The sequence below is a fragment of the Janthinobacterium sp. CG_23.4 genome (assembly GCF_029892305.1).
GTDB classification, from domain to species: domain Bacteria; phylum Pseudomonadota; class Gammaproteobacteria; order Burkholderiales; family Burkholderiaceae_D; genus Janthinobacterium; species Janthinobacterium lividum_D.
The window spans coordinates 403,701-461,371 of record NZ_JARXUX010000001.1; the positions used below are offsets into that span (position 1 = coordinate 403,701).

A 57,671-nucleotide genomic window follows, 5' to 3' on the forward strand; every position below is an offset into this window, starting at 1 on the left:
CGGCCCCGTGCACTCATTCATGGTGATGCTGTATCCGGCCGCCCTGCATGCGCTGACCGGTATCGACATGGCAGTCCTGTTCGACCAGGTACGCCCGCTCGCCCCCCTGTTCGATGCCGACTGGCTGGCACTGTCCGATGCCGTGCTGGCTGCACCCGACGACGCTGCGCGCATCGCGCTGGTGGAGCAGTTCCTGGCGCCGCGCTGGGAGGTGGCGCGCAAAAGCGGCGACCATCCGGCTGGCGCCATACAGGACTGGGTGCGCCGCCTGGGCGTGCAGGCGGCATCGACGGGTCTTGCCAGCAGCGTGCGCCATATCGAGCGCCGCATCAAGTCCTGGGCCGGCCAGCCCATGCGCACCCTGCGCCGCATGCGCCGCGCGGAACAGTCGTTTCTCGATGCGCGCGAGGCCATGTTGCAAGGCAATGCCTCATGGAGCGATATTGCCGCCGCCGGTGGTTACGCCGACCAGGCCCACCTGTGCCGCGAGGTGCGCGCCATTACGGGCTTGAGCCCCACCGAACTGGCGCGCGCCAGCCGTGATGACGAGAGTTACTGGGTCTACCGGGTGTGGACGTAGTCAATACCTGAGCAAACCTCGCGCGTCGGTATAGGCGGCCTGCGATACTCACCGTACTGAAGTACGCTTGCGCTCCTTCGCCACCGCTCCTTTGCGCTCGCCACGGTTTTGTCAGGCATCGGGACGCCACGGGATGACAGGTTTTACGCAGCGGGTTCCTGGAATACCACGCCTTTCGCCAATGTGACTTCATTGTGCCCCGCGCCGGGGGCCATCATGGGGAAGCAGTTTTCTGCGCCGTGCACGCGCACGTCGAGGAAGTAGGGCCCGTCCGCTGCCAGGCAGGCGGCCAGCGCCGTGTCGAGCTCGTCGCGCCGGCTCACCGTATGCGCCTGCCAGCCGAAGGCCCGCGCCAGGGCGACGAAATCGGGCAGCGCCTGTGTATAGCTGTGGCTGTAGCGCTCGCCGTGGTGCAGTTCTTGCCACTGGCGCACCATGCCCATGGCGCCATTGTTCGACAACACCACTTTCACGGGCAGGCGGTGCTGCGTGGCGGTGGCCAGTTCCTGGATATTCATCAAAATCGAGGCGTCGCCGCTGACGCACACCACGCGCTTGCCCGGATGGGCGATCTGCGCGCCGATGGCGGCCGGCAGGCCGTAACCCATGGTGCCGGCGCCACCCGAGGTCAGCCAGCGGCGCGGCTGCTCGAAGCGCAAATGCTGTGCGGCCCACATCTGGTGCTGGCCCACGTCGGTCGACACGATGGCGTCCTGTCCGGCCAGCGCCGCCTGCAGCCGCTGCATCAGCGCCTGCGGCGCGATGACCTGCGGCGTATCGTTGAAGCCCAGGCTATCGTGCGCGCGCCAGCCATCGATGCGCTGCCACCACGGCTGGCGGTCCGCCAGCGAGCGCCTGCGCAGTTGCGCCTGCAGCGTCGTCAGCAATGCGGCCAGCACGGGCGCGCAGTCGCCGCGCAAGCTGACGTCGGCGCGCACCACCTTGCCGATCGACGTTGGGTCGATATCGACGTGGATGATTTTTGCGCCGGGACAGAAGGCGTCCAGGCGGCCCGTGACCCGGTCATCGAAGCGGGCGCCGACGCAGACGATCAGGTCCGCATGGTGCATGGCCAGGTTCGCTTCCAGCGTGCCGTGCATGCCCAGCATGCCCAGGAAGGCTGGGTGCGAGGCGGGAAACGCACCCAGGCCCAGCAAGGTCAAGGTACAGGGCGCCGCTGCCAGCGTGACCAGTTGGCCGAACGCGGCGCAGGCATCGGGACCGGAATTGATGAGGCCGCCGCCGCCATAGAACACGGGCTGGCGCGCGCTGGCGATCAGGCTGGCGGCCTGTTCGAGGGCGGCGCTGGCGGGCAGGGGAGCGGCCGCTGCGGTGGCGGTGAGGGGCGGCAGCGGTGTGTGCGCCGTGACTGGCGCCAGTTGCATATCCTTGGGGAAATCGATCAGCACGGGACCGGGCCGCCCTTGCGTGGCTTGTGCGTAGGCCTCGTGCACGACGGCTGCCGTTTCATCGGCCGTGTGGATTTGCCGGTTCCATTTGGTGACGGGGCGCGAGATGCCCAGCGCATCGCATTCCTGGAAAGCGTTGCTGCCGATGCTGGTGGTGGCCACCTGGCCGCTGATGCAGATGACGGGAATCGAATCGCACAGGGCGTCGAGCAAACCCGTGGTGGTGTTGCTCATGCCGGGACCGGAGGTGACGAAGACGACGCCAGGCCTGCCCGTGCTGCGCGCATACCCTTCGGCCGCGTGCACGGCGGCCTGTTCGTGGCGCACCAGCACATGGCGCAAGCGGGGCTGCGCGTGCAGCGCGTCGTACAGGGGTAGCACGGCGCCGCCCGGGTAGCCGAAGACGGTGTCGATGCCCAGCGCCAGCAAGGTGTCGATGAGGATGCTGGCGCCGTTGCGCGGTGCAAGATCGTGGGCGGCGGCAAGGAGGGGTGCGGGATCAGGTTTCATGGCCTTATTTTCTGCCTGATACGGCAGAAAAGGCTGCTGGTTTTCTCGTGTAGAATAAAAAATTGAGCAAAATTTTCTGTGAAATTAAGGTATGACAGAATGAAACTGGACAAATTCGACCTCGCCATCCTGACGGCCCTGCAACAGGATGCCCGCATCAGCCTGCACGAGTTGAGCACCAAGGTGGGCCTGACCTCGTCGCCGTGCTGGGCGCGCATCAAGCGCATGGAAGACGATGGCGTCATCGAGGGTTATACGGTGAACGTCAACGCGGCCAAGGTGGGGCTGGCCGATACCGTCATCGTGCAAGTGACCCTGGACGACCATTCCGACCAGGCCCTGTTTGAATTCGGCCACGCGCTGGCCATGATCCCGGAAGTGCTGGAAGCGTTTCTTGTCTCGGGCGACTACGATTACTATCTGCGCATCGCAGTCAGCGACACGCGCGACTACGAACGCCTGCTGCGCGAGCGCCTGTACAAAATTCCCGGCATCCGCCATAGCAAATCGAGCTTTGTGTTGCGCCAGCTTAAACAGAGCTATCTGCCGCTGCAGCGCTAAACGCGCGCACGGCGGGAATTTTGCCCTGGCCCAGCGCGGGTGGCTGTCCGATACCGGGCGTAATAAAAACCGCAATAAAAACCACAAATCGGGCTGCGCATGACACTGACTGTAGCGCCCGCCCCAGCCATGGCTTGTTTCCCTCTACCTTGCCAGGAAGGCCCGGGCGTTTTGAGGCGTGCAGCAGCAGAGAAAGCAAGCGCGTGCGCTTACATTCAGGCTGTCCAGCGGGGCGGCCGTTTTTCAAGGAAGGCGCTGATGCCTTCGTCGGCATCGTCTTCCATCATGTTGCGCGCCATCACGTCGCCCGCATACGCATACGCGTCGTCCAGCGGCAGCTGGCGCTGCCGGTAGAACATGGCTTTGCCATAGCGGATGGCGGTCGGGCTTTTTGCCATGATGTGCTGCGCCAAGCGCGCCACAGCCGCGTCGAGCGCCGTGTCGGCCACCGTTTCATTGACCAAGCCCCAGTCGGCGGCCGTGTCGGCATCGATGAAGCGGCCCGTCACCAGCATGTCGAAGGCCCGCTTGGGCGAGACATTGCGCGACAGGGCGACCGATGGCGTGGCGCAAAACAGGCCCACATTGATGCCGGACACGGCAAAGCGGGCCGAGGCGCCCGCCACGGCCAGGTCGCAGCTGGCCACCAACTGGCAGCCGGCCGCCGTGGCGATGCCGTGCACGCGGGCAATCACGGGCACGGGCAAGGCTTGGATCGCTTGCATCACGCGCGAGCATTGCGCGAACAGGGTTTGATAATAGTCAAGCTGGCGCGTGGCCTGCATCTGGCGCAAATCGTGGCCCGCGCAAAAAGCCTTGCCTTCGGCCGCCAGCACCACGCAGCGTACGTGCGCTTGCTGCGCGATGCGATCGAACGCCTCTTGCAGCGCCGTCAGCATGGCTGCCGACAGGGCGTTCAATTGCAGCGGGCGGTTCAAGCGCAAGGTGACCAGGCCACCTTCATCCTCGCGCAGCACCAGCGCTGCGTCGGTATCATGTAAAACGCTCATGCGCTCTCCAGTGGCTTGATGGCCTTGTTATTTGAGGAAGTCTTATTTGGCGGCGTTGACGCTGCCGATGCCGGAGATCGACTTGTGCACGATCTTCGGCTTGCCATAATAGGTCAGCTCGCCCATGCCGCGCACCACGGCGTTCAGTTCCCCCGAGGAATATACCCTGACGTAGCCGATGCCTTCAAAATTCACATCGACGTTTTTCGCCAGCAAGGCTTTCGTATCGACTTCGCCCACGCCTTGCGCCTTCAGGCGAAGCCAGTCGACCTGGCCATCGGCGGCCAGGCGGCCTGCCCCTTTGTAGCTGATGTCGACTCGTGGACCATTGAGCCGGGTCAAGATTTTTTCGCCCGCGCCCTCCGCGATCAGCTTGCGCAAGGTGGGCATGCTGATGATGACCCGCGAGTCGCCCTCCGTCTTCTTGATATCTTTATCCTTCATGGAAATTTTCAGCTCGCCATCGACCACTTCCGTGATCACGCCGCTGAGAAATTTCTGGTCGCCGCGCAGCAGCAGGCTTTGCTCCTTGCCCGCTTCGACTTCGATGCTGATGGGGCCGCGGATGTCGATGGCATTGAAGGCATCAACCGTGCGCGTTTGCTCGTCGGCATGCGCGAGAGGGGCGAGGCAAGAGAGGGACAGGACGGACAACAGGAACAGAGGGCGCATGGCGGTTTCCTTGAGTAGTTGATCCGTGTATTCTAGGGCGCAAGTGCTGCGGGAGGTAAAACTTTGCGATGAACGGCACTCATTGCGGTGCGAATGACACGCACAGACACGCTCAGACACGCACAAATCCGCGGCCTTCGACCTGACGCCACCGCCGGCAGAGCAGGTGCGAGCGCCCCTGCCCATCGACATAGCCGAGCGCAGCGTCGGCGCACAGCATCGATAGGCAATGCGTTCAATTGCGCAAGCGCGCGAGCTTACAAATAGCGCGCCAGCAAGGCTTTGTCCAGGGCACCGTCGAGTTCGATGCGCACGAAGTGGCCGCTGCCGGGCGCAACTTGGATCTCGTGGCCGTCGTCGCTGAGCATGCGTGTTATGGTGAAATCGCGGTTGCCGCCCGGATGCAGGGCTTCGATGCGATCGCCCACGGCGAAGCGGTTTTTTACCTCCACCCTGGCCCAGCCGTCCGTCACGCCCAGCACGTCGCCCACGTACTGGCTGCGGTCTGCTTCCGAGGCGCCACGCATATAGTTCTGATGCGTTTGCGTGTGGTGGCGCTGGTAAAAACCGTCCGTGTAGCCACGATTGGCCAGGCCTTGCAGCTGGCCCAGCAGGCTGATATCGAAAGGCCGGCCAGCCACGGCGTCATCGATGGCCTGGCGGTAGACTTGCGCCGTGCGCGCCGCGTAGTACAGCGACTTGGTGCGGCCCTCGACCTTCAGCGAGTTGACGCCGATCTTGACCAGGCGTTCGATATGTTCGACGGCGCGCAAGTCCTTCGAATTCATGATGTAGGTGCCGTGCTCGTCTTCGAGTATCGGCATCAGCTGGCCCGGACGCTGGGCTTCTTCAATGAAATAGGGCTGGTCGGCCAGCGGGTGGCGCGGCTGCTGGTGCAGGGCAGAAAAGGCATTATTGTCGGCCTCGGCCAGCGCCTGGTGAAATTCCAGCGGCACCACTTGCATGCCGCCCAGGTCGCCGCTGGCGTCTTCCGCCGCATTTTTCACCTTGTAATCCCAGCGGCAGGAATTCGTGCACGTGCCCTGGTTCGGGTCGCGGTGGTTGAAATAGCCGGACAGCAAACAGCGGCCCGAATAGGCGATGCACAGGGCGCCATGGACGAACACTTCCAGTTCCATTTCCGGGCAGCGCTGGCGGATTTCCTCGATCTCGTCGAGCGACAGTTCGCGCGACAAAATCACGCGCGTCAGGCCCATGCGGTGCCAGAACTTCACGTCGGCCCAGTTGACGGCATTCGCCTGCACCGACAAGTGGACCGGGACGTCCGGCCATTTGTCGCGCACCATCATGATCAAGCCCGGGTCGGCCATGATCAGGGCGTCGGGGCGCATGGCGATCACCGGCTCCATGTCGCGCAAATAGGTTTTCAGCTTGGCATTGTGGGCGAAGATATTGCTGGCGACAAAGAACTGCTTGCCGCGTGCATGCGCGCCATCGATTCCCTCCTGCAAGGCTTGCAAGGTCGAAAAATCGTTATTGCGCACACGCAAACTGTAGCGTGGCTGACCCGCGTAGACGGCGTCGGCGCCATAGTCGAAGGCGGCATGCATCTTGGCCAGCGAGCCGGCAGGCAGGAGTAATTCGGGAGCGTGGCGCATGGAGGATGGGCAAAACCGGTGATTTTATGCCGACAGGCGCGGCAGCGCCTTGCCCTGTATCAAGGAATCCCGGATTCCTGGCCAGTGCCAGGCAACGCCAGAATTGGCGCGCGTGGCTTGCGCCTGGGCCGAACGATTTTGTCGCCTCACTTGGGGCGCCTTCCCGGCCTCGGCCCCGGTCCCGTAGATAGGCCGGGCGCGAGGATTTCTTGCGCTGAAAACAAAAACGCCAAGCTGGCTTGGCGTTTTGTTTTGACACTGTTCTTGGTGGCCCGGGGCGGAATCGAACCACCGACACAAGGATTTTCAATCCTCTGCTCTACCGACTGAGCTACCAGGCCAAGGCGGAAATTATAGCAGAAAGACTTTCCACCTGACCAGAGGAAGCTGTGTTTAAATGCAACAGATGGCCAAAACATAGTGTTTTGGCATCCTTGTGTGACCTGAAGGGATGTGGCGATGCAACGACGTAGCGGAGTGCAAGGCTTGGCGGTGGCGGGGCTGTTCGGTTTATTGTGCGGTACGGCACAGGCCGATGGGCTGGCCGATTTGCATGCGGCGCTGGCGCGCTTGCAGGGGCAGGTGCCGATCAAGGCGCAGATCGAATCGAAAACCTGGCGCCGCGAGGGCGAGGGCAAGGCGGCGGAAGAAGATAGCGGCCAGGTGACGGTGGCGATCGAGGGCGGGTCGGCGGGCTTGCAGGTGCTCTACGGCAAGGATTTGCTGGCGAAAGTGGAAGCGGAGCAGCGCGCCAAGGTGAAGGACCCAAAAACCAAGACGCCGCTCGGCTTTGCGCTGGGGGAACTGAAGGCGACGGAATTGCGCTCCATGGTGTCGGCGGCGGGCGCCCTCTCGCGCGAGATCGACGAGGCCGTGTTCAGCGGCGAAAAGGTCGATAGTTACAAGGGCAAGCCGGCGCGCTTGCTGAGTTTCACCCTGTCGCTGGACAAAGTGCCGGAGAAAGACCGCAAGTATGTGAAGAAGTTTGACGGCGGCATCGACGTGTGGATCGCGGCCGATGGCACGCCACTGGCCAGCGAGTTCCACGTCGACCTGAGCGGGCGCGCCTTTGTCGTCGTCAGCTTTACGCAAAAGTCGGACGAAACGCGCCAGTATGGCGTCAATGGCGACCGCTTATTGTTGCTGCGCAAGGAAAGCAAGAATGCCTCCTCAGGCGCGGGCGAGAAGGTGGAAAGCAAAATCATCAAGACCTTGCAGCTGCAATCCTGACGCCTTGCCAAGCCCCCCCAAAAAAAAGCCGCTGATCCAGCGGTAATGCCGTTCAGTTAAGGGTTTTGGCGTGATTGATGAGCGCCAGTAAATTCGCTAACCCCAGAGGCAAAGAGCAGGGGTCGGACCCCAATCCACCCAAGTTAAGGAGCAAGCCCGCGCAATTGCTGGCAATTCAATGAAATAGTGCTTGACGTGGCACTGGCTTTGCGCGGCCGCCGCCTTGCTGACCTCTCTTTTTTCGACAGCGGCAAGGCGGCGGCCAATGAAGGTCTTTTGATCTTCATTGGCCCTTCATGTCGCTCGCTTCCTTGCTGTCCGATTTCTCCGACCATCTTCAATCCGACCAGTTTCGGCTTAGCGCCCGCCATCCTGATCATCCGATGGCGTTTCAACGTCGCCGCAAACTGCCGCTGCCATCCTTGGTGGCGCTCATGCTCACCGGCATGCGCAAGAGCGTGCAAACCGAACTTGATGAATTCTTTGGCCATCTGCAACAGCAGGCGCAACTGACGCACCAGGTGAGCGCCCAGGCTTTCGCTCAGGCACGCTCAAAACTTGCTACCACGGCCATCCCAGAGCTTAACGACTGGCTCATTGCACAAGCACAGCAGCATGGCTACCTGCCGCGCTGGCACGGTTTCAGGCTGGTCGCCGCTGACGCCTCGACCGTTCGCTTTGGCTTGCGCGCCAGCCATGTCAAACGCGCCGCCGTGGCCGATCAACTGGTGTTTGGCTTGTTTCTGCCCGGTGCCGAATTGATGCTCTCGGCCTCGCTATACAGTACCGACGTCGGCGAACGCCAGATGCTGTTCGAACAGCTCGACCGGCTTGGCAAGGATGATCTGCTGTTACTCGACCGAGGCTATCCATGTTACTGGATGCCCGCCGTGTTGAACCAGCGCCGCATTGCCTTCTGCATGCGCGTCGAACAGGCGCGCGGTGGCGGCTTTCCCTGCGTCAATCAGTTTCTGAAGTCGGGGCTGCGGGAGCAGATCGTCACGCTGCGGGCGCCGGATCGGCGCGATGCGCTTGACTATGAATGTCCCGCTGAACCGCAGACCGTGCGCCTGATACGCCACGTTGCCTCGACCGGCAAGGTGCGTGTTCTGATGACCAATTTACTGGACGTTGAACAATTCCCTGCCGCATTGTTCGGAGACCTCTACCACCAACGCTGGCGCATTGAGGAAGCCTTCAAGCGCCTCAAACACCGCCTCCATCTGGAGCACGTGACGGGACTGTCACAGCAGGCCCTGATGCAGGATCTGGCCGCCAAGGTAATATGCGATAACCTGCAGGCGTTGGCGAGCTGTGCCGCCGGCCAGCAAGATGCATTGCCGACGGACAGACGCATCAACCGCGCCTATGTCCATTCGGTACTCAAGCCGCTCTTGCCATCGTTGCTGCTTGGGCTGGCGGCAGCACACTTGCTTGCCGACGCGCTGGCTCTGATCGCCAAGCGAACGTTTCTACATCGCCCAGGACAATCAAGGTCACGGCAAACCAACGCCTACAAGCCCCATAAATACATGACCTACAAGGCTGCTTGATGGCAGCCTGTTGCTTAACTTGGGTGGATTGGGTCGGACCCGCCGGGTCCGACCCCTGTCCTTGTTCTTGGGCTAAAAATAGCATCACCAACACTAACTGAACGGCATTAGCTGATCCAGCGGCTTTTTTTTATATCGCCATGCCGCTTGCAAAGCGCGACGCGCAGCAGCTTTGCCCGGGCGCTATTTCAGCGTGCGCTGGAACAGCTGGTAGATGCGGCGGTACTCGTCATACCACGCTTCCGGCTGCACGAAGCCGTGGCGCTCCATCGGGTAGCTGGCCATTTCCCAGTTATCCTTTTTGAGCTCGATCAAGCGCTGCGACAGGCGCACGGAATCCTGGTAAAACACGTTGTCGTCGATCATGCCATGGGCGATCAAGAGGTGGCCCGTCAGCTTGTCGGCGTATTCGATCGGTGACGATATTTTGTACGCTTGCGGATCGACGTCCGGCGTGTTCAGGATGTTGGCCGTGTACTCGTGGTTGTAGGTGGTCCAGTCCGTCACGGGGCGCAGGGCGGCGCCAGACTTGAATACCTGCGGCGCGCGCATCAAGGCCATCAAGCTCATGAAGCCGCCATAGCTGCCGCCATAGATGCCCACATTCTTGATGTCGCCCTGGTGCTGCTGCGCCAGCCAGTTAGCGCCATCGATGAAATCTTCCAGTTCCGGATGGCCCATCTGGCGGTAAATGGCCGTGCGCCAGGCGCTACCGTAGCCGAGCGAGGCGCGGTAATCGACGTCGAGCACGATGTAGCCTTGCTCCACCAGCAGGTTATGGAACATCTGTTCGCGGAAATATACGGGGTAGCGCTCGGTGACGTTTTGCAGGTAGCCGGCGCCGTGCGCGAACATGACGATGGGATACTGTTTGCCCGCTTGCAGCTGCTTTGGCCTGTACAGCTTGGCCCAGATGGGCGCCGCGCCATGCGTGGACGGCACTTGTACCAGTTCCGGCATGATCCATGTGCGCGCCTTGAAGGCTGCGCTGCGCGTATCGGTCAGGATATTGGCCTTGCCACCCGCTACGGAAATGCTCGCCAACTGGGCCGGCATATAGCTGCTCGAATAGCGCAGCAGCAACTTGTCGCCATCGGGCGACAGGCCGAAGTTTTCCACGCCTTTCAAATTTGTCATTTCGCGCGCGCCGCCTTCCTTGGCCGTGCTGGCGCACACTTCATAGGTGCCTGGCGCTTGCTGGTTGCACATAAAGTAGGCAGTCTTGCCGTCGCGGCTCCATTCGACGGCACTCACTTCCCATTTGCCTTGCGTCAGTGCGCGTGCGGGGGCCGCCCCCGTTTTCGTGTACAGGTGGGCGTAGCCGCTTTCCTCGGACAAATACCACAGGGTGGCGTTGTCGGGCAGCCAGCCGAATTCTTCGGCGCGGCGGTTGACCCAGGCCGTGTCGCTGACGCGGTGTACGGGCAGCAGGGTGCCATTGGCCAGGTCGACGTTGGCCAGCCAGCCGTCCTTATTGTCGATGGCGCGGATGCGCACGGCCACCTTGGAGCCGTCATCGGTCCAGGCGATGCCGTCGCGCTGGGCGTCGATGCGCACGCCGCGATTGCCCTTCAATGGCGGCAACTGCTGTTCGGCGCGCAGCGCGGCCAGCGGGTCGGTGGCGATGCCGGGCAGGCTGTCGAAGCCGATGTCGCGCACCTTGCCCGTGCGCAGGTCGGCCAGTTTCAGGCTTTGCGCGATGGGCATGTTGCGGCCCACGCGCGTGCGCTCGTCGTCCGCTTCCGGGTAGCCCGTTTCCGTGACGTAACGGGCCAGTTTGCCCAGCTTGCCCTTTTCGGCGGCCTTGTCCTGCGTGACGAACAGCAGCCAGCGGCCGTCCGGCGACAGGGCGCTGCCTGAAATGCTGACTTTATCGCCCAGATAGATCGGCTCCGGCGCGCGCGTGGCGTCCAGGCGGCGTTCTTCTTGGCGACGTTCGCGGCTGGCGTCGCGGTCTTCCTTCTGGCGCGCCAGGTTGACGATCAGGCGCAACTGCAGTTCGCGCAGGGAATCCGCTTCCGGCTTGGCGTCCGGGTCCTTGGCCGCGCGCAACAGGGCCACGGGCGCACTCAGGCGCTCCAGGCGGTTCCAGCTGAACCAGTCGTTGCCGCTACGGTATTGCACCGCGCTGCCGTCGTTTGCATATTGCGGGTCGCTGATGGCCGAAACGCCTCGCGTGATCTGGATCAGGGCGCCGTTTTTCAGGTCGCGCTCGAACAAGTCGCCGTTGCGCAGCAGGATGGCGCGCGTGCCGGCCCGGTTGACGATCATCTGCTGGCCATCAAGGTTGGCCAGTTGCGTGTCATCGACCTGCTTGCCGCTATTGAGCCTGGCGTTGGCGCCTGCTAATTGATAGGTGTCGCGCAGGGGCGAGCCGAGGCGCTTTTGCTGGTAATAGAGCTGGCCATTCCAGCCCCACCACGCCGCTTCGACGGGCGTGCCTATCCAGTCGGGGTCGGCCATGGCCTGGTCCAGCGTGATGGGCGTGGGGGTGGTGGTGGAAGGGGCCGCATGGGCGGTGGCCAGCAGAGTCAGTAGCAAAGGCAGCAGGGGACGGGCCAACAGGGGAAGAACCAGACGCATCGGGGATCACTTTATTTGACAAGATTGCAAGAGGGGGATGCTGAAGGTACAGGCTGCGAGGCCGGTATTCTAGCGGAGGAGTTTGGCGGGGGAAAGGCCAGCTAACGTACAGCTAACGCCGTTCGGCCAGCCAGGTCAGGAAATCGGGCAAGGGCATGGGCCGCGCATACAGATAGCCCTGCAAGCTATCGCAATCGTGGGCGACCAGGAAGTCGGCCTGTTCCTGCGTTTCCACGCCTTCGGCCACCACGCGCAAGCCTAAGTGGCGCGCCATGGCCAATATCGCTTGCACGATGGCCGTGTCACGCGCGTCACGCGGCGTGTCGTCGATGAAGCGCTTGTCGATTTTGAGTTCGTACAGCGGCATCGAGGTCAGGTAGGCGAGGCTGGAATAGCCGGTGCCGAAATCGTCGATGGAAAAGCGGATGCCCAGGGCCGCCAGTTCGCGCATGCGCGCCAGGGAGGCTTCGCGCTGGTCGATCAGCAAGCCTTCCGTCAATTCCAGGATCAGGGCGTCGGCCGGCGTGTCGTGTTCGGCCAGCGCCGCCTGCACGCGGGTGGCGAAATCGGGCTGGCGGAATTGGGCCGGACTGACGTTCACCGACAAGGGGACGAACTGGCCAGCCTGTGCCAGCAGCTTCGAGGCGCGGCACGCTTCGCGCATTGCCCAATGGCCCAGCCTGACGATCAGCCCCGATTCTTCGGCGATGGGGATGAAGACGCTCGGTGCGATGTGCGTGCCATCGGGCTGCGGCCAGCGCATCAGCATTTCTGCGCCCGTGATCCGGCCATTGCGGTCGACCTGGGGCTGCACGTGCATGCACAATTGGCCCATTTCGAGTGCGCGCGCGAGCGCCCGCTCCAAGGTCAGGCGGCGCTCCACGCCCGCTTGCATGGCCGCTTCAAAAAAGGCGATGCCGTTGCGCCCTTGCGCCTTGGCGCGATACATGGCGATATCGGCTTCGCGCAGCAGGTCGTGCGCCTGGCATCGCGCTTTCGGCAGCAAGGTCACGCCGATGCTGGCGCTGCAATGATAGGACTGCGCGTCAATCTCGAAGTCGCGTGCGATGGCGACGCGGATTTTCTCGGCCACCTGGCTCGCCGCATGGGCGGCGCCGTGCAGGTCGTCGGCCAGGTGCGCCAGCAGCACGACGAATTCGTCACCGCCCAGGCGCGCCACGGTGTCAGCCTTGCGCATCAGTTGCGCCAGCCGTTCGCCCGCCAGGCGCAGCAGCGCGTCGCCCGTGGCATGGCCGCGTGCGTCGTTGATATGCTTGAAATGGTCGAGGTCGATGAACATCAGCGCGCTGATGTTATTCTCGCGTGGCGCGGCGGCCAGCAAGTGGGCGATGCGATCCATCAGCAGGCGCCGGTTGGGCAAGCCGGTCAGCACGTCGTAGAAGGCCAGGCGGTGGATGTCCGCTTCCGATTTCTTGCGCTCGTCGATTTCGCGCTCGACGGCCACCCAGTGCGTCTGCCGGCCATCCGCATCCGTAAACGGCACCAGTTCGGCCTCGACCCAGTACGCCTTGCCGGCCTTGTTGTAGTTCAGCAACTCCGCCCTGGCTGGCAGGGCCTGGGCCATGGCGGCGGCGACGCGCTCCAGTTCGCCTGCATCGGTGGCGGGGCCCTGCTGGAACAGCAGGCTGCGGCCCAGCACCTCGGCGTGCGCATAGCCGCTGCTGCGCTCGAAGGCATCGTTGACGAAGATGATGCGCGTGGCCGGCACCGTGCCGTGGCCGGGCGTGCCGTCCAGCACTTCGGCGATCATCACCATGTCGTTCAGGCGGGCCAGCGCCGTGGCCGTCAAGCGTAGCTCGGCGTTACGTTGCGACAGGGACTGGCTGCTGCGTTCAATATGACGCAGCAGGAAGGCGCAGGACAGGGTCAGCACGGCGGCGATAAACAGGAAGTTCAGGGCCACGATCAGCGCGCGCAGTACGGGAGCATCGTGTGTGCCCGGCAGGTGCAGGGCGACGTCGGGATGCAGGCCCAGGAAAAAGATGGTCAGCGAGGTCAGGGCCAGCGTCGACAAGGCTGGCCGCATGCCCAGCAGCAGCGCTGCCAGCACGGGCATGAGCATCATATAGATTTGGCTGACGGGGCCGATTTTCAGCAGCAGGCCCACGCCCAGCAGATAGGCGATGACCAGGAATTGCCACACGCGCCAGGGGTAGGGCAGGGTGCGCACATGCCAGATCACGCCGACCCAGCCGATGGCCAGCAAGTCGAGCACGACAATGGACCAGATGGCTTCGCTCGCGGCCAGCAGCACGCTGGGAATGGCCGTCACGAAGCCCAGCAGCAGTACCACCTGCAGCAAGCGGTGAAAGACTTGGCCGCGCCAGTGCTCGAGATCGTTCGCCGCTGCCACGCTGCCGTCCTTTCTCCAGAATGCTGTGTACACGTAGTGTGCAGTAGCTTGATTAAATACTACGCGCTATCATTCTCCATGTCATCTTAATCATTGAGCAAGGTTGCTCGCGTGGAGCGGCATGGCTGTGTGGCAGCACGCCACGAGGATGGCGCAGCCGGTTGGCCCACTGGCTGCTGGCACAGCAAGGGCGCAGGCGATAGGGCAGGAGCTGACTTCCTGCGGGGAACAAAAAAAGCCAGCCTTTCGGCTGGCGCTGTGGCGTGAAGCGCACACTGTCGCCTCGAAGCGGCACTTATTTTTTGGGTGCGCTCAGGCACTCTTTCATGAACGCCTTGCGCGCATCGCCCTTCATGTCCTTGGCGTCGGCATTGCACGTCTTCATCTTGTTTTGCTGCGTCGCGGCCGGGACCGGCTTGGCACTCAGGCATTCCTTCATAAAATCCTTGCGTTCATCACCTTTCTTGCCGGCAGCATCGGCATTACAGGTGGTCATTTTTGACTGTTGTGCCGTCTTGGCGGCGGGGGCCGCTTCCGGTGCGGCGGCAAAGGCGGTGCTGGCAAGCGCGGTAGCGATGCAGAGGGCGATTAATTGTTTCATGGCAAATCCTTGTAGACGCAGGCGATGGAAGGAGGGATGCAATCAGCAGCGCACTGCCGATATGCAGAACCTAACTAACTATATGACAATTATCAACAAAATTTCTCATCGAAGGTGTCTTTTTGTGACTGCCGGCTGCCCGGCGTCCATCGGCTGGCCCGCGCCCGCATTCTGCGGCAGCGAAGGCGCTGTTTTTTGCTATGCTAGCGTCTTTCCACCGGCCGATCCCGCTGTCTTGGCCGGCGCACCCTCAATACGGAGTAGTTATGGTCTCGTTGCAAGAGCAGTTTTTAAAGGCCGGTCTGGTCGACAAGAAAAAGGTCAAGCTGGCCAACCAGGACAAGAGCAAGCAAAAAAAGGATGAGCGCAAGAGCGGCACGCAAAGTGTCGATGAAGTGCGCCTGGCCGCGCTCGAGACGCAGCGCAAGAACGCCGAGCGTGCGCGCGAACTGAATGCGCAGCGCGACGCGGCCGCCAACCAGAAGGCCATCGTGGCGCAGATCGCGCAAATGGTGCAAAAGAACCGCCAAAGCAAGGGTAATCACGGCGAGCTGCCGTACAACTTCACGTTCAACAACAAGATCGAGCGCATCTACGTGACGGCCGCCGTGCAAGCCCACCTGGTGGCGGGCCGTTTGGTGATCGTTTGCCTCGGTGGCGCCGTGGAACTGGTGCCGCGCATCATCGCCGACAAGATCGCCGAACGCGATCCGGCCATCGTCGTACGCGTGAAACAGGCCAGCACCGAAGTGGACGAGGACGATCCGTATGCGGCGTTCCAGATTCCCGATGATTTGATGTGGTAAGAGCGACTTGCCCGGCGCTCAGTGTGTCGAATGAGGATAGCGAGCGGGCCGGGAGCGGCCCGTTCAGGACGGCGCGTATGCAGTGCCAGCTGTCAGCAGCGCCAGATCTGTTTTTGCCGTAAGATTGGCGCACTGCCCGAATATGGCATAGCTGATCGAGCGCCTCATCAGGCCGCCCAGTTGCGACAGGCTTCTGCTGCCCACTGACCCCCTCTGTCCTATGCCCTACGTCCTAGGCCCTACGCCCTACGTTAGCCAGAGTGATCAATATGCGCATGCGAAAAAAATCTGACCTTCCCACCAAACTTTGTCAGCAATGCCAGCTGCCGTTTACATGGCGAAAAAAATGGGAAAAAGTCTGGACCGAGGTGAAGTACTGTTCAGATCGCTGTCGCCAGGACAGCAAGCGTCAGGCATGAATACCGATCCCGCCGCAAGGTCGGCACAAACGCATATTTACTGGTTCCGCAATGATTTGCGGCTCGACGATAATCCGGCCTTGCGCCAGGCTTGCCAACGCGCCGGCCATCTCTTGTTCGTGTATTGCCATCGCAGCGCCTCGGTCGCGACGCGCTGGGATGTGCCGCGCACCAGTCCGCATCGCCAGCATTTTCTCCGCTCGGGACTGGCGGACTTGGCGACGCAGCTGGCGTCGTACGGCAGTCAATTGCTGGAGGTCGAGGGCGACCCCGCTCACGTGTTGCTGGCACTCGCGCATTCCCTCGGCGCGACGACTATCCATTGCGAGGACATTGCCGCGCCAGAAGAGCAGGGCGAGCTTGCTGCACTGCGTGCTGCTGGCCTGACGGTCGAAGCGCTGTGGCAATCGAGCTTGCTCGATCCGGCCGCGCTGCCGTTTCCTTGCGCTGCCTTGCCTGAGGTATTCACCAACTTCCGCACCCTCGTGGAGCGACAGCAGGTGGTGCCGCCGGCCCCGCTCGCGCGGCCGACGACGATTCCACCCTTGCCGCCGGCCTTCGCAGCCCTGGCCGAAACTTGGGCAGTGGCGCCGGACGCACTCCAGGATGCACATCTTGCCACCGCACGGTCGTCGTTCCCGTACGCGCTACCGGCTTTTTACGGTGGCCCGACTGCCGCCGCTGAACATCTGCGCCAGTATTTCGCTGGTGAGCTGGCGCATACCTACAAGCTCTCGCGCAATGGCTTGACCGGCGTCGACTATTCCACCAAGTTTTCGCCATGGCTCGCCTGCGGCGCGCTATCTGCGCGCATGGTATGCGCCGCGCTCAGGCAGTTTGAAGCAGCGCACGGCGCCAACGCCAGCACTTACTGGATCTGGTTTGAATTGATGTGGCGCGACTATTTCCGCTTTCTGCACCTGCAGCACGGGGGCGCGCTGTACCGGGCGCAAGGCTTGAGTAGCCTGGGCCAGCCCAGTCACGATGCGCATCGATTCGAAGCCTGGTGCCAAGCCCGCACCAGGGAGCCGCTAGTCAATGCGGGCATGACTGAGCTCAGTACCACCGGTTATCTCTCCAACCGGCTGCGTCAAATTGTTGCCAGTTATCTGGTGCACGATCTGGGCTGCGATTGGCGCGCCGGCGCTGCCTGGTTTGAAGCGCAACTGACTGACTATGACGTCTACAGCAATCAGGGTAACTGGCTGTATCTTGCCGGCCGAGGAACCGACCCGCGCAATGGGCGACGCTTCAACCTGCAAAAGCAAACGCGCGAGCATGATCCAGACGGGGCCTATCGGCGGCTCTGGGCGGCGTAGGACGAGCTGAAGTAAGGGATGTGAACGCGGTGCAGCTCTTGCGCCGGAAATGACGGGGCGCTGAACCGCAGTCAATGATGGCGCACCCCGGAAACGACAACGCCCACTAGCATGAGTGGGCGTTTCGTGAAAGAATTCTTGGTGGCCCGGGGCGGAATCGAACCACCGACACAAGGATTTTCAATCCTCTGCTCTACCGACTGAGCTACCAGGCCAAGGTGGCGAATTATAGCAGACCAAAACGGGAATGCAAGAGCCGGCCGTAACTTTTCCCAGATTTCCTGGTCATGCATGTCTTTATTTGATGCTGGGTCAAATATTATTCACAATGGTAAGTATTTTATCAACAAAGCGGGAGGCGGCCGGCGTGCTGCGCGGCGGTGCCGTGTGCGTCCCGCCTCGCCTTCATGGAGAGGGAACGCATGCTTGACTATGCTCGCCGGACGGCCAGGCGCCGCCAGGCGATTGATGCACGGCGACGGCGATTGATCCGCATGCGCGCTTGTAGTCACGCAGGGGTAGTGTTGCCAGTGAACGCTGTGGTGCGCGCAGTATTATTGCTATACAATTAACTTCTTATTAATCTAGTCAAACCTCAGCGTAATGTAGACACCGGCGTCAGCCGGTTTTTTTATGCGCGGCGCAGGCGTTGACTTTAGTGGCGGAACAGGGAAGCGGTAATGGCTATGCAATGGATGGCGCAATGGATGGCGCTAAAAAATGGGTGCGCGCGGCGCGTCTTGGCGGGTGTGCTGGGGGCGTTGGCGGTGCTCGTGTGCATTGCAGCGCCGGCACAGGCGCACGATGGGAATAGCGTAGCGCTGGCGCGCTTATGGAGCGCTGCCCGCGCCACCCATCCGGCGCTGGCCGACGACCGCGTCGACTGGGACCGCGCGCTGGTCGCGGCCTTGCCCAAGTTGCGCGATGAGGACGATGAAGCGAGTTTGCGGCTGGCCATCGCGACGCTGATGGCGCCGCTGCGCGATCAGGCCTTGCGCATCGGGGCCGATACGCCGAGGTATGTGCGCTGGCCGGCCGATGGCGAGGTGCTGGAGTGGTTGCCCGGCGACACGGCGCTGCTGCACCTGCATCCGGGCATGGTCGATGGCAGCCCGCTGCTGCTGCCGGCCAGGGCCAGGCAAGTCATACTTGATTTGCGTGCGCGCAGGGAGCTTGCGCGTCCACCGTTGCCCACCATGCTGCATGCCGTGCTGGCGCAGTTGATCACCGAACCCTTGCTGCTGCCGGCCGAGCGCTATCGTTTTTCTACCGGCCCGCGCCCAAGTACTCCCGGGCAGTGGGAAGGCATGACGGCGGGTTTCATGCAATTGGAGGCGCAACGGCTGCAGCCAGCGCCCGGTGCGCGGGCGCTGCCCATGGTCTTCATCGTCAATGACACGCAATCGGTGCCGTATGCCGTGCTGGCGCTGCAGCGCACTGGCCGCGCGCGCATCGTGGCCGAGGAGGGCGCCTGGCGCAGCCGCGCCGGCCCGCTGCAAGCCTTGTCGATAGGCGACGACTTGCGCGTCGAATTCGCGTCCGGCCAATTGGCCTGGCCGGACGGCAGCGCCGCCGTGCTGGCTGCCGATCGCACCTTGCGCATGGATCGCGCCACCGGGCCGGCCAGTGCGCCAGTCCAGGCGGCGCTGGCGTTGCTGGCGCAGCCATTGCAGCCAGCGCAGGCATCGAGGCCAAAGCTATTGACGCCGGCATCGGCTGCGCTGTTTCCCGTGCGTCACGATGACGAAGCTTATCGCGACATGCGCTTGCCCGAGCGCGAGTGGCGCATGCTCGCTGCCATCAAGCTGTGGGCCACGCTGGACAATTACTTTCCGGCCAAGCGCTTGATGAGCAGTTCCTGGGATGACGCCTTGCAGCGCTGCCTGCATCAGATGGCTCAGGTGCACGATGCGCGCGCGTATGGCCTGATCCTGCAGCAGATGGCAGCTAGCCTGGATGACAGCCATGTCGGCGTGGGCAGTCGGGCGCTGGGAGGGAATAGCCGCACGCACGGCATAGGCGTGGTGCTGGCCGCCATCGATGAAGGTATCGTGGTGGCCAACGTGACGGAGCCGGCCTTGCTACGTTCGGGCCTGCTGAAAGTGGGTGACGCTATCGTGCAAATCGATGGCGAGTACGTGGGCACGCGCCTGGCGCGCTTGCGCGCCGCGACGGCCGCCTCGAACGAAGCGGGACGCTGGCGCAAGGCCATGGCCGAGATGCTGACTTTTCTGCCCGGCGTCAGCGTGACTTTGCAGGTCGATGGCAGCGATGGCAAGCGGCGCGAGGTGGTGCTGCAGCCGACGCCGCTGGACGATGCGCTGGCGCCACGCCACGCGCGCCCGATGATCGCGCTGGACAAGGGCATCGCCTACGTCGACCTGGACCGCTTGCAAACGGGCGAAGTGGACGCCATGTTTGACCAGATACAAGGCAGCCGCGCCCTCATACTCGATATGCGCGGCTATCCGCATGGCACCGGCCGCGCCATTGCGGCGCGCCTCAACGTCAATGACGCCAGCGTCTTCGCCATGTTTTACCAGCAACTGGTGACGGCGCACGAAACCAGCGACGGCGTGCAACTGGCGTATCCCGATCGCCTGTACCCAGCCCTGGCGCCTGTGTACCGGGGCCAGGTCGTCATGCTGATCAATGAACACACGCAAAGTCAGGCCGAGCATCTGGCGCTGGCGGTCGAGGCGGCCACGCCCGTCACTTTCATCGGCACGCCCAGCGCGGGTGCCAATGGCGACTTGCGCGAGGTGGTACTGCCCGGTAACGTCCATGTCTGGTATTCAGGGCTGGAAGTGCGGCATGCCGACGGGCGCCAGCTGCAAAGAGTGGGCGTTCAGCCGCACATCACGGTCGCCCCCAGCGTGGCCGGTTTGCGCGCGGGGCGCGATGAAGTGCTGGAGCGGGCGCAGGTATTTCTGCGCAAAGATCAAGAATAGTTGAAGTCTTTGGCTTTACCCGATTTCCGCCGCAGGAAGCGCATACTGAAATGGGCGCGGCAAACGCTATAATGGGTGCATGAACAGTCCATCCTCCCCCACCATGCGGCGCTTCATGCATAGCCACAGCGACGTTTGCATCGTCGGCAATGGCGCCATCGCGAAAACCACGGCGCTGGCGCTTGCCCAGGCAGGACAAAGCGTCACTCTGCTCTCTCCGGTGATTGCGCCGGCGTCCGCCGCCAAGCCAGTCGAGCCGAGTTGGGATGTGCGCGTGTATGCGCTCAATCACACGGCGCACCAGTTGCTGTCGTCGCTGAAAGTGTGGGGGGCGCTGCAGGCCGACAGGGTGGCGCCGATCGACGCCATGCTGATCAACGGCGACGGCGCGCATGCTGGCGGACTCGGTTTCGACGCCTACGGTGCGCATGTCGGCACGCTGGCGTGGATCATTGAAGACCGCAACTTGGGCCAGGCACTGGACGCCGCCCTGAAATTTGCCCAGAACGTCAACGTGGTGCAGGGACGCGCCAGCCGCCTGGAATGGACGAATGACTCGGTCATCGTGCACCTCGATGGCGGCGACAGCATTACTTGCGCGCTGGTGGTGGGCGCGGACGGCGCCCAGTCGTGGGTGCGCGGCCATTGCGATATCGGCCTCGATTACCGTTCCTACGGCCAGCGCGGGGTAGTTAGTAACTTTGCCTGCGAAAAGCCGCACCATGGCGCGGCCCACCAGTGGTTCACGGGCAGCGAAGGCATTGTCGCGCTGCTGCCGCTGCCGGGCGAGCGCGTGTCGCTGGTCTGGTCGGCGCCCGATGCGCTGGCCGACACCTTGATGGCCGAATCGGCCGACGCCCTGGCCGCGCGCCTGGCCGCATATTGCCAAGACAAACTGGGCAAGCTGACACCTTTGCAACCGGAACTGGTGCGCGCATTTCCGCTCACCCTGATACGCCCGCACGCCATGGTGGCGCCGCGCGTGGCCCTGGTGGGCGACGCCGCCCACGTGGTGCACCCGATGGCCGGCCACGGCATGAACCTGGGCTTCTCCGACGTGGCGCAGCTGGTCAAGACGATCACCGAGCGCGAGCCGCACCGCGGCATAGGCGACGAGCGCGTACTGGCCCGCTACGCGCGCGCAAGGAAGGAAGACGTGCTGCTGATGCAACTGGCGACCGATGGCCTGGCGCGTCTGTTCGGCGCCGACCTGGAGCCCTTGCGCATGGCGCGCAATTTGGGATTAAACTTGCTCGATAAATTACCCGCACTGAAGCGAAAAATGATTTCGCACGCATTGGGGCATCAGTGAAAATCAGTAAGTCTTAAGATATCGCTGGATAATAAGCAGCAGTAAAAATTCAAGGTCGCCGCAGCTGGTCTGCGGCGCTCTTTTTGTTCGGAAGATAATTTTGCCGGGCCAGAGGCCAGTTCGCCAGGCGTTTCAAGTGGAGAAGTGATAGTGATCAAAATGAGCAGAATCGCATTAGTGCTGGCCTCGGGCCTGATGATGTCGTGCGCCGGCGCGGAAACGCCAACGGAAGCGAGCATCAAAAAGCTGATCGAGCCGCGCCTCGGTGACGGCGCCAAGGTCGATACGGTCAAGGAAACCCCATACGGCGGCCTGTACGAAGTGCGCACGGGTGGCGACATCCTGTACACGGACAAAGCCGCGCAATACCTGTTCGTCGGCCACGTCTTCGACGCCAAGACGTCGCAAGACTTGACCAAGGTGCGCCTGGACGAAGTCAATCGCATCAAGTTTTCCGACCTGCCACTCGATTCGGCCATGAAAACCGTCAAGGGCAATGGCAAGCGCGTGATCGCCGTGTTCGAAGATCCGAACTGCGGTTATTGCAAGCGTTTCCGCCAAAACGCGCTGAAGGAAATCGACAACGTCACCGTCTACACCTTCATGTACAACATCCTGTCGCCCGACTCCATCGCCAAGTCGCGCAATGTCTGGTGCGCACCGGACCGCAACAAGGCCTGGGATGACTGGATGTTGAACGGCAAGGCGCCCGCGACGGCGGCTGCCAATTGCGCCAACCCGCATGAAAAAATCCTGGCCCTGGGCCAGCAGTTGCGCGTTTCCGGTACGCCGGCCATCTTCTTTGCCGACGGCAGCCGCATTCCGGGCGCAGTCGATGCGAAAACGCTGGAACAGAAATTCTCGACCATTAAGTAATCCGGGCTGTCGCCAGGAAGGCTGGACGGCGCGCCCTCGCAAGGCGCGCTTTTTTTTGCACTTTTTCCGCTGTCGTATCATCAGGTGTTGTTTGTCGACGCCATCACCATCTTAAAAAGGGGAAGCAGCAGATGATTACCTTGAATATCAACGGACGCGATACGCAGGTCGACGCCGATCCTTCCACGCCCATCCTGTGGGCGCTGCGCGATAACCTGAACCTGACGGGCACCAAATTTGGTTGTGGCGCGGCCCTGTGCGGCGCTTGCACGGTGCATCTCGACGGCCAGCCCATACGCTCGTGCATCACCCCGATTTCCTCGGTTGGCGCGCAAAAGATCACCACCATCGAAGCGATGGAAAACGACAAGGTGGGCAAGGCGGTGCAGGCGGCATGGGTGCGCCACGACGTGCCGCAATGCGGCTACTGTCAAAGCGGCCAGGTGATGAGCGCCACGGCGCTGCTGCGCAGCAACAAGGCGCCCAGCGATGCCGACATCGACGGCGCCATGAGCGGCAATATCTGCCGCTGCGGCACCTATCAACGGATCCGCGCAGCCATCAAGGACGCGGCCAAGACCCTGGCCTGAGGAGAGCGACATGCGTATCGAATGGTTGAATCAGGAAGCATTGCAGCATGGCGCGGTGACCCTGGGCACGGCGCTGGCATCGACATCGGCGGCGCCTGCCGATGGCGTTTCGCGGCGCGGCTTCATGAAGGCCGGCGCGTATGCCGGCGGCGGCTTGATGCTGGGCTTTTTCATGCCGGGTGCCGGCAAGCTGGCGCTCGCTGCCGATGGTGCGCCCGCCAAGCCCGTGTATGCACCGAACGCCTTTTTGCACATCGCCGCCGATAACACGGTGACGGTGCAGGTGAACCGGCTTGAATTCGGCCAGGGTGTGCAAACGAGCTTGCCCATGCTGATCGCCGAGGAACTCGACGCCGACTGGAGCCTGGTGCATGGCGCGCTGGCGCCGGCAGGGGAGCAGTACAAGGATGCCGCCTACGGCATGCAGATGACGGGTGGCTCGGGCAGCATCACCCATTCATTTACGCAGTACCGCGAAATTGGCGCCAAGGCACGCGCCATGCTGGTGGGTGCCGCCGCCGCGCAATGGAAAGTCGGCCCCGACCAGGTGCGCGCCGCCAAGGGCGTGCTATACGGTCCCGCTGGGCAAAAGGCGACGTATGGCGAACTTGCCGATGCGGCCATGCGCCAAGCTGTACCGGCCAGCGTCAAGCTGAAGGATCCGCGCGACTTTATCCTTATCGGCAAAGCTGTGAAACGACTCGATGCAGCCGACAAGTCCACGGGAAAACAGCAATTCGGCATCGACTTCAAACCGCCTGGCGCGAAAGTGGCTATGGTGGCGCGCCCCCCCGTGTTTGGCGCCAGGGTGGCGAAATTCGACGCCAGCAAGGCCCTGGCGATCAAAGGCGTGCTGGAAGTGTTGCAAGTAAAGACCGACCGTGGCGGCAGCGGCGTGGCCGTCATCGCCGACGGCTACTGGCCGGCCAAGCAGGGGCGCGACGCGCTGGTGATCGAGTGGGACAGCAGCGCCGTGGAAAAGGTCAGCAGCGAGCAGCAACTGGCGGCCTTCAAGGCGTTGGCCAAGACGCCGGGCACGATCGCGAAACCTGCCGACATGGGCAAGTTGGCCTCGGCGCCGAAAAAGATCGAAGCCGTCTATGAATTCCCTTATCTGGCGCACGCGCCGATGGAGCCGCTTAACTGCGTGGTCGACCTGCAAGCCGACAAATGCACGATGTGGGTGGGCTCGCAGTTCCAGACGGGCGACCAGGCCGCTATCGCCGCCACGTCCGGCTTGAAACCCGAGCAGGTAAGCTTGCACACGATGATGGCCGGCGGCGGTTTCGGCCGGCGCGCCGTGCCGTCGTCCGATTACGTGGTCGAAGCGGTCAACGTCGCCAAGGCCTACCGTGCGGCGGGCAAGAACGGACCGTTAAAGCTGATGTGGAGCCGCGAGGACGACATCAAGGGCGGCTACTACCGGCCGTCGCATGTCCATCGCGCGCAGATCGGCCTCGATGCCAAAGGAAAAATTCTCGCCTGGGACCACACCATCGTGGGGCAGTCCATCATGGCTGGCACGCCGTTCGAAGCCTTCATGGTGAAAAATGGCGTCGACGGCACCATGGTCGAGGGCATGGGCGAGCCATATACCCTGCCGATGCAGCTGTCGGTGCACACGGCCAAGGCCAACGTGCCCGTGCTGTGGTGGCGTTCCGTCGGCTCGACGCATACGGCCTTTGTCATGGAAACCCTGATCGACGAAGCAGCGCACGTGGCGAAGATGGACCCCGTCGCCTACCGCAAGCAGCTGATCGACGCCAAGCACACGCGCCACATCGCCGCGCTCGATCTGGCCGTGGCCAAGTCCGGCTATGGCAAGAAAAAGCTGCCGAAAGGGCAGGCCTGGGGCGTGGCCATGCATGAATCGTTCAATTCCGTGGTTGCCTACGTAGTGACGGCGTCGGTGCTGCAAGGCGCGCCCAAGCTGCACCGGGTGTGGGCGGGCGTGCATTGCAACCTGGCCGTCAACCCCTTGACGATCGAGGCGCAAGTGCAGGGCGCCGCGCTGATGGCGCTGGGTATGACGATTCCCGGCGCCGCCATTACGCTCAAGGATGGCGTGGTGGAGCAGCAGAACTTCGGCGACTACCCCGTACCGCGCATGTCCGACATGCCGTTGGTCGAGGTGCATCTGGTGCCATCGGGCGACGCGCCCACGGGCATGGGCGAACCGGGCGTGCCGCCGCTGGCGCCGGCCTTCGCCAACGCGCTGTTCGCCCTGACGGGCAAGCGCCTGCGCAAGCTGCCGTTTGATTTGGCGGCCGCATGAAGGCAGCGCTCTTTTGAGCACGGTCGGCATCTTGCTGGCAGCCGGAAGGGGACGCAGGTTCGATCCTTCCGGCGTGCAGAATAAATTATTGCAGCCGTTGAAGGAAGGCCCGCATGCGGGCTTGCCGGTGGTGGTGGCGGCCGCCAGGAACCTGCTGGCGGTCTTGCCGCGCGTGCTGGCCGTGGTGCGCGCCGACGACGCGCAGGTGGCGCGCGCCCTCGGTGCGCTGGGCTGCGAGGTGCGCGTCTGCCACGATGCCGACACCGGCATGGCCGCTTCGCTCACCTGCGCCATCGAGCACATGCGCGGCGCGCCGGGCTGGCTGATCGCCCTGGGCGACATGCCGGGTGTGGAACCGGCTACAATCGTTGCCTTGTCGCAAGCCATCGCTGATGGCGCGCATATCGCGGTGCCCATGTTCCATGGTCGGCGCGGCAATCCTGTCGCGTTCAGCGCCTTTCACTTGCCATTGCTGCTGGCGCTCGATGGCGACCAGGGTGCGCGCAGCATCGTCAACAGCCATGCGGCATGCGAGGTGAGAGTGGACGACAGCGGCATCTTGCGCGATATTGATACACCTGACGATTTGTCGACGGTGCATGGCGCGCCCGGGCGACTTTAGAACATCCATGCCAGACACGAGAAAAACATGAAAAAAGCTCCAATTAAAAAAAGCATCGCCAAGGCGCCTGCCGCTGGCATCATCTACAGCATCGCCGCCTCCGACCTGGCTGGCCATATGTTCAAGGTCAGCTTGACGGTCAAGTCGCCGGCCGCCATCGGCCAGGTCTTGTCCTTGCCCGCCTGGATTCCGGGCAGCTACATGATCCGTGAATTTTCGCGCAATATCGTCAGCATCCGTGCCGAATCCGAGGGCAGGGCCGTGGCGCTGACCAAGTTGGACAAGCATTCGTGGCAAGCGGCCCGGTGCCAGGGCGCCTTGACGCTCGAATACGACGTCTATGCCTGGGATTTGTCCGTGCGCGCCGCCCACCTGGACCAGAACCACGGTTTCTTCAACGGCACCAGCGTATTTCTGCGCGTACTGGGCCAGGAGGCCGAGCCGCATGAAGTGCATATCGTGCAGCCGCAGGATGCCGCTTGCAAGGCCTGGCGCGTGGCTACCACCTTGCCGGAACTGAAGGCCAAGCGCTATGGCTTCGGCAGCTACCAAGCCGCCAATTACGATGAGTTGATCGATCACCCGGTGGAGATGGGCGACTTCGCGCTGGCTACCTTCAAGGCGCATGGCGTGCCGCACGATATCGTCGTCACGGGCAAGGTGCCCAACCTGGATCTGGATCGCTTGTGCCGCGACCTGAAAGCCATTTGCGAAACGCAGATCGCTTTTTTCGAGCCGAAGACAAAAAAAGCGCCGATGGAGCGCTATGTGTTCATGACCATGGCCGTCGGCGACGGTTACGGCGGCCTCGAACATCGTGCTTCGACGGCGTTGATCTGCGCCCGCGCCGACCTGCCGACGACCGCCTCAAGCAGCACGGAGATCGGCGACGGCTATCTGAAATTCCTCGGCCTGTGCAGCCATGAATACTTCCACACCTGGAACGTCAAGCGCATCAAGCCGGCGGCTTTTGCGCCGTATAACTTGCAGGCGGAAAGTTATTCGCCGCTGCTGTGGCTATTCGAGGGCTTCACCAGCTATTACGACGACCTGATGCTGGTGCGCGCGGGCCTGATCGATGAGGCAGCCTATTTCAAGCTGCTGGGCAAGACCGTCAACAGCGTGCTGCGCGGCAGCGGCCGCACAAAGCAAAGCGTGGCCGATTCCAGCTTCGACGCCTGGGGCAAGTACTACCGCCAGGATGAAAACGCGCCGAATGCCATCGTTAGCTACTACACCAAGGGTTCGCTGATCGCGCTGGCCTTCGACCTGACGCTGCGCGCGAAGACGAATGGCGCGCAATCGCTGGACGACGTGATGCAGGCGCTGTGGCAGCGCTATGGCCGTGATTTTTACAAGGGCAAAGGCCGCGGCGTGACGCCGGCCGAAGTCGAAGCGCTGTTCGATGAGATTTCCGGTACGCGCATGAAGTCTTTCTTCGAACGTTACATCCGTGGCACGGACGACGTGCCGCTGGCGCGCCTGCTGGCGCCATTCGGTGTTAAATACAGCGACCAGCGCAAGGTTGAAAAGCCTAGCCTGGACGTCAACCTGGGGCGCGACGGCAACGACGCCAGGCTGGCGCAGGTGCATCAGGGCGGCTGCGCCCATGTGGCAGGCCTGTCGGCGGGCGACGTGCTGGTGGCTGTCGATGGCCTGCGCGTGACCGGCAACCCCTCCAACCTCGACACCTTGCTGTGCCGTTATGCCGTCGGCGCCAGCGTGGCCATCCACGCCTTCCGTCGCGACGAGCTGATGACGTTTACCGCTGTCTTGCAGGGTGACCGCGTACCCGGTGTCAGCTTGAGCTTGCTGCCGGCGCCAAAAAAAGCCACCGGGCCGAAGCGTCCTAGCGCCGCATGATGCGCATTGTCATACGCTAATCCAGAGCACCGGCCGTCACTGGCCGGTTTTTATTGCACGCTACCCCCTATTAAATGTTACTGTAGGGTCACGGATGTTAGGGATGGCGACGGCTGTTAGTCTGCCGATAATGGTGCAAATTCCACCATATTTATCATAAATGAACTAATTTTTCTCCAACTACACTAAAATTGCCGAACTATTTCTTTTAGATCGCGCCCAACGTGCAAACCCTCGATCCACGAACGATCATGTTGATGACGACCCTGATGTGCGGGGCGATGAGCATCGTCATGTTCTCGGTGTATCGTAGTTTTCGGCGCGAGGTGCACGGTCTGGGACATTGGGCGGCCGGTTTGCTGTTGCTGGTGTGCGCGTCCATGTTGTTCGGTACGCGCGACGTGCTGCCATCGGCATGGTCTATTATCGCGGCCAATGCGGCGCTGGTAGCCGGTATCGGCCTGTCGATGCTGGGCACGGAGAAATTCTATGGCTTGGCGCCGAGTCGCCGCGCCTATTTTCTGATACTTGCCCTGGCCATCGTCGGCAATAGCTGGTGGCTGCTGGTGCTCCCTGACTTTTCGGTCCGCGTGGCGGTATTCTCCCTGCTAGTGTTCCTGTTTTATGCGCGCCAGGTGCAGCTGGTATGGCGCCATGGCGAGCGCCATTTTTCGAGTTTTTTCTTTGGTACGCTGATGCTGCTGCAAGCTGTCGCGGTGATGGCGCGCGGCGTGTCGGCGTTGCTGCATGGCGGCACCAGTGTAAATCTGACGGTAGTCGGCACGCCGACCGGTATCTATCTGGCGGTCGCCAATTTCATGGCGCTACTGCTGACGGTAGGCTTCATGACGGTGGCGACGCGCCACCTGCAGCAGATACTGGAGCGCCGCTCGACCCACGATCCCTTGACGCAGGTGCTGAACCGGCGCGGCTTTGGCGATGCCTATGCGCGCGAGATAGGCAATCCGCGGCGCCGTCGTTTGCCGCTGACGTTGCTCAGTATTGACCTCGATTACTTTAAATCGATTAATGACCGCTACGGTCACGCGGTGGGTGACCAGGTGCTGGCACACGTGGCCACCATCATCGGCGGCGCCCTGCGCGAATCGGATTGCGTGGCGCGTTTCGGCGGCGAGGAGTTCGTCGTACTGATGCCGGACATGCCTGTGCACAATGCCGTGGGCGTGGCGGAACGCATTCGTGCCTTGCTGTGCGAGTCCAGTCATACGGGACTGCCTTCATGTACGGCCAGCATTGGCATCGCTTGCCAGGCATCGGTGCTGGAGGGGCTGGAAGAATTGCTGTCGCGCGCCGATGCGGCCCTGTATCTGGCCAAGGAGCGCGGCCGCGACCGCATCGAACTCGACGCTGCCGCGTTTACTGCGGGCCGGATAATGTCCGCAGCGGGAAGCTGTAATGCTCGTTGAACAGCAAGATTTCGGAAAAACTGACGGTTTAGGCGCCGCGGTACATCAGGTTTGCCGCTGGCGGAAAGCGTTCTCGTACGCGGCGCATGGCGGCGCTGCAGTCTGGCAGGCTGACAGCAGGACAGTGGCAATGATCGCCTACCTCATGGCTGCCAGCCTGCCATGGTTTAACTGAACAGGCGTTCCAGTTCCACGCCAGGGTCTGGCGCGCGCATGAACGCTTCGCCCACCAGGAAGCTGTGGATGTGTGCATCGCGCATGCGTTGCACGTCAGCCGTGCTGTGAATGCCCGATTCCGTGATGATCAATTTGTCTTGCGGGATGCGCGGCAATAGATTGATGGTGGTGTCGAGCGAGGTCTCGAAGGTGCGCAGGTTGCGGTTGTTGATGCCGATCAGCGCGCTCTTGAGTTTGAGTGCCGCGTCGAGTTCTGCGCCATCGTGGCTTTCGATCAGCACGCCCATGCCCAGTTCGTGGGAGCAGGCTTCCATTTCGGCCATCAGGCCATGGTCGAGCGCGGCGACGATCAGCAGGATGCAGTCGGCGCCCATGGCGCGCGCTTCATAGATTTGATACATGTCGACCATGAAATCCTTGCGCAGCACCGGGATACTGCAGGCGGCACGCGCCTGCAGCAGATAATCCACGCAGCCCTGGAAGAACTGTTCGTCCGTTAGCACGGACAGGCAGGCCGCCCCATGCGCTGCATAGCTGGCGGCGATATCAGACGGACGGAAGTCGGCGCGTATCACGCCTTTCGATGGCGACGCCTTTTTTATTTCGGCGATGATGCCGGGCTTGCCAGCGGCGATATGCTGGCGCAGGCTCGCTTCAAAGCCGCGCAGGCCGGCGCGCAGGGCGGGATCGCTTTCCACGTCGCCGCGCAGGCTGGCCAGGCTGCGATGGGCCTTGGCCTTGGCCACTTCATCGGCTTTCACGGCCAGGATTTTATCGAGTATGTCGGACATGATGGTCGCTATTCTATAAAGGAGGGCGGGGGCTTACGCTTGCGGCGGAGTGCCCAGCTGTTGCGTCACCTGCACGAATTGGTCGAGCTTTGCCAGGGCGGCGCCCGAGCTGACGGCTTTGCGCGCACGCGCCAGGCCGTCTTCGATCGAACTGGCCACGCCGGCCGCGTACAGCGCCGTGCCCGCGTTCAGGGCGACGATGTCTGCGGCTGCACCGGGCTCGCCGCGCAGCGCTTCCATCATCTTGGCTTTCGACTCGATGGCGTTGGCCACTTTCAGGTTGCGGCTGGCGATCATCGACATGCCGAAATCTTCAGGGTGGATTTCATATTCGCGAATCTCGCCGTTGACCAATTCACCGACCATGGTGGCCGCGCCCAGCGAGACTTCATCCATATTGTCGCGACCATACACGACGATGGCATGTTGCGCGTCCAGACGCTGCAGCACGCGTACCTGGATGCCGACCAGGTCGGCGTGGAACACGCCCATCAGAATGTTGGGCGCGCCGGCGGGATTGGTCAGGGGGCCCAGGATATTGAAAATCGTGCGTACGCCAAGCTCCTTGCGTACGGGCGCCGCATGCTTCATGGCCGCATGGTGGTTGGGCGCGTACATGAAGCCGATACCTGTCTGCGCGATGGACTGGGCGATTTGCTCGGGTTGCAAATTGATGTTGACGCCCAGGGAGTCGAGCACGTCGGCGCTGCCGGACGATGACGAGACACTGCGTCCGCCATGCTTGGCCACGCGCGCGCCAGCGGCTGCCGCCACGAACATCGAGGCAGTGGAAATATTAAAGGTGTGTGCGCCGTCTCCGCCCGTGCCAACGATGTCAAGCAGGTTGGTGGTGTCGGCCATGGGCACTTTGGTGGAAAACTCGCGCATCACTTGCGCGGCGGCAGCGATTTCGCCGATGGTTTCCTTTTTTACGCGCAAGCCCATGGTCAGCGCCGCGATCATGCTGGGAGACATCTCGCCGGACATGATTTGGCGGAATAGGTACAGCATTTCGTCGTGAAAGATTTCGCGGTGTTCGATGCAGCGCAGCAGGGCTTCTTGTGGGGTGATCGGCATGATGCTTCCTTCTTCAATGATGGCGCAGGAGGACACTGATGGCACGCCGTAGCGTGCGCATGGGATCAGCGCTCGAGGAAATTCTTCAGCAGGGCGTGGCCGTGCTCCGAGAGTATCGATTCGGGGTGGAACTGCACTCCCTCGATATCGAATTCCCGATGGCGCACGCCCATGATTTCGCCGTCGTCCGTCCACGCCGTCACTTCCAGGCAGGAAGGCAGCGAGGAGCGTTCGATCGCCAAAGAGTGGTAGCGGATCACTGTGAAGGGGCTGGGCAAGCCTTTGAAAACGCCCACGCCCGTATGCGCGATGACGGAAGTCTTGCCATGCATGACCTGCTTGGCGCGGATGACATTGCCGCCAAACGCCTCGCCGATGGCCTGATGGCCCAGACAGACCCCCAGTATTGGCTTCCTGCCGGCGAAGTGCTTCAGCACTTCCACCGAAATGCCTGCTTGCGCTGGCGCTTTCGGGCCGGGCGAGATGCAGATGCGGTCCGGGTTCAGTGCTTCAATCTCTTGTATCGTGATTTCATCGTTGCGGTAGACCCGCACGTCTTCGCCCAATTCGCCGAAATACTGCACGATGTTGTAGGTGAAGGAGTCGTAGTTGTCGATCATTAGCAGCATCTTAAAACTCCCCATCCAGGCCATCTTGCACTTGTTCGGCGGCGCGCAGTACGGCGCGCGCCTTGTTTTCGGTTTCCTGCCATTCCATTTCGGGGATCGAGTCGGCAACGATGCCTGCCGCAGCCTGCACGTATAGCATGCCATCCTTGATGACGCCCGTGCGGATGGCGATCGCCACATCCATTTCACCGCCAAATGACAGGTAGCCGCACGCGCCGCCATAGATGCCGCGCTTGCTGATTTCCAGCTCGTCGATCACTTCCATGGCGCGCACTTTCGGCGCGCCCGTCAGGGTGCCGGCGGGGAAGGTGGCCCGTAACACGTCCAGGTTCGACAGGCCGTCTTTCAGCGTGCCTTCCACGTTCGAGACAATGTGCTGCACGTGCGAGTATTTTTCGATGACCATGCGGTCGGTGACGTACACGCTGCCGGTTTCGGCGATGCGGCCGATATCGTTGCGGGCCAGGTCGATCAGCATCACGTGCTCGGCGATCTCTTTCGGATCGGCCAGCAGTTCGGCCGACAGTTCGGCGTCGCGCTCCGGCGTGGCGCCGCGTGGACGGGTACCGGCGATGGGACGCAGGGTGACTTTCTTGCCGCCGTCCGTCGTCGTCTCGTTGCGCACCAAAATTTCGGGTGAGGCGCCGATGATCTGCATGTCGCCAAAGTTATAGAAGTACATATAGGGCGACGGATTGAGCGACCGTAGCGCGCGGTACAGGGTCAGCGGCGAATCGACGTAAGGCTTGCGGATGCGCTGGCCGATCTGCACCTGCATCAAGTCACCGGCCATCACGTATTCATGCGCCTTGGCGACCGCTTTCAGGTAGTCTTCCTTGGAGAAATCGCGGATGGTTTCGGTGCGCACGGAGGCGCTGGTGACGGGTGCGTCGACGCCGCGGCGCAGCATCATGCGCAAGTCTTTCAGGCGCTGGCGCGCTTTCGAGAACGACTCGGGCTGCGTGGTGTCCGCATACACGATCAAGTAGAGTTTGCCGGACAGGTTGTCGATGACGGCTAGTTCCTCTGTCACCATCAACTGGATGTCGGGCAGGTTCAAATCGTCTTTGGGCGCACCGCCAGCCAGTTTTTTCTCGATGTGGCGCACCGTGTCGTAGCCGAAGTAGCCTGCCAGGCCGCCGCAGAAACGCGGCATGCCAGGGCGCAGGGCGACCTTGAAGCGCGACTGGTACTGTTCGATGAAGTCGAGCGGATTGCCTTCGTGCTCTTCGATCACGACACCGTTCTTGACGATCTCCGTGCGGTTGCCATAGCTACGCAAGACGCTGGTGGCGGGCAAGCCGATGAAGGAATAGCGGCCGAAGCGTTCGCCACCGACGACCGATTCGAGCAGGAAGGTGTTCTTGCCACCTTGCTGGGTCTGCGCCAGTTTCAGGTATAGCGTGAGCGGTGTTTCCAGGTCGGCAAAAGCCTCCGCGATCAGGGGGATGCGGTTGTAGCCTTGTTGGGCCAGCGATTTGAATTCGAGTTCGGTCATGTGTCTCTCCATGCCGCCAGGGTACGCGTGTGCGTCGTGCAGTCTAAGCACAAACCCTGCGGTGGGTTATCAAAAAACCTGTCGGGGCATGCAATATGCGCATGCGCAGCCGACAGCAATCTTACACGGCTCGGCCCTTAGGCCTGCCAGGATTGCCAGCGTCGCCAAAGCCAGGCCTCAATCGAGCCGGTTTGGGTGACATTGTGTTTTTTGATGAGAAACGTGTTCACGATATGGTGTTGGGGTTGGTCAGTATGCCGGTTTGTTGTGCATGCTTATGAGATGCGCTGCTTCAAGCAGCGTATTTACTATACCATCGGAATCGGTATCGTGTATAGAGTGTCCGTGGTTGTAACCATACGGCACCGTCAAGACGGGGCAAGCCGCAGCCCGCGCCGCTTGCACGTCATTCGAAGAGTCGCCGATGGCCACTACTTTGGCGGGCGCGAGGTCGAAGTGCGCACACGCTTGCAGCAGCGGCATGGGGTGCGGTTTTTTTTTGCGGCAGCGAATCGCCACCGTAGACGATCTCGAAATAAGTGCGCAGATTTTTCTGTTGCAGCAGGGGCAGGGCGAAGGCAATCGGCTTGTTGGTGACGCAGGCCAGGCGCAAGCCCGCCGCCTTCATTGCCGCCAGCCCTGCTTCCACATCCGGGTAGAGCGTGCTGAACTGGCCATTGATGGCCAGGTAGTGGCGCTGGTAAGCCTCCATCGCCGTATCAAAACGCTGTTCCACGCCGACGGCATCGAAGTCGAGCGCCAGCACGCTGCGGATCAGGTTTTCCGAGCCCTTGCCCACCATCAGTTTGATGGCCTCGGCACTGATGGAGGGGAGGTCGAATTCGGTGCGCATGCCATTGATGGCGACATGAAAATCGGGCACGGTGTCGAGCATCGTGCCATCAAGGTCGATGATGGCGGCGCGCACGCCGGCCAGTACCTGGTCTTTTACCGTGCCCGCGCGCATCAGGCGCCCGCCACTTTTGCCTTGGCCAATTCGGCACGCATGGCATCGATGACGGCCTTGTAATCGGGCTTGCCGAAGATGGCCGAGCCGGCGACGAAGGTGTCGGCACCGGCAGCTGCGGCAGCGGCGATGTTGTCGATCTTGATGCCGCCATCGACTTCCAGCATGATGTCACGTCCCGATTCGTCGATCATGCGGCGCGCTTCGGCGATTTTCTTCAATGCTTGCGCAATGAAGGACTGGCCGCCGAAACCCGGGTTGACCGACATGATCAGGATCATGTCGATCTTGTCCATCACGTGTTCCAGGTAGTGCAGCGGCGTGCCCGGGTTGAAAACCAGGCCCGATTTGCAGCCATTGTCGCGGATTAGTTGCAAGGAGCGGTCGAGGTGATCCGACGCTTCCGGGTGGAAGGTGATGATGTTCGCGCCAGCCTTGGCGAAATCCGGGATAATGCGATCGACAGGCTTGACCATCAGATGCACATCGATGGGGACTTGCACGTGCGGGCGGATCGCTTCGCACACCAGCGGGCCGATGGTCAGGTTCGGCACATAATGGTTATCCATCACGTCGAAGTGGATGATGTCGGCGCCGGCGGTAACGACGTTGCGCACTTCCTCGCCCAGGCGGGCAAAGTCGGCGGACAGAATGCTGGGAGCGATACGGAATGTTGTCATGGTGGCTAAGGGCTAGAGTAGAAAATGCGAAGATGCGCTATTTTACGCTTGACGCCGTTACCATGCCTCATTGAAGCACAGTGAAGCGCACAATACACGGCGCGCGGCGGCCCATGCAGCACGCGTGACACAATATACGACTGGCAATGTCTGAATAGGAATGATGATGGCGACTTATGAATTTACGGTAACGGTCAAGACGCAATATTTGCCTGAGCAATCGGCACCGGACCAAGGGCGGCACGTGTTCGGCTATACGATTCGTGTCGTCAACACGGGCACGGCTGGCGCGCAACTGATTTCGCGCCACTGGGTCATCACGGATGCGAATAACAAGGTGGAAGAGGTGCGCGGCTTGGGCGCCGTCGGCCATCAGCCCTTGCTGCAGCCGGGCGAGCAGTTTGAATACACGAGCGGTACCATGCTCGGTACGCCGCAAGGTTCGATGCACGGCGAATACTTTTGCGTGGCCGAAGATGGTCATCAGTTCGAAGCGCCGATACCCGAATTCGTGTTGTCGGTGCCGCGTACCCTGCATTAACGACAGGCCGGGGGCGTGCGCCCCTTATTTCAGTTTTTCGGTGCTGTCCTGTTCTTCGCCGAGCTGCGCGCGCGCGGGTGGCGTGGGTTTTTTACCCGCATACATGGTCCACCAAACTATAAATGCCAGCAAGAAGAACGCTACCAGCGCCTCTATCATCAAGATCCACATACGCACCCCTATGTTATTTAGCCGCAGTTTATTTACCCGTAGTTCCCGCAGCCCAGTATTTACCCGCCGTCTATTTACACGAAGTAGTCTACTCGTTTCAGTCTGTGCCGTCGCGCTTGCACTTTCAGCCTGTACCACGCCACCGCTAGCGCCCGGTGCTGCTGGCGAGAAGGCGCCAGCGATTGCGCCTATTGTTGTCAATCCCGTGCCAGCCAAGCCTATGCCAGCCAAGCCGGCTGACGCCAGGGATGGCACGGATGCGGCGGTTCCCACGTTTATGCCCGCCAAATTTTCCGCCTTGCCTGGCTGGGGCCGCGATGATATGCGCGCTGCCTGGCCAGCCTTCATGGCTTCATGCGGCGTGCTGGTCAAGCGTCCGGACTGGAAGGAGTCATGCACGATCGCGCGCCAGGTGAATGCCAACAGCGACAAGGCCATCCGCCTGTTCTTCGAGACCTTCTTTGTGCCCAATCAAGTCATCACCGCCGATGGCGCTAGCACAGGCCTCGTCACCGGCTACTATGAGCCGCTGCTGCACGGCGCGCGCAAGCGAGGCGGTCCGTACCAGACGCCGCTGTACAAGGTGCCCGATGACCTGGTCTCGGTCGACCTGGGCGCGGTGTATCCGGAACTGAAAAACATGCGTTTGCGTGGCAAGCTGGTCGGCAAGAAGGTGATCCCGTACGCGACCCGCGCCGAGATCGAGCGCGCCACTGCGGTCACGGGCAAGGAATTGCTGTGGGTGGATGATGAAGTCGAAGCATTCTTCCTGCAAGTGCAGGGTTCCGGGCGCGTGCAGCTGACTGATACGCAGGAAACCGTGCGCGTGGCTTACGCGGAGCAGAATGGCCATCCGTATAAATCGATCGGCCGCTACCTGGTCGACAAGGGTGAGTTGACGCTGAGCCAGGCGTCCGCGCAGGGCATCAAGGCGTGGATTGCCGGCCATCCCACGCGCAAGGATGAATTATTCAACGCCAATCCGAGCTATGTCTTCTTCAAGGAAGAGCGCCTGCCCGATCCCAAAGTGGGACCTAAGGGTGCCTTGGGCGTGCCGTTGACGCCGCAGCGTTCGGTGGCCATCGATGCGCGCTTCCTGCCGCTGGGGGCGCCCGTGTTTCTGTCTACCACGCAAGCCAATAGCGAGATTCCCATGCAGCGCCTGGTGATGGCGCAGGACACGGGCGGCGCCATTCGCGGGCCCATCCGGGTCGATTACTTCTTTGGTTTCGGTACGGAAGCGGCGGAAAACGCGGGCCGCATGAAGCAGAGCGGCGCCGTGTGGGTGTTGCTGCCGAAGCAGGCGCCGGCGCGCTGAGTTGCTCGCGCCGCCGGGCGGGGATGCGCTAGCGCAAGGTTAGCGCAGGACCATGACTGGCAACTGGGTATGCGCCAGCACTTTTTGCGTTTCACTGCCCACGAACAGCTTGTTCAAGCCCTTGCGCCCATGCGAGGCCATGAGGATGATGTCGCAATGGTAGGTTTGCGCCGCATTGACGATTTCTTCGTGCGGGCTGGGCGAGACGACGACCGCGCCTTCGAAGGGAACGCCGACAGCGCGTGCTGCTTCGCCGATCTTGTCGACGGCGCGTTGCGATGCTTCCTGCATTTGTTGCTCGTACAAGCCGGCGTCGAGCACGACGCCGCCATCGGCCATTGGCGAGAACGGGAAGGGCTGCACCACGCTGATGCTAACCAGCTTGGCCTTGTTCAATTGCGCGAAGGCGATGGCTGTCTCGGCGGCTTTGTCTGACAGCGGCGAGCCATCGGTGGGAAACAAGATGGTGTTAAACATGACGTGCTCCTAGAGTGATATGAGACAGCTTATGTATGTGCGTCAATTAAAACTTTGATGTAAATCAAAACTCACAGGCTTGGGCATGAATAGTGTCGCCAAGGCAATCTTTTAGCAGTGTATGCCCGTTCATCGTTTCAGGCGCGCACGCCATGGCGACGGGTGCCGACAAAAGCTGTGCCAGTAAAAGGCAGAGAAAATACGCTGTTCGATAAAAAGTGCGTCGATTCACAATAATAGCGGCGCAACTGCCGTACTGCTCCCGTTAGCCGCACCTCGTTATACACAACTTTTTACCACTTTAAAATCAAAGGGTTACAGCAATTTCTTCAGCGCGTACCCCACAGTGGTGGCGCCAGAAAAATGCTATTTTTCTTAGCTTTCAGCCGTAAATTGCTCGAATTTTAGGCAATTTTTGACATGGACGGTGATTCCGAGATTTTCTTGGATACTTGTGTATAACGGGGTGCGTTAGCCGCTACAATCGTCGTTACCGTGTTCATCCAGAGGAGACTATATGCAATACGAAGACCTGATCATCGACATCCAGGACAAAGTGGCGCTCATCCGCCTGAACCGCCCCAAGGCGCTCAACGCACTGAACGACAATATGATGAACGAGTTGGGCGACGCCCTGCTGAAGTTCGATGCGGATGAGAATATCGGTTGTATCGTGCTCACGGGTAGCGAAAAAGCATTCGCCGCTGGCGCCGACATCGCCGCCATGGCTGATTACACCTATCCCGATACTTTTACCCAGGGCTACATCAGCCGCAACTGGGAGCACATCTTGCGCGTGCGCAAACCCGTAGTGGGAGCCGTAGCCGGTTACGCACTCGGTGGCGGCTGCGAACTGGCGATGATGTGCGATTTTCTGATCGCCGCCGACAGCGCCAAATTTGGCCAGCCGGAAATCAAGGTGGGTGTCACGCCGGGTGCGGGCGGCACGCAGCGCTTGCCGCGCGCCATCGGCAAGGCCAAGGCCATGGACTTGCTGCTGACGGCACGTACCATAGACGCGCTGGAAGCGGAACGCATCGGCCTGGTATCGCGCGTGGTGCCGGCAGATAAGTTGCTGGAAGAAGCCCTGGCTGCAGCGAAGACCATCGCAGCCATGCCGACCTCGGTGGCCATGATGATCAAGGATTGCGTCAACCGCGCCTTTGAAACTACCTTGACCGATGGCGTCGCCTACGAGCGCCGCCTGTTCCAAGCTGCCTTCGGTACGCCTGCACAAAAAGAAGGCATGCACGCTTTCCTTGAAAAGCGCTTGCCAAACTTCGACGGTCTTTGATATGATTCGCCTCCCCGATGAGACGCACTAGTTTGCGGCACAAAAGGGACGGCCTTCAGGGGCTGGGTAGTAAAAAAAGAAGGTTGACGAAATGGCCGAAACGCTTCATACTCTTTCTCCTTCGCAGCTGACAAACACAACGCTTTGTCGATAGCGCGAAAGTAGCACCGATCACAGTTCTTTAACAATTAACAGTCGATAAGTGTGGGCATTTGATGTAAGTGCAGCAGCGATCTTCGGATCGCTGTAAAACTTAAAATATCAAATGTTCACAAGAAATAATGAAATAGGATACTTCCTCGGAAGTAGCCTGTCAGTTTTTTGAGTGAGCGACCCATCAGCAATGATGGTGCCTATAAAAGGGCAAAGTAACAGAGATTAAACTGAAGAGTTTGATCCTGGCTCAGATTGAACGCTGGCGGCATGCCTTACACATGCAAGTCGAACGGCAGCACGGAGCTTGCTCTGGTGGCGAGTGGCGAACGGGTGAGTAATATATCGGAACGTACCCTAGAGTGGGGGATAACGTAGCGAAAGTTACGCTAATACCGCATACGATCTAAGGATGAAAGTGGGGGATCGCAAGACCTCATGCTCGTGGAGCGGCCGATATCTGATTAGCTAGTTGGTAGGGTAAAAGCCTACCAAGGCATCGATCAGTAGCTGGTCTGAGAGGACGACCAGCCACACTGGAACTGAGACACGGTCCAGACTCCTACGGGAGGCAGCAGTGGGGAATTTTGGACAATGGGCGAAAGCCTGATCCAGCAATGCCGCGTGAGTGAAGAAGGCCTTCGGGTTGTAAAGCTCTTTTGTCAGGGAAGAAACGGTGAGAGCTAATATCTTTTGCTAATGACGGTACCTGAAGAATAAGCACCGGCTAACTACGTGCCAGCAGCCGCGGTAATACGTAGGGTGCAAGCGTTAATCGGAATTACTGGGCGTAAAGCGTGCGCAGGCGGTTTTGTAAGTCTGATGTGAAATCCCCGGGCTCAACCTGGGAATTGCATTGGAGACTGCAAGGCTAGAATCTGGCAGAGGGGGGTAGAATTCCACGTGTAGCAGTGAAATGCGTAGATATGTGGAGGAACACCGATGGCGAAGGCAGCCCCCTGGGTCAAGATTGACGCTCATGCACGAAAGCGTGGGGAGCAAACAGGATTAGATACCCTGGTAGTCCACGCCCTAAACGATGTCTACTAGTTGTCGGGTCTTAATTGACTTGGTAACGCAGCTAACGCGTGAAGTAGACCGCCTGGGGAGTACGGTCGCAAGATTAAAACTCAAAGGAATTGACGGGGACCCGCACAAGCGGTGGATGATGTGGATTAATTCGATGCAACGCGAAAAACCTTACCTACCCTTGACATGGCTGGAATCCCGGAGAGATCTGGGAGTGCTCGAAAGAGAACCAGTACACAGGTGCTGCATGGCTGTCGTCAGCTCGTGTCGTGAGATGTTGGGTTAAGTCCCGCAACGAGCGCAACCCTTGTCATTAGTTGCTACGAAAGGGCACTCTAATGAGACTGCCGGTGACAAACCGGAGGAAGGTGGGGATGACGTCAAGTCCTCATGGCCCTTATGGGTAGGGCTTCACACGTCATACAATGGTACATACAGAGCGCCGCCAACCCGCGAGGGGGAGCTAATCGCAGAAAGTGTATCGTAGTCCGGATTGTAGTCTGCAACTCGACTGCATGAAGTTGGAATCGCTAGTAATCGCGGATCAGCATGTCGCGGTGAATACGTTCCCGGGTCTTGTACACACCGCCCGTCACACCATGGGAGCGGGTTTTACCAGAAGTAGGTAGCTTAACCGCAAGGAGGGCGCTTACCACGGTAGGATTCGTGACTGGGGTGAAGTCGTAACAAGGTAGCCGTATCGGAAGGTGCGGCTGGATCACCTCCTTTCTAGAGTTTGCACGAATCAGCAATGATTCACGCATCAAATGTCCACACTTATCGGCTGTTTAATTAAGAAGAAACAGTAGTCGTAGTAGCACCGCGTTGGGGCTGTAGCTCAGCTGGTTAGAGCACCGTGTTGATAACGCGGGGGTCGTTGGTTCGAGTCCAACCAGCCCTACCAGCAAAAACAAGCCTTACCAGCTAATTAGTACATAATTCCCGGGGGATTAGCTCAGCTGGGAGAGCACCTGCTTTGCAAGCAGGGGGTCGTCGGTTCGATCCCGTCATCCTCCACCAAGTTTTACTCGAAAGTGCAAACGTAAGCCAGTCAACAAGACTGTGGTTTAGGTTTGATCTTTTAGCGATCAAAGCTGTTTCGTTCTTTAACAATCTGGAAGAAGTAAAGATTATTTATTGATCGGTTTGCCGTAAAAAGCAAATCGATGGGTAATGATTGTATGTATCAACAAACAAGCAACAACGTTGTACTTTCTTATCCCTGTAGCGCTCTTTGGTCACCTCGGTGAACAGAGGCTAACGTTATAGGGACAAGCGAATAAGTGCACATGGTGGATGCCTTGGCGATTACAGGCGATGAAGGACGTAGTAGCTTGCGATAAGCTGCGGGGAGTGAGCAAACACACTTTGATCCGCAGATTTCCGAATGGGGCAACCCACCCTTTTAGGGTATTGCATACTGAATACATAGGTATGCAAGGCGAACGCGGCGAACTGAAACATCTAAGTAGCTGCAGGAAAAGAAATCAACCGAGATTCCCAAAGTAGCGGCGAGCGAAATGGGAAGAGCCTGTACGTGATAGTCGGACCGATAACAGAATCCTCTGGAAATAGGAGCCATAGTGGGTGATAGCCCCGTATGTGAAATCGGACCGGTGATACTAAGCGTACGACAAGTAGGGCGGGACACGTGACATCCTGTCTGAATATGGGGGGACCATCCTCCAAGGCTAAATACTCGTAATCGACCGATAGTGAACCAGTACCGTGAGGGAAAGGCGAAAAGAACCCCGGAAGGGGAGTGAAATAGATCCTGAAACCGTGTGCATACAAACAGTAGGAGCGGACTTGTTCCGTGACTGCGTACCTTTTGTATAATGGGTCAGCGACTTACATTCAGTGGCAAGGTTAACCGCATAGGGAAGCCGTAGAGAAATCGAGTCCGAATAGGGCGATCAGTCGCTGGGTGTAGACCCGAAACCAAGTGATCTACTCATGGCCAGGATGAAGGTGCGGTAACACGCCCTGGAGGTCCGAACCCACTAATGTTGAAAAATTAGGGGATGAGCTGTGGGTAGGGGTGAAAGGCTAAACAAACTTGGAAATAGCTGGTTCTCTCCGAAAACTATTTAGGTAGTGCCTCAAGTATCACCATCGGGGGTAGAGCACTGTTATGGCTAGGGGGTCATTGCGACTTACCAAACCATTGCAAACTCCGAATACCGATGAGTGCGAGCTTGGGAGACAGACGTCGGGTGCTAACGTCCGGCGTCAAGAGGGAAACAACCCAGACCGCCAGCTAAGGTCCCAAAGATTGGCTAAGTGGAAAACGAAGTGGGAAGGCTAAAACAGTCAGGATGTTGGCTTAGAAGCAGCCATCATTTAAAGAAAGCGTAATAGCTCACTGATCGAGTCGTCCTGCGCGGAAGATGTAACGGGGCTAAGCCAGTCACCGAAGCTGCGGATATGTGCGCTCCTTTAAGCGCATTGATAGAGCAGAGCTGGGCAATACTTACTTGCGAAGCAAGTTAGTAGAGACCAAAGCTCTTGCGAACATCGAGTGTATTTAAAGGAGCGCACATATGGTAGGAGAGCGTTCTGTAAGCCTGCGAAGGTGTCTTGTAAAGGATGCTGGAGGTATCAGAAGTGCGAATGCTGACATGAGTAGCGATAATGGGGGTGAAAAGCCTCCACGCCGTAAGCCCAAGGTTTCCTGTTCAACGTTCATCGGAGCAGGGTGAGTCGGCCCCTAAGGCGAGGCAGAGATGCGTAGCTGATGGGAAGCAGGTTAATATTCCTGCACCGTCGTATGATGCGATGGGGGGACGGATCGCGGAAGGTTGTCCAACTGTTGGAATAGTTGGTTTTTGGCTCATAGAAGGCGCTTAGGCAAATCCGGGCGCGCAATTCAAGGGGTTGAGACGAGTGAATTTATTCATGAAGCAATCGGAAGTGGTTCCAAGAAAAGCCTCTAAGCTTCAGTCATACGAGACCGTACCGCAAACCGACACAGGTGGGCGAGATGAGTATTCTAAGGCGCTTGAGAGAACTCGGGAGAAGGAACTCGGCAAATTGGTACCGTAACTTCGGGAAAAGGTACGCCCCGGTAGCTTGATTGGTTTACTCCATGAGGGTGAAAGGGTTGCAATAAACTGGTGGCTGCGACTGTTTAATAAAAACACAGCACTCTGCAAACACGAAAGTGGACGTATAGGGTGTGACGCCTGCCCGGTGCTGGAAGATTAAATGATGGGGTGCAAGCTCTTGATTGAAGTCCCAGTAAACGGCGGCCGTAACTATAACGGTCCTAAGGTAGCGAAATTCCTTGTCGGGTAAGTTCCGACCTGCACGAATGGCGTAACGATGGCCACACTGTCTCCTCCCGAGACTCAGCGAAGTTGAAATGTTTGTGATGATGCAATCTACCCGCGGCTAGACGGAAAGACCCCATGAACCTTTACTGTAGCTTTGCATTGGACTTTGAACCAATCTGTGTAGGATAGGTGGGAGGCTTTGAAGCGGGGACGCTAGTTCTCGTGGAGCCAACCTTGAAATACCACCCTGGTTTGTTTGAGGTTCTAACCTTGGTCCGTTATCCGGATCGGGGACAGTGCATGGTAGGCAGTTTGACTGGGGCGGTCTCCTCCTAAAGTGTAACGGAGGAGTTCGAAGGTACGCTAGATACGGTCGGACATCGTGTTGATAGTGCAATGGCATAAGCGTGCTTAACTGCGAGACTGACAAGTCGAGCAGGTACGAAAGTAGGACATAGTGATCCGGTGGTTCTGTATGGAAGGGCCATCGCTCAACGGATAAAAGGTACTCTGGGGATAACAGGCTGATTCCTCCCAAGAGTTCATATCGACGGGGGAGTTTGGCACCTCGATGTCGGCTCATCACATCCTGGGGCTGTAGCCGGTCCCAAGGGTATGGCTGTTCGCCATTTAAAGTGGTACGTGAGCTGGGTTTAAAACGTCGTGAGACAGTTTGGTCCCTATCTGCCGTGGGCGTTGGAAATTTGAAGGGGGCTGCTCCTAGTACGAGAGGACCGGAGTGGACGAACCTCTGGTGTACCGGTTGTCACGCCAGTGGCATTGCCGGGTAGCTAAGTTCGGAAGAGATAACCGCTGAAAGCATCTAAGCGGGAAACTTGCCTTGAGATGAGATTTCCCAGAGCCTTGAGCTCTTTGAAGGGTCGTTCGAGACCAGGACGTTGATAGGCTGGGTGTGGAAGTGCAGTAATGCATTAAGCTAACCAGTACTAATTGCCCGTACGGCTTGTCCCTATAACCTTAGCAGGTACAGAGGATAAGACAGTACAACGTTGTGAGTTTGTTGATACCATTCATTACCCAAAAATCTTTGCTTCTTCCAGATTCAGGCCTTGTTGCTCTACAGAGAACAAGCGCCAGTACAAGTTATGCCTGATGACCATAGCAAGTTGGTCCCACCCCTTCCCATCCCGAACAGGACCGTGAAACAACTTTGCGCCGATGATAGTGCTGCAACCAGTGTGAAAGTAGGTTATCGTCAGGCTTGTTATTTGGTGCAACAGCCCCCGGCTGTTGCACCTAGAGAAAAACCCCGCCAGCAATGGCGGGGTTTTTTTCGTTTGGTGGTTTGGTGCATGTTGCACCCCAACCGCAAAAGCTGGGGTCAGACCCGGCGGGTCTGACCCCAGGTATTCAGGCGTTTGGGGTGAAAAATTTGACTATGGCCAGGCAATTACTGTATAATTCACCTTCTCAGATAAGATGGTTTGCTGCCCAATTGGGAGCAAGCTATCGAAAAAGTTATGCCTGATGACCATAGCAAGTTGGTCCCACCCCTTCCCATCCCGAACAGGACCGTGAAACAACTTTGCGCCGATGATAGTGCTGCAACCAGTGTGAAAGTAGGTTATCGTCAGGCTTGTTATATAAAAAAACCCCGCGGATGCGGGGTTTTTTTCGTCTGCAGCGTGCACCGCACTAGATGCCCCAGGTGATGCTTTCACCTTCTGCACTGGCTGAGCGCAACATTTCCATCAGGGGATAGGCGCGTTGCGAAAAATGCACTTTCTGTGCACGCGCATGGGTGCCGGTCTCGCCATCTTCCAGCGTTTCTGGCGTATGGGCATCGTGTTCGATGTCATTTTCCGGATGCAATCTGCTTTCCGCGACTTCCTTTTCCAGCAGGACCAAGGCATCTCCCGCTTCTGTAGGCGTGATGACGCCGCGCGTAGGATTCTTGTGCAGGATGTCGAGGATACGCTGGGCATGTTCCTGGAACATCAGCACTTCAGGGGAGGATTTGGATTTGAATGAGATCAACATACGTGCTTTCTAAGACTTGTTGTTAGTGTCGAAACAATATCACGACTTGAAATATCACACAGGCTGTCGAATTGTCCGAATTGCACATCTGCGTGCCGCTTACCGTCATCTGTTGGACTATCCACGTATTTACAAGGGCGGCTATTCCAGGCTATCGCCTGTTTAAGCGATCGTTAAGTCTCAATCCAGTTTCACCGAGTCCATGAAAGTGTCGATGGTGTCACGCGACAGCTTGCGCTCTTCACCGAGAATGATGATCTGGAAGAGGTGCTTGTCCTGTGCCACAAAACGGCCGACCAGCAAGACAGGCTTGCCTTGCTGCGTGCCGTTGGCCTCGATACTGAGCGAACTGCGCTGGTGCGTTACGGCAGCATTGCTGCTGGCCGCCGAGACCGATTTTTCGCTGCGCACGGTGCCGTTAATATTTTTCAACAGCGCTGTCTGCATGGCTGGCAGGGCCGCTTGCGCCTGTTCTGCGCTGTCGAGCACGGCGCTGCCGATGGCAAAGGTGCTGCCATCGACTTCGCTCGCCGTCATGGTCAGGCTGATTTTTTTGCCATCGAGATCGACCGTGCGTGTCAACACTGCCGGCTTGCCTGGAAACAAGGCTGTGAACTGCGCGTCGGGGCTGCGATAGTCGCGCCAGTCGAATTTCGGACTGCAGGCACAGAGCGTGCAGGCGGTAGCGAGCGCAGCCAGGAGGATCGCAAGTGATGTTTTTTTCATCAGCAGATGGTAGCAGTGACGCCAGCCACGCGCAATCGCGCACTTGTGGCTTTCAGCGCTCGCCTTATATTTCATGCAGTACACGCCGGTACTGGATCGCTTCGGCAACGTGCGGCTGCATGATCGTGGGACTCCCCGCCAAGTCTGCGATGCTGCGCGCCACGCGCAGTACCCGGTGGTAGGTGCGGGCCGACCAGTGCAGGCGTGACATGGCGCCATCTAGTAGTTGTTCACCATGTGTTTCCAGACGACAGTGCTGTTCGATTTCCGTGCTACTCAGGCGCTGGTTTGTTTTTCCCTGGCGCGCCAACTGCAGCGAAAAGGCTGCCGCCACGCGGGCCGCAATGGCTTGCGTACTTTCGCCGCTGCCTGCGTGCCGTCCCAGCGCCGCGGGTGGTATGGCGGCAACTTCGATTTGTAAGTCGATGCGTTCAAGTAGCGGGCCGGACAGGCGGCTGTGATAACGCAGCACCGCCTCTGGCGTACAGCGGCAACGACCGGAAGCGTGCCCCAAATAGCCGCACGGACAGGGATTCATGGCGGCGATTAACTGGAAGCGGGCAGGAAACTCGGCCTGGCGGGCCGCGCGCGAAATGCTGATGATGCCCGACTCCATGGGCTGGCGCAAGACATCGAGTACCCGGCGCTGGAATTCGGCGATTTCATCGAGAAACAACACGCCGCAATGGGCCAGCGAGATTTCTCCCGGACGCGGTACGTTACCGCCGCCCACCAAGGCGACGCCAGATGCCGTTTGGTGCGGTGCACGGTAGGGACGACGTTTCCAGTGTTCCACTTTAAAATGGCCACCCAGTGAATGCACGGCGGCTGATTCCAGCGCCTCGTCATCGCTCATGGGCGGTAACACGCCGGGGAAGCGGCTGGCCAGCATGGTCTTGCCTGCGCCCGGCGGGCCCACCATCAAGACGTTATGCCCGCCTGCGGCCGCCACTTCCAGTGCGCGTCGCGCTTGCAACTGCCCTTGCACGTCGGCAAAGTCGGGATACGTAAACGCCTGCGCTGCCAGCACCGGTTGATGGCGCTGCAGGGCGGCCTGGCCGTTGGGCACGGCAAAATGCGCGCAGACCTCGAGCAGGCTGTGGGCGGGATAGATGCAGGCGTCTCTGACCAGCGCCGCCTCGTCCGCGTTGGCCCGCGGCAGGATGAAGGCGCGTGGCGGCCCCGATTGGCTGCGCTGCATGGCAAAAGTCATGGCCAAAGCACCGCGGATGGGGCGTAGTTGGCCCGAAAGCGATAGTTCGCCCGCAAATTCGTAGTGCTGCAGTTGTTCGCTCGGCAACTGGCCGGAGGCAGCCAGGATGCCCAGCGCAATCGGTAAGTCGAAGCGGCCCGATTCCTTGGGTAAGTCCGCCGGCGCCAGATTGGCCGTAATGCGCCGCGCCGGCATCTCAAAGCCGCAGTTTTGCAGCGCGGCGCGGACGCGGTCGCGCGATTCCTTCACTTCCGTATCCGGCAGGCCAACGATCGTAAATGACGGCAAGCCATTGGCAAGGTGCACTTCGACACTTACCTCGGGTGCCTCCATGCCGGCCAAGGCACGGCTTTTCAGGACGGCCAGACTCATCAGACTCCCCCGTAGCGCGAGCGCGCTCGGGATCAGTCTAGCGCTTGAAACGCTGTCAGGCTTGAGGTATGCCAGCAAGGCCGTCTATCACGCGACCTTGCTGACGATACTTTATGCCTTTGGCTCGTTCAGGCGGGTTTCCAGTTCGACCAGGCGCAGTTCCAGTGCATCGAGCTTGGCGCGGGTCTTGGCCAGTACTTGTGCCTGGATATCAAACTCTTCGCGCGTGACCAGATCGAGACGGGCAAAGCCCTGTGTCATCATCGATTTCACGTTTTTCTCGATATCCTTGGCGGGCGAGTTTTCGATGGCTTGATGGATCTTGCCTTGCAAGTCGTTAAAGAAGGTATTCATGTCCACGGTCAGTCCTTGTATGGTGCGGCCTGTGCATCGCACCATTGCGGTGCACAGCGGTGTTAATCTGGTGCGCAACTGGGCACTTCATTGTTCTTCAGCAGGCCGTGGCCCCAGTCCTGGCGGCTTGCAGGGTAAGTATGGACGGAAATGCGCCAGTCAAGCTAACAAGAGAGCTGGCACGTATTCTGCTAAAGATGTCATGAACGCTTTGTGATCTCCAGCCAAGATTTTAAACCTCAACCGCTTTAAAAGTTCAATAAAAGGGAATCGCCATGAAGAATCTGTCCAAGAACATGACTTTAGTCGCAGCGTTGACGCTGGCCATGACCGCTGTTTGCGATAGCGCCATGGCCCAGGATGCCGTGGCAGCGCCTGCTGCGGCCGAAGCCGTAGCCGATAACGTGGTCAGCTACAACGTGGCGCTGAGCAGCGACTACCGTTACCGTGGTGTGTCGCAAAGCCGTCTCGACCCTGCCATCAGCGCCGGTGCCGACTATACCCATAATCCGACGGGCCTGTATGTGGGCACTTGGCTGTCGAGCATTAAATGGATCAAGGATAGCGGCGGCGACACCAACCTGGAATGGGATATCTACGCCGGCAAGCGCGGTGAAATCAGCAAGGATTTTACCTATGACGTGGGCGGCCTGTACTACTTCTATCCCTCGAATGGATTGAGCACCAATGCCAACACCTTCGAGTTGTATGGCCAACTCGGCTATGGTCCGGCCTATATCAAGTATTCGCACTCGACGACCAATCTGTTCGGTGTCGCCGACAGCAAGAACAGCGGCTACCTCGATGTGGGCGCCAACATCGACGTGCATGATGGCTATATCTTGAACCTGCATGCCGGGCGTCAGAAGGTCGAGCACAACGATGCCCTCAGTTATAACGATTATAAGATCGGCGTGAGCAAGGATTTCGGCGTGGCGACCGTAGCGCTGGCCGCCGTCAAAGCCAACATCACGTTGCTGGCACCGAATGGCAAGAACCTGGCGAAATCCGGTCTCGTGCTGACTGTATCCAAAACCTTTTAAGCGAGATTGCCATGAAAATGATTACTGCAATCATTAAACCGTTCAAACTGGACGAAGTGCGCGAAGCGTTGTCGGCTATCAATGTGCAAGGTATCACCGTGACCGAAGTCAAAGGTTTCGGTCGCCAGAAAGGTCACACGGAACTCTATCGTGGCGCTGAGTATGTCGTTGATTTCTTGCCAAAAACCAAAATTGAAGCAGCCGTCGATGACGCCATTGTGGACCAGGCCATCGAAGCGATCGAAGGCGCAGCGCGTACCGGCAAGATCGGCGACGGCAAGATTTTCGTCTACAACCTGGAACAGGTCATCCGCATCCGCACCGGTGAAACCGGCAACGAAGCGCTCTAAGGGGAATATTGATGCGTAAAAATATAACAAAATTACTCGCTGGGATAGCCTGTCTGTGTACGTTTGGCGTCGCTACGCCGAGCTTTGCCGATGCCCCCGTCAAGACGGAGGCGGCCACGACGGCTGCCGTCGCCACAGTTGCCGTGACGCCGGTGCCTGACGCCGCACCCGCTGCGGCAGCGCCGGCGCCGGCCGCTGCCGCGCCAGCGGCCGCGTCCGTCGCCAATAAGGGCGATACCAGCTTCATGATGATCAGTACCTTATTGGTGATCTTGATGACGATTCCCGGCCTGGCTCTGTTCTACGGCGGCCTGGTGCGCTCCAAGAATATGTTGTCGGTGCTGATGCAAGTGTTCATGGTGTTCGCGCTGATCATCGTTCTGTGGTGCATCTACGGTTACTCGATCGCCTTCACGGAAAAAACTGCCTTCTTCGGTGGCTTCGACCGCTTGTTCCTGAACGGCATCTGGGATCCCGCCAAGGGCACGTTTGCCGCCGCCGCCACCTTTAGCAAGGGTGTTGTCATTCCCGAGTTCATCTTCGTGGCTTTCCAGGGCACGTTTGCCGCCATCACGTGCGCGCTGATCGTTGGCGCCTTTGCCGAGCGCGCCAAGTTTGCCGCCGTGCTGGCCTTCGTCGTGCTGTGGTTCACGTTTGCCTACCTGCCAGCGGCGCACATGGTGTGGTTCTGGACCGGGCCTGACCTGATCACCAACGCTGCCACCTCGGCCAGCGAAGCCCTGAAGGCAGGCTGGATCTGGCAAACAGGCGCGCTCGATTTCGCAGGCGGCACCGTGGTGCACATCAATGCTGCCGTCGCCGGCCTGGTCGGTGCGATCATGATCGGCAAGCGCGTCGGCTACGGCCGTGAATCGATGGCGCCGCACTCGCTGACGATGACGATGATAGGCGCTTCCCTGTTATGGGTGGGCTGGTTCGGTTTCAATGCCGGTTCCTCGCTCGAAGCGGGCGACGTGGCGGCCCTGGCCTTCATCAACACGCTGCTGGCCACGGCCGCAGCCACCCTGTCGTGGGTGTTCGGCGAGTGGATCAGCAAAGGCAAGCCATCCATGCTCGGTGGTGCGTCGGGCGCCGTTGCCGGCCTGGTGGCGATCACCCCTGCGGCCGGCTTTGTCGGCCCGATGGGCGGCCTGGTCATCGGCTTGCTGGCCGGTATCGTCTGCCTGTGGGGTGTGAACGGCCTGAAACGCCTGATAGGCGCCGACGATTCGCTCGACGTGTTCGGCGTGCATGGCGTAGGCGGCATCCTGGGTGCCCTGCTGACCGGTGTGTTTGCTGCACCACAGTTAGGCGGTCAAGGTATCTTCGACTATGTTACCAACAAAATGTCGGCTGATCCCTATTCCATCGGCCACCAAGTGTGGGTGCAAGCGCAAGCGGTCGGCACCACCATCATCTGGTCGGCCCTGGTCTCCGTCATCGCCTATAAACTGGTTGATATCGTCATCGGCCTGCGCGTGCCGGAAGAAGAAGAGCGTGAAGGGCTCGATATCACCAGCCATGGTGAGCAGGCTTATCATGGTTAAATGATAATAATCAGGCATGCCAGCGTTTCGCTGCGGCATGTCTGGTGTGCAAAGGCGCCTCATCGAGGTGCCTTTTTTTCATTGTGGGAACCGTAAAGGTCTTTAAAACAAGGCCTTTGCCCCGATGTAGGCTACTTACACGGTAATATAGTCGGTAGTTCTGTGTGCTTTTTTGAATACTGCACATAATTTAAGGATGTAACTATGGCTCCCCATCTCGTCACGGCCCTGACCGGACCGCTGCTCGACCTCGAAAAAAAGATTCTGGCCGCGACGCCGGCCATTGAGCGCTGGTTCCGCATGGAGTGGCAAGAGCACACGCCACCGTTCTATTGCTCGGTAGACTTGCGTAACGCGGGCTACAAGCTGGCGCCTGTCGATACCAATTTGTTCCCCGGTGGTTTTCATAACCTGGCCACGGAAATGCTGCCCTTGTCCGTGCAGGCGGCCATGGCTGCCATCGACAAGTATTGTCCGGACGCCCGCAATCTGCTGATGGTGCCGGAGTTGCACAACACCACGCCGCAATACCTGCAAAACGTGGCGCGCCTGATGCAGATTTTCCGCCAGACGGGCCTGCACGTGCGTCTCGGCTCGTGGTTGCCCGAGATCACGCAGCCGACGCCATTGGCACTGCCAGATGGCAATATGCTCGTCATCGAGCCCCTCGTACGCCTGAACAATGGCCGTCGCCTGGGCTTGAAGGATTTCGATCCATGCACCATCTTGCTGAATAACGACTTGTCGGACGGCATCCCCGATATCTTGCAAAACATTCATGAACAAAGCCTGCTGCCGCCCTTGCACGCTGGCTGGGCCTTGCGCCGCAAGAGCAACCACTACACAGCGTACGATGAAGTGGTGAAAAAATTCGGCAAGATGATCGATGTCGACCCTTGGATGCTCAACCCTTTCCACGCCAAGTGCAGCGACGTTAACTTCCAGGAAGGCGAGGGCGAAGACGCGCTGGCCGCCAGCGTCGACGTGCTGCTGGCCAAGATCCGCAAAAAATACAAGGAATACGGCATCAAGGAAAAGCCCTTCGTCATCGTCAAGCCCGATGCAGGCACGTATGGCACGGGCATCATGACGGTGCGCGACGCCAGCGAAGTGCGCGACTTGTCGCGCAAGCAGCGTGACAAGATGTCCATCGTCAAGGATGGCAAGATCGTCACCGACGTTATCATCCAGGAAGGTGTGCCGACCTTTGAAAGCATCAAGGATGCCGTCGCCGAGCCTGTCGTCTACATGATCGACCGCTATGTGGTGGGCGGCTATTACCGCGTGCATGCGGAGCGCGGCGTGGATCAGAATCTGAACGCGCCCGGCTCGCAGTACGTGCCGCTGGCGTTTGCCCAGCAGCATGCCGTACCGGACCTGCAGGCCAAGCCGGGCACGGCCGCGCCGAACCGCTTCTATGTGTATGGCGTGGTGGCGCGCCTGGCCTTGCTGGCCGCGTCGCTGGAAATGGAGCGCACGGACCCGAATCCCGAGGTGTATTGATTCATCACTGCGGTTTGCCGGGCGCGCTGACGACTGCGCCCGGCGATCTCGGCTAGAATCATGCATTCCTTATCCAGGTTCCCCGATTGGACGCACCATGAAAATTGCATTCCTTGCCGACCCGCTGGCAGGCTTCAAGACTTACAAAGATTCCACCTACGCCATGATGCGCGAGGCGGCCAGGCGCGGTCATGCCATCTACGCCTTCGAGCAGAAGGACATGGCGCTCGAAGAGGGCATCGTCACGGCACTGGTACAGCATATCGAGTTGACCGGCGATGAACACGACTGGTATAAAATCGTATCGAGCGAAGAAGTGCGCCTGTCTGCCCTGGACGCCATCATCGAGCGCAAAGACCCGCCGTTTGACATGGAATATGTGTATGGCACGTATTTGCTGGAGTTGGCGGAAAAGCAGGGCGCACACGTCTTCAACAAGCCGTCTGCGATCCGCGACAATAATGAAAAGCTGGCTATTGCGCAGTTTTCCGAATTCACTTCGCCGACCCTGGTGACGTCGAGCGAAGCGCGCCTGCGCGCCTTTCACGCCAAGCACCAAGACGTCATCTTCAAGCCGCTCGACGGCATGGGCGGCACGGGCATCTTCCGCGTCAAGGCCGATGGCCTGAACCTGGGCGCCATCATCGAGACTTTGAGCGAGAATGGCGCGCAGACCATCATGGCGCAGCGTTTTATTGCCGATATCGTCAAGGGTGACAAGCGTATCCTCGTCATCGGTGGCAAGCCGGTGCCGTTCGCGCTGGCGCGCATCCCGCAGGCGGGCGAAGTGCGCGGCAACCTGGCCGCCGGCGGCACGGGGGTGGCGCAGCCATTGACGGCGCGCGACCTGGAAATTGCTGAAAAACTGGGCCCGATCCTGGCCGCGCGTGGCCTGATGCTGGTAGGATTGGACGTCATCGGCGACTATCTGACGGAAGTCAATGTCACCAGCCCGACCTGCTTCCAGGAAATCATGCAGCAGACCGGTTTCGATGTCGCCGCCATGTTTGTCGACGCCGTCGAGCATGGCGTTGCGCAAGCGCAGCAGCGTCAAAAGGTGCAATGACCATGGTAGGGATTTTGCTCATGACCCACGCACCGCTGGGACAGGCGTTCATCGCCGCCTGCGCGCATGTGTTTCGCGGGCCAACGGAACGTTTTGAAGCCATCGACGTCGTCGCAGACCAGGACCTGGCGGAAGTGCAAAAGCTGGCATCCGAAGCCATCTGCCGCCTCGACGATGGCTCCGGCGTGCTGGTGATTACCGATGTGAAGGGCGGCACGCCGTCGAACTGCTGCAACAAGCTGGCCGATGCGGGCCGGGTGGAAGTCATCGCCGGCATCAGCCTGCCCATGCTGCTGCGCGCCATCACGTACCGCCGCGACACGCTCGACGTGGTGGTGGAGATGGCGCTGGCAGGTGCGCAAAGCGGCGCCGTGCGCGTCGATAACCGTATCCGCGTGGGCGAATAAGGAAGTACATGGCCGCCGCCCTGAAGGCGGCGGGTTTTATAGACCAAGATTGTCATCAGCGTAGTGCATTCAGGGATAGAGACCATATAAAAATGATTCAAAAAGAACTCGAAATCATCAACAAGCTGGGACTGCATGCTCGCGCCTCCGCCAAATTTACCCAGCTCGCCGCCAAGTTCAAGAGCGACGTCTGGCTGACCCGTAACGCGCGCCGCATCAACGCCAAGTCCATCATGGGCGTCATGATGCTGGCCGCCGGCAAGGGCGCGAAAGTGACCCTGGAAGCCGAGGGCGATGATGAGCAAGCATGTGTCGATGCGCTCACCGCCCTGATTAATGACAGGTTTGGCGAAGGCGAGTAATGCCCGCCGAACGCAGCCGCAGCCGCCTTCCGACAGGTCACCCCATGGCATCTTTCACGCTCCACGGCATCCCGGTCTCCCGCGGCATCGCCATTGGCCGCGCGCATCTGCTGGCGCCGGCCGCCCTAGACGTCAAACATTACCTGGTCGCCCAGGAACAGATCGAAGCCGAAGTCCAGCGTTTGCAAAACGCCATTGCTGCCGTCCACAAAGAGCTGCAAACCCTGTGGAACGAGCTGCCGAAAGATGCGCCCACCGAACTGGGCGCGTTCATCGACGTGCACGCGCTGATCCTGTCGGATCCGCTGATTGCCGAAGCGCCGCTCGACATCATCCGTTCGCGCCATTACAACGCCGAATGGGCGCTGCTGACGCAAATCGATGAATTGTCGGCGCAGTTCGACGAAATCGAAGACCCGTATTTGCGCGAACGCAAGGCCGACATCCAGCAAGTGGCAGAGCGCGTATTGAAAGTCTTGTTGGGCACCGAACAGCTGCTGCCGAAAGCGCCCGCCGAAGATGAATTGCTGGCGCAGATGATCGTGGTCGCGCACGATATCTCGCCGGCCGACATGCTGCAGTTCCGCGACCGTTCCTTTATCGGCTTTATCACCGATGTAGGCGGACAGAATTCGCACACGGCCATCGTTGCGCGCAGCCTCGATATCCCGGCAGCCGTCGGCATGTCGCAGGCCTCGATGCTGATCGGGCAGGACGACTGGCTGATCATCGACGGCGACGCTGGCGTCGTCATTGCCAACCCCAGCGCACTGGTGCTGGAGCAGTATCGCGAGCGCCAGGTGGCCATGCAGCGCGCGCGCAAGAAGCTGGGCAAACTGAAAAAAACGCCGGCCGTCACCAGGTGCGGTACGCCGGTGACCCTGCTGGCAAATATCGAATTGCCCGAAGATTGCGTGTTTGCGCTGGAATCGGGTGCCAGCGGCGTTGGCTTGTTCCGTTCCGAATTCCTGTTCATGGGTCGCGCCCACAAGATTCCCACCGAGGATGAGCAGTTCGAGGCTTACCGCAACACGGTGCAGTCGATGAAAGGGCGCGTGGTGACTATCCGCACGCTCGACATCGGCGCCGATAAGCCGCTTGACCAGTCCGACCATACGGCCTTGAATCCTGCCCTGGGCTTGCGTGCCATCCGTTACTGCCTGGCCGAGCCGCAGCTGTTCCTGACGCAGTTGCGTGCGATTCTGCGCGCCTCGGCCTTCGGCAAGGTGCGCATCCTGATCCCCATGCTGGCGCATGCCTTCGAGATCGACCAGTCGCTGGCCATGATCGCGCAAGCCAAGGCCAGCCTGCGCGAGGACGGTGTCAAGTTCGACGATGCCGTCGAAGTGGGCGCCATGATCGAGATACCGGCTGCTGCGCTGGCGCTGCCCATGTTCGTCAAGCGCATGGATTTCCTGTCGATCGGCACGAATGACCTGATCCAGTACACCCTGGCGATCGACCGCGTCGATTACGAAGTGGCGCATTTGTACAATCCGCTGCATCCGGCTGTGCTGCAGCTGATCTCCATGACGATCGCGGCTGGCCACAAGGCGGGCATCGATGTGGCCGTGTGTGGCGAAATGGCGGGCGACGTGAAGCTCACGCGCTTGCTGCTGGGGATGGGCTTGCGCGAGTTTTCCATGCACCCGGCGCAACTGCTGGCGGTCAAGCAAGAGATACTCAATAGCGATTTGGGCCTGATTGCACCACAAATGCGCAAAATTATGCGTTCCATGGAACCAAATGTGATCGCGGAAGCCGTACAGCAGTTGCAGCTCATGTAAACTAACACCTCGCCAAATCTACTGCGCGTCGCGATTTGCGGCCTGCGATGCTCGCTGTGCTCAAGCACAGCTGCGCTTCTCGGCCACAACTCACTGCCGCTCGCTACGATTTTGCGAGGTGTTATGCACTCATGTTGCAAAACCTATCATCGGGGTTTTGCATCGACTATGGCCCGTGGGGCCGCCTCCTTTATAAACCGACACACATGTCATCCATTGGAATCGTTTCGCCGCAAACTATGTATTTTGCGCAACCCCTGCAGCTGCAAAGCGGAGCTTCGCTGCGGGACTATATGTTGATGTATGAAACCTACGGCACCCTGAACGCCGACAAATCGAACGCGGTGCTGGTCTGCCATGCCCTCAATGCCTCGCACCACGTGGCCGGCGTGTATGCCGACGCAGCAAAGAGCACGGGCTGGTGGGACAATATGGTCGGTCCCGGCAAGCCGCTCGACACGGACAAATTCTTCGTCATCGGCGTCAACAATCTGGGCTCCTGCTTCGGCTCGACGGGGCCCATGCACACCAATCCCGCGACCGGCAAGCCGTATGGCGCTTCCTTCCCCGTCGTCACGGTGGAAGACTGGGTCAGCGCACAGGCGCGCCTGGCCGATGAACTGGGCATCACCCAGTTCGCCGCCGTGATGGGCGGCTCTCTGGGCGGCATGCAGGCGCTGGCGTGGAGCATCATGTTCCCCGAGCGCTTGCGTCATTGCGTGGTGATTGCCTCGACGGCCAAGCTGTCGGCGCAAAATATCGCCTTCAATGACGTGGCGCGCCAAGCCATCTTGTCCGACCCCGATTACCGCGGCGGCGACTTTTATGCGCACGGCGTGGTGCCGAAGAACGGCTTGCGCGTGGCGCGCATGGTGGGGCACATCACCTATCTGTCGAATGACGACATGGCCGAGAAATTCGGCCGCAAGCTACGCGACGCGGCGCAGACGGGCGACTACAAATTCGGCTTCGGCATCGACTTCGAGATCGAATCGTATCTGCGCTACCAGGGCGACAAGTTTTCCGAGTATTTTGACGCCAATACTTACCTGCTCATTACCAAGGCGCTCGATTATTTCGATCCGGCGCGCGCGCATGGCGGCGACCTGGCCAAGGCCCTGTCGGGCACCCAGGCCAAGTTTTTCCTCGCTTCGTTTTCTACCGACTGGCGTTTCTCGCCCGAGCGCAGCCGCGAAATCGTCGAGGCCCTGGTGTGCAACCGCCGCCAGGTGACCTATGCGGAAATCGACGCGCCGCACGGTCACGACGCCTTTTTGCTGGAAGACTCGCGCTACATGAACATGGTGCGCGCCTATTATGGCCAGGTATGGAATGACATCAACGTAGGCGCGCATGCAGCAGCCAAGAACACCGCCGTGCGCCAGGGCGCCAAGGAGACAGCATGACTTTTGACGAATTGAGCGCCCTGCGCCCCGACCTGGCCTTCATCGCCCACTGGGTGCCGAACAAGGCACATGTGCTGGACGTGGGCTGCGGCGAAGGCGTGATGCTGCAGTATCTGCAAAGCGACAAGGAGTGCAGCGGCTACGGCATCGAAATTGCCGACGACAAGGTGCTGGCCAGCACCCTGCGTGGCGTCAACGTGATTCAGCAGGACATGGAAAAAGGCTTGGCCATTTTTGGCGACAACAGCTTTGACACGGTGCTGTGCCTGTCGTCCCTGCAGATGATGAAGCAGGT

The 57,671-nt window shown here is 60.0% G+C and carries 47 protein-coding genes, 4 tRNA genes, 4 rRNA genes and 1 pseudogene (2 of these 56 cut by a window edge); 35 read left to right on the plus strand and 21 right to left on the minus strand.

Going from position 1 to position 57,671, the window contains the following annotated elements; translation table 11 throughout:
* Window positions 1–580: the 3' portion of an AraC family transcriptional regulator gene (locus H4V96_RS01790; RefSeq protein WP_010393378.1), read on the plus strand. The gene continues 257 nt to the left of window position 1, outside the view; the window shows 580 of its 837 coding nt (coding positions 258–837); the start codon falls outside the window, past its left edge; it ends in the stop codon at window positions 578–580.
* Between the two features lie 143 nt (window positions 581–723).
* On the opposite strand, the gene ilvB is transcribed toward H4V96_RS01790, so the two are convergent.
* The gene (gene ilvB / locus H4V96_RS01795; RefSeq protein WP_196857072.1) at window positions 724–2,499 is read right to left on the minus strand and encodes a biosynthetic-type acetolactate synthase large subunit; all 1,776 of its coding nucleotides are present in this window, start codon (window positions 2,497–2,499) and stop codon (window positions 724–726) included.
* Between the two features lie 99 nt (window positions 2,500–2,598).
* Between ilvB and H4V96_RS01800 the strand changes: the two genes are divergently transcribed.
* Window positions 2,599–3,060: an Lrp/AsnC family transcriptional regulator gene (locus H4V96_RS01800; RefSeq protein ID WP_010393383.1), complete on the plus strand. Its 462-nt coding sequence runs from the start codon at window positions 2,599–2,601 to the stop codon at window positions 3,058–3,060.
* Window positions 3,061–3,275: 215 nt separating this feature from the next.
* Here the strand turns inward: H4V96_RS01800 and H4V96_RS01805 are convergent, their stop codons facing one another.
* The 4 genes from H4V96_RS01805 to H4V96_RS01820 form a co-directional block, all read right to left on the minus strand.
* A complete protein-coding gene (locus H4V96_RS01805; protein WP_070345844.1) occupies window positions 3,276–4,070 on the minus strand; it encodes an enoyl-CoA hydratase in 795 nt (264 codons plus the stop codon).
* A 42-nt stretch (window positions 4,071–4,112) separates the two neighbouring features.
* The gene (locus tag H4V96_RS01810) at window positions 4,113–4,742 is read right to left on the minus strand and encodes a DUF2807 domain-containing protein (RefSeq protein WP_196857073.1); all 630 of its coding nucleotides are present in this window, start codon (window positions 4,740–4,742) and stop codon (window positions 4,113–4,115) included.
* 257 nt (window positions 4,743–4,999) lie between these two features.
* Entirely contained in the window at window positions 5,000–6,361 is a 1,362-nt protein-coding gene (gene yegQ, locus H4V96_RS01815) for a tRNA 5-hydroxyuridine modification protein YegQ (RefSeq protein WP_010393394.1), read from the minus strand.
* A 265-nt stretch (window positions 6,362–6,626) separates the two neighbouring features.
* Window positions 6,627–6,702, minus strand: a tRNA-Phe gene (locus H4V96_RS01820).
* Between the two features lie 118 nt (window positions 6,703–6,820).
* Between H4V96_RS01820 and H4V96_RS01825 the strand changes: the two genes are divergently transcribed.
* Together H4V96_RS01825 and H4V96_RS01830 are read left to right on the plus strand one after the other, a co-directional pair.
* Window positions 6,821–7,591, plus strand: a complete 771-nt coding sequence (locus tag H4V96_RS01825; RefSeq protein WP_261980784.1) for a hypothetical protein — start codon at window positions 6,821–6,823, stop codon at window positions 7,589–7,591.
* Between the two features lie 296 nt (window positions 7,592–7,887).
* The gene (locus H4V96_RS01830; protein ID WP_280720666.1) at window positions 7,888–9,144 is read left to right on the plus strand and encodes an IS4 family transposase; all 1,257 of its coding nucleotides are present in this window, start codon (window positions 7,888–7,890) and stop codon (window positions 9,142–9,144) included.
* 183 nt (window positions 9,145–9,327) lie between these two features.
* On the opposite strand, the gene H4V96_RS01835 is transcribed toward H4V96_RS01830, so the two are convergent.
* The 3 genes from H4V96_RS01835 to H4V96_RS01845 form a co-directional block, all read right to left on the minus strand.
* Complete coding sequence (locus tag H4V96_RS01835) at window positions 9,328–11,727, minus strand: S9 family peptidase (protein ID WP_280720667.1); 2,400 nt, start codon at window positions 11,725–11,727, stop codon at window positions 9,328–9,330.
* Between the two features lie 112 nt (window positions 11,728–11,839).
* Window positions 11,840–14,134, minus strand: a complete 2,295-nt coding sequence (locus H4V96_RS01840; protein WP_280720668.1) for an EAL domain-containing protein — start codon at window positions 14,132–14,134, stop codon at window positions 11,840–11,842.
* 262 nt (window positions 14,135–14,396) lie between these two features.
* Window positions 14,397–14,702 carry a PsiF family protein gene (locus H4V96_RS01845; protein WP_010393403.1) on the minus strand — a complete coding sequence of 102 codons (306 nt, stop codon included), beginning with the start codon at window positions 14,700–14,702 and terminating at the stop codon, window positions 14,397–14,399.
* Between the two features lie 266 nt (window positions 14,703–14,968).
* Between H4V96_RS01845 and H4V96_RS01850 the strand changes: the two genes are divergently transcribed.
* From H4V96_RS01850 to H4V96_RS01860, 3 genes are all read left to right on the plus strand, one after another.
* Complete coding sequence (locus H4V96_RS01850) at window positions 14,969–15,508, plus strand: DUF2058 domain-containing protein (protein ID WP_010393404.1); 540 nt, start codon at window positions 14,969–14,971, stop codon at window positions 15,506–15,508.
* A gap of 269 nt (window positions 15,509–15,777) precedes the next feature.
* Window positions 15,778–15,927, plus strand: coding sequence for a DUF2256 domain-containing protein (locus H4V96_RS01855; RefSeq protein WP_196857023.1), 150 nt, complete (start codon window positions 15,778–15,780; stop codon window positions 15,925–15,927).
* On the plus strand, window positions 15,924–17,246 hold the full coding sequence (locus H4V96_RS01860; protein ID WP_196857022.1) for a DASH family cryptochrome: 1,323 nt from the start codon (window positions 15,924–15,926) through the stop codon (window positions 17,244–17,246). The genes H4V96_RS01855 and H4V96_RS01860 overlap by 4 nt, the downstream gene beginning before the upstream one ends.
* A gap of 139 nt (window positions 17,247–17,385) precedes the next feature.
* Here the strand turns inward: H4V96_RS01860 and H4V96_RS01865 are convergent.
* A tRNA-Phe gene (locus H4V96_RS01865) sits at window positions 17,386–17,461 on the minus strand.
* Between the two features lie 465 nt (window positions 17,462–17,926).
* Between H4V96_RS01865 and H4V96_RS01870 the strand changes: the two genes are divergently transcribed.
* The 9 genes from H4V96_RS01870 to H4V96_RS01910 all read left to right on the plus strand — a co-directional run bounded on the left by H4V96_RS01870 (window position 17,927) and on the right by H4V96_RS01910 (window position 29,337).
* Entirely contained in the window at window positions 17,927–20,197 is a 2,271-nt protein-coding gene (locus H4V96_RS01870; RefSeq protein ID WP_196857021.1) for a S41 family peptidase, read from the plus strand.
* Between the two features lie 79 nt (window positions 20,198–20,276).
* Window positions 20,277–21,509: an FAD-dependent monooxygenase gene (locus H4V96_RS01875; protein WP_196857020.1), complete on the plus strand. Its 1,233-nt coding sequence runs from the start codon at window positions 20,277–20,279 to the stop codon at window positions 21,507–21,509.
* A gap of 159 nt (window positions 21,510–21,668) precedes the next feature.
* Window positions 21,669–22,385: a DsbC family protein gene (locus H4V96_RS01880; RefSeq protein WP_043460312.1), complete on the plus strand. Its 717-nt coding sequence runs from the start codon at window positions 21,669–21,671 to the stop codon at window positions 22,383–22,385.
* Between the two features lie 131 nt (window positions 22,386–22,516).
* On the plus strand, window positions 22,517–22,975 hold the full coding sequence (locus H4V96_RS01885) for a (2Fe-2S)-binding protein (protein WP_010393421.1): 459 nt from the start codon (window positions 22,517–22,519) through the stop codon (window positions 22,973–22,975).
* A 10-nt stretch (window positions 22,976–22,985) separates the two neighbouring features.
* Window positions 22,986–25,250 carry a xanthine dehydrogenase family protein molybdopterin-binding subunit gene (locus H4V96_RS01890; protein ID WP_196857019.1) on the plus strand — a complete coding sequence of 755 codons (2,265 nt, stop codon included), beginning with the start codon at window positions 22,986–22,988 and terminating at the stop codon, window positions 25,248–25,250.
* Between the two features lie 13 nt (window positions 25,251–25,263).
* On the plus strand, window positions 25,264–25,872 hold the full coding sequence (locus H4V96_RS01895; RefSeq protein ID WP_196857018.1) for a nucleotidyltransferase family protein: 609 nt from the start codon (window positions 25,264–25,266) through the stop codon (window positions 25,870–25,872).
* A gap of 27 nt (window positions 25,873–25,899) precedes the next feature.
* The gene (locus H4V96_RS01900) at window positions 25,900–27,735 is read left to right on the plus strand and encodes a PDZ domain-containing protein (RefSeq protein WP_196857017.1); all 1,836 of its coding nucleotides are present in this window, start codon (window positions 25,900–25,902) and stop codon (window positions 27,733–27,735) included.
* A 251-nt stretch (window positions 27,736–27,986) separates the two neighbouring features.
* Complete coding sequence (locus H4V96_RS01905) at window positions 27,987–29,162, plus strand: GGDEF domain-containing protein (RefSeq protein WP_196857016.1); 1,176 nt, start codon at window positions 27,987–27,989, stop codon at window positions 29,160–29,162.
* On the plus strand, window positions 29,152–29,337 hold the full coding sequence (locus H4V96_RS01910) for a hypothetical protein (RefSeq protein WP_196857015.1): 186 nt from the start codon (window positions 29,152–29,154) through the stop codon (window positions 29,335–29,337). Before H4V96_RS01905 ends, H4V96_RS01910 begins: the two co-directional genes overlap by 11 nt.
* On the opposite strand, the gene trpC is transcribed toward H4V96_RS01910, so the two are convergent.
* The 6 genes and pseudogenes from trpC to rpe form a co-directional block, all read right to left on the minus strand.
* A complete protein-coding gene (trpC, locus tag H4V96_RS01915; RefSeq protein WP_196857014.1) occupies window positions 29,330–30,130 on the minus strand; it encodes an indole-3-glycerol phosphate synthase TrpC in 801 nt (266 codons plus the stop codon). The two genes, H4V96_RS01910 and trpC, sit on opposite strands and share 8 nt — an antisense overlap.
* A gap of 33 nt (window positions 30,131–30,163) precedes the next feature.
* The gene (trpD, locus tag H4V96_RS01920) at window positions 30,164–31,207 is read right to left on the minus strand and encodes an anthranilate phosphoribosyltransferase (RefSeq protein WP_196857013.1); all 1,044 of its coding nucleotides are present in this window, start codon (window positions 31,205–31,207) and stop codon (window positions 30,164–30,166) included.
* A gap of 65 nt (window positions 31,208–31,272) precedes the next feature.
* Window positions 31,273–31,836, minus strand: a complete 564-nt coding sequence (locus H4V96_RS01925; protein WP_043460313.1) for an aminodeoxychorismate/anthranilate synthase component II — start codon at window positions 31,834–31,836, stop codon at window positions 31,273–31,275.
* Between the two features lies 1 nt (window position 31,837).
* On the minus strand, window positions 31,838–33,334 hold the full coding sequence (gene trpE, locus H4V96_RS01930) for an anthranilate synthase component I (protein ID WP_196857012.1): 1,497 nt from the start codon (window positions 33,332–33,334) through the stop codon (window positions 31,838–31,840).
* Between the two features lie 249 nt (window positions 33,335–33,583).
* A pseudogene (locus H4V96_RS01935) lies at window positions 33,584–34,301 on the minus strand (phosphoglycolate phosphatase).
* Window positions 34,301–34,981, minus strand: a complete 681-nt coding sequence (rpe, locus tag H4V96_RS01940; protein ID WP_010393435.1) for a ribulose-phosphate 3-epimerase — start codon at window positions 34,979–34,981, stop codon at window positions 34,301–34,303. Before rpe ends, H4V96_RS01935 begins: the two are co-directional and overlap by 1 nt.
* Window positions 34,982–35,147: 166 nt before the next feature.
* Between rpe and apaG the strand changes: the two genes are divergently transcribed.
* Entirely contained in the window at window positions 35,148–35,522 is a 375-nt protein-coding gene (apaG, locus tag H4V96_RS01945; protein ID WP_010393436.1) for a Co2+/Mg2+ efflux protein ApaG, read from the plus strand.
* A 24-nt stretch (window positions 35,523–35,546) separates the two neighbouring features.
* On the opposite strand, the gene H4V96_RS01950 is transcribed toward apaG, so the two are convergent.
* A complete protein-coding gene (locus tag H4V96_RS01950; RefSeq protein WP_196857010.1) occupies window positions 35,547–35,693 on the minus strand; it encodes a hypothetical protein in 147 nt (48 codons plus the stop codon).
* Between the two features lie 181 nt (window positions 35,694–35,874).
* Here H4V96_RS01950 and H4V96_RS01955 point away from each other — a divergent pair, with 181 nt between their 5' ends.
* Window positions 35,875–37,011 (plus strand): murein transglycosylase A, encoded by a 1,137-nt coding sequence (locus H4V96_RS01955; RefSeq protein WP_334686069.1) that lies wholly within the window; start codon window positions 35,875–35,877, stop codon window positions 37,009–37,011.
* A gap of 39 nt (window positions 37,012–37,050) precedes the next feature.
* On the opposite strand, the gene H4V96_RS01960 is transcribed toward H4V96_RS01955, so the two are convergent.
* Window positions 37,051–37,488 (minus strand): universal stress protein, encoded by a 438-nt coding sequence (locus H4V96_RS01960; RefSeq protein ID WP_010393448.1) that lies wholly within the window; start codon window positions 37,486–37,488, stop codon window positions 37,051–37,053.
* 517 nt (window positions 37,489–38,005) lie between these two features.
* Between H4V96_RS01960 and H4V96_RS01965 the strand changes: the two genes are divergently transcribed.
* From H4V96_RS01965 to rrf (H4V96_RS01995), 7 genes are all read left to right on the plus strand, one after another.
* Entirely contained in the window at window positions 38,006–38,782 is a 777-nt protein-coding gene (locus tag H4V96_RS01965; RefSeq protein WP_196857009.1) for an enoyl-CoA hydratase, read from the plus strand.
* Between the two features lie 380 nt (window positions 38,783–39,162).
* A 16S ribosomal RNA gene (locus H4V96_RS01970) occupies window positions 39,163–40,693 on the plus strand.
* A gap of 98 nt (window positions 40,694–40,791) precedes the next feature.
* A tRNA-Ile gene (locus H4V96_RS01975) sits at window positions 40,792–40,868 on the plus strand.
* A gap of 40 nt (window positions 40,869–40,908) precedes the next feature.
* Window positions 40,909–40,984 (plus strand) — tRNA-Ala (locus H4V96_RS01980).
* A 249-nt stretch (window positions 40,985–41,233) separates the two neighbouring features.
* Window positions 41,234–44,211, plus strand: a 23S ribosomal RNA gene (locus H4V96_RS01985).
* 137 nt (window positions 44,212–44,348) lie between these two features.
* Window positions 44,349–44,461: ribosomal RNA gene (gene rrf / locus H4V96_RS01990) — 5S ribosomal RNA — on the plus strand.
* A 262-nt stretch (window positions 44,462–44,723) separates the two neighbouring features.
* Window positions 44,724–44,836 (plus strand): 5S ribosomal RNA (gene rrf, locus H4V96_RS01995).
* Together the 16S, 23S and 5S rRNA genes with 2 tRNA genes alongside form the textbook arrangement of a ribosomal RNA operon.
* A gap of 59 nt (window positions 44,837–44,895) precedes the next feature.
* On the opposite strand, the gene H4V96_RS02000 is transcribed toward rrf (H4V96_RS01995), so the two are convergent.
* The 4 genes from H4V96_RS02000 to H4V96_RS02015 all read right to left on the minus strand — a co-directional run bounded on the left by H4V96_RS02000 (window position 44,896) and on the right by H4V96_RS02015 (window position 47,911).
* Entirely contained in the window at window positions 44,896–45,240 is a 345-nt protein-coding gene (locus tag H4V96_RS02000; protein WP_010393459.1) for a DUF1840 domain-containing protein, read from the minus strand.
* 180 nt (window positions 45,241–45,420) lie between these two features.
* The gene (locus H4V96_RS02005; protein ID WP_280720669.1) at window positions 45,421–45,966 is read right to left on the minus strand and encodes a hypothetical protein; all 546 of its coding nucleotides are present in this window, start codon (window positions 45,964–45,966) and stop codon (window positions 45,421–45,423) included.
* 64 nt (window positions 45,967–46,030) lie between these two features.
* Window positions 46,031–47,551, minus strand: coding sequence for a YifB family Mg chelatase-like AAA ATPase (locus H4V96_RS02010; RefSeq protein WP_280720670.1), 1,521 nt, complete (start codon window positions 47,549–47,551; stop codon window positions 46,031–46,033).
* Window positions 47,552–47,662: 111 nt separating this feature from the next.
* The gene (locus tag H4V96_RS02015; protein ID WP_029496062.1) at window positions 47,663–47,911 is read right to left on the minus strand and encodes an accessory factor UbiK family protein; all 249 of its coding nucleotides are present in this window, start codon (window positions 47,909–47,911) and stop codon (window positions 47,663–47,665) included.
* Between the two features lie 269 nt (window positions 47,912–48,180).
* On the opposite strand from H4V96_RS02015, the gene H4V96_RS02020 reads away from it, so the two are divergent.
* The 10 genes from H4V96_RS02020 to metW form a co-directional block, all read left to right on the plus strand.
* The gene (locus H4V96_RS02020; RefSeq protein WP_010393463.1) at window positions 48,181–48,948 is read left to right on the plus strand and encodes a TorF family putative porin; all 768 of its coding nucleotides are present in this window, start codon (window positions 48,181–48,183) and stop codon (window positions 48,946–48,948) included.
* A gap of 11 nt (window positions 48,949–48,959) precedes the next feature.
* Complete coding sequence (locus H4V96_RS02025; RefSeq protein ID WP_010393464.1) at window positions 48,960–49,298, plus strand: P-II family nitrogen regulator; 339 nt, start codon at window positions 48,960–48,962, stop codon at window positions 49,296–49,298.
* 11 nt (window positions 49,299–49,309) lie between these two features.
* Window positions 49,310–50,845 carry an ammonium transporter gene (gene amt / locus H4V96_RS02030; protein ID WP_196856107.1) on the plus strand — a complete coding sequence of 512 codons (1,536 nt, stop codon included), beginning with the start codon at window positions 49,310–49,312 and terminating at the stop codon, window positions 50,843–50,845.
* 204 nt (window positions 50,846–51,049) lie between these two features.
* Complete coding sequence (gene gshA, locus H4V96_RS02035) at window positions 51,050–52,348, plus strand: glutamate--cysteine ligase (protein WP_010393135.1); 1,299 nt, start codon at window positions 51,050–51,052, stop codon at window positions 52,346–52,348.
* A 97-nt stretch (window positions 52,349–52,445) separates the two neighbouring features.
* Entirely contained in the window at window positions 52,446–53,414 is a 969-nt protein-coding gene (gene gshB / locus H4V96_RS02040; protein WP_010393137.1) for a glutathione synthase, read from the plus strand.
* A 2-nt stretch (window positions 53,415–53,416) separates the two neighbouring features.
* Complete coding sequence (locus H4V96_RS02045; RefSeq protein ID WP_029496035.1) at window positions 53,417–53,821, plus strand: PTS fructose transporter subunit IIA; 405 nt, start codon at window positions 53,417–53,419, stop codon at window positions 53,819–53,821.
* Between the two features lie 92 nt (window positions 53,822–53,913).
* The gene (locus H4V96_RS02050) at window positions 53,914–54,183 is read left to right on the plus strand and encodes an HPr family phosphocarrier protein (protein WP_010393142.1); all 270 of its coding nucleotides are present in this window, start codon (window positions 53,914–53,916) and stop codon (window positions 54,181–54,183) included.
* A gap of 44 nt (window positions 54,184–54,227) precedes the next feature.
* Entirely contained in the window at window positions 54,228–55,970 is a 1,743-nt protein-coding gene (gene ptsP, locus H4V96_RS02055) for a phosphoenolpyruvate--protein phosphotransferase (protein ID WP_070346564.1), read from the plus strand.
* A 206-nt stretch (window positions 55,971–56,176) separates the two neighbouring features.
* Window positions 56,177–57,376: a homoserine O-acetyltransferase gene (locus H4V96_RS02060; RefSeq protein WP_082260910.1), complete on the plus strand. Its 1,200-nt coding sequence runs from the start codon at window positions 56,177–56,179 to the stop codon at window positions 57,374–57,376.
* Window positions 57,373–57,671: the 5' end (the start) of a methionine biosynthesis protein MetW gene (gene metW / locus H4V96_RS02065; RefSeq protein WP_010393150.1), read on the plus strand. 313 nt of this gene lie beyond the right edge of the window; the window shows 299 of its 612 coding nt (coding positions 1–299); its start codon is at window positions 57,373–57,375; the stop codon falls past the right edge of the window. The genes H4V96_RS02060 and metW overlap by 4 nt, the downstream gene beginning before the upstream one ends.

Bases quoted from the DNA above. Each gene is read 5' to 3' on its own strand.
- H4V96_RS02060 (WP_082260910.1), top strand. From the start codon at position 56,177: ATGTCATCCATTGGAATCGTTTCGCCGCAAACTATGTATTTTGCGCAA.
- H4V96_RS01845 (WP_010393403.1), bottom strand. From the start codon at position 14,702: ATGAAACAATTAATCGCCCTCTGCATCGCTACCGCGCTTGCCAGCACC.
- H4V96_RS02050 (WP_010393142.1), top strand. From the start codon at position 53,914: ATGATTCAAAAAGAACTCGAAATCATCAACAAGCTGGGACTGCATGCT.
- ilvB (WP_196857072.1), bottom strand. From the start codon at position 2,499: ATGAAACCTGATCCCGCACCCCTCCTTGCCGCCGCCCACGATCTTGCA.
- H4V96_RS01850 (WP_010393404.1), top strand. From the start codon at position 14,969: ATGGTCTCGTTGCAAGAGCAGTTTTTAAAGGCCGGTCTGGTCGACAAG.
- trpE (WP_196857012.1), bottom strand. From the start codon at position 33,334: ATGACCGAACTCGAATTCAAATCGCTGGCCCAACAAGGCTACAACCGC.
- rpe (WP_010393435.1), bottom strand. From the start codon at position 34,981: ATGACAACATTCCGTATCGCTCCCAGCATTCTGTCCGCCGACTTTGCC.
- H4V96_RS01825 (WP_261980784.1), top strand. From the start codon at position 6,821: ATGCAACGACGTAGCGGAGTGCAAGGCTTGGCGGTGGCGGGGCTGTTC.
- H4V96_RS01960 (WP_010393448.1), bottom strand. From the start codon at position 37,488: ATGTTTAACACCATCTTGTTTCCCACCGATGGCTCGCCGCTGTCAGAC.
- H4V96_RS02045 (WP_029496035.1), top strand. From the start codon at position 53,417: ATGGTAGGGATTTTGCTCATGACCCACGCACCGCTGGGACAGGCGTTC.
- H4V96_RS01900 (WP_196857017.1), top strand. From the start codon at position 25,900: ATGAAAAAAGCTCCAATTAAAAAAAGCATCGCCAAGGCGCCTGCCGCT.
- H4V96_RS01925 (WP_043460313.1), bottom strand. From the start codon at position 31,836: ATGCTGCTAATGATCGACAACTACGACTCCTTCACCTACAACATCGTG.
- H4V96_RS01905 (WP_196857016.1), top strand. From the start codon at position 27,987: ATGTTGATGACGACCCTGATGTGCGGGGCGATGAGCATCGTCATGTTC.
- H4V96_RS01855 (WP_196857023.1), top strand. From the start codon at position 15,778: ATGCGCATGCGAAAAAAATCTGACCTTCCCACCAAACTTTGTCAGCAA.
- ptsP (WP_070346564.1), top strand. From the start codon at position 54,228: ATGGCATCTTTCACGCTCCACGGCATCCCGGTCTCCCGCGGCATCGCC.
- H4V96_RS01830 (WP_280720666.1), top strand. From the start codon at position 7,888: ATGTCGCTCGCTTCCTTGCTGTCCGATTTCTCCGACCATCTTCAATCC.
- H4V96_RS01860 (WP_196857022.1), top strand. From the start codon at position 15,924: ATGAATACCGATCCCGCCGCAAGGTCGGCACAAACGCATATTTACTGG.
- H4V96_RS01875 (WP_196857020.1), top strand. From the start codon at position 20,277: ATGAACAGTCCATCCTCCCCCACCATGCGGCGCTTCATGCATAGCCAC.
- H4V96_RS02005 (WP_280720669.1), bottom strand. From the start codon at position 45,966: ATGAAAAAAACATCACTTGCGATCCTCCTGGCTGCGCTCGCTACCGCC.
- H4V96_RS01890 (WP_196857019.1), top strand. From the start codon at position 22,986: ATGCGTATCGAATGGTTGAATCAGGAAGCATTGCAGCATGGCGCGGTG.
- gshB (WP_010393137.1), top strand. From the start codon at position 52,446: ATGAAAATTGCATTCCTTGCCGACCCGCTGGCAGGCTTCAAGACTTAC.
- H4V96_RS01810 (WP_196857073.1), bottom strand. From the start codon at position 4,742: ATGCGCCCTCTGTTCCTGTTGTCCGTCCTGTCCCTCTCTTGCCTCGCC.
- H4V96_RS01910 (WP_196857015.1), top strand. From the start codon at position 29,152: ATGCTCGTTGAACAGCAAGATTTCGGAAAAACTGACGGTTTAGGCGCC.
- H4V96_RS01965 (WP_196857009.1), top strand. From the start codon at position 38,006: ATGCAATACGAAGACCTGATCATCGACATCCAGGACAAAGTGGCGCTC.
- apaG (WP_010393436.1), top strand. From the start codon at position 35,148: ATGGCGACTTATGAATTTACGGTAACGGTCAAGACGCAATATTTGCCT.
- gshA (WP_010393135.1), top strand. From the start codon at position 51,050: ATGGCTCCCCATCTCGTCACGGCCCTGACCGGACCGCTGCTCGACCTC.
- amt (WP_196856107.1), top strand. From the start codon at position 49,310: ATGCGTAAAAATATAACAAAATTACTCGCTGGGATAGCCTGTCTGTGT.
- H4V96_RS01870 (WP_196857021.1), top strand. From the start codon at position 17,927: ATGGCTATGCAATGGATGGCGCAATGGATGGCGCTAAAAAATGGGTGC.
- H4V96_RS02000 (WP_010393459.1), bottom strand. From the start codon at position 45,240: ATGTTGATCTCATTCAAATCCAAATCCTCCCCTGAAGTGCTGATGTTC.
- H4V96_RS01800 (WP_010393383.1), top strand. From the start codon at position 2,599: ATGAAACTGGACAAATTCGACCTCGCCATCCTGACGGCCCTGCAACAG.
- H4V96_RS01885 (WP_010393421.1), top strand. From the start codon at position 22,517: ATGATTACCTTGAATATCAACGGACGCGATACGCAGGTCGACGCCGAT.
- yegQ (WP_010393394.1), bottom strand. From the start codon at position 6,361: ATGCGCCACGCTCCCGAATTACTCCTGCCTGCCGGCTCGCTGGCCAAG.
- trpC (WP_196857014.1), bottom strand. From the start codon at position 30,130: ATGTCCGACATACTCGATAAAATCCTGGCCGTGAAAGCCGATGAAGTG.
- H4V96_RS02025 (WP_010393464.1), top strand. From the start codon at position 48,960: ATGAAAATGATTACTGCAATCATTAAACCGTTCAAACTGGACGAAGTG.
- H4V96_RS01880 (WP_043460312.1), top strand. From the start codon at position 21,669: ATGAGCAGAATCGCATTAGTGCTGGCCTCGGGCCTGATGATGTCGTGC.
- H4V96_RS01950 (WP_196857010.1), bottom strand. From the start codon at position 35,693: ATGTGGATCTTGATGATAGAGGCGCTGGTAGCGTTCTTCTTGCTGGCA.
- H4V96_RS01805 (WP_070345844.1), bottom strand. From the start codon at position 4,070: ATGAGCGTTTTACATGATACCGACGCAGCGCTGGTGCTGCGCGAGGAT.
- H4V96_RS02020 (WP_010393463.1), top strand. From the start codon at position 48,181: ATGAAGAATCTGTCCAAGAACATGACTTTAGTCGCAGCGTTGACGCTG.
- H4V96_RS02010 (WP_280720670.1), bottom strand. From the start codon at position 47,551: ATGAGTCTGGCCGTCCTGAAAAGCCGTGCCTTGGCCGGCATGGAGGCA.
- H4V96_RS01835 (WP_280720667.1), bottom strand. From the start codon at position 11,727: ATGCGTCTGGTTCTTCCCCTGTTGGCCCGTCCCCTGCTGCCTTTGCTA.
- trpD (WP_196857013.1), bottom strand. From the start codon at position 31,207: ATGCCGATCACCCCACAAGAAGCCCTGCTGCGCTGCATCGAACACCGC.